This window comes from Kineosporia babensis, assembly GCF_021129305.1.
Taxonomy (GTDB): domain Bacteria; phylum Actinomycetota; class Actinomycetes; order Actinomycetales; family Kineosporiaceae; genus Kineosporia; species Kineosporia babensis.
The window spans coordinates 453,073-510,136 of record NZ_JAJOMB010000001.1 but is presented as its reverse complement, the minus strand read 5'-3'; the positions used below and the strand labels follow the sequence as shown (position 1 = coordinate 510,136).

At 69.3% G+C, this 57,064-nt stretch carries 50 protein-coding genes (1 of these 50 cut by a window edge); 33 read left to right on the top strand and 17 right to left on the bottom strand.

Annotated features, from left to right (window positions below; translation table 11 throughout):
- Positions 1 to 196 precede the first annotated feature (196 nt).
- From LR394_RS02320 to LR394_RS42650, 4 genes are read left to right on the top strand one after another with little or no spacing between them, the layout of a single operon-like run.
- Positions 197 to 718, top strand: coding sequence for a PadR family transcriptional regulator (locus LR394_RS02320; protein WP_231438635.1), 522 nt, complete (start codon positions 197 to 199; stop codon positions 716 to 718).
- Between the two features lie 18 nt (positions 719 to 736).
- Complete coding sequence (locus LR394_RS02315) at positions 737 to 1,483, top strand: ABC transporter ATP-binding protein (protein WP_231438634.1); 747 nt, start codon at positions 737 to 739, stop codon at positions 1,481 to 1,483.
- Positions 1,480 to 4,248 carry an ABC transporter permease gene (locus LR394_RS02310; RefSeq protein WP_231438633.1) on the top strand — a complete coding sequence of 923 codons (2,769 nt, stop codon included), beginning with the start codon at positions 1,480 to 1,482 and terminating at the stop codon, positions 4,246 to 4,248. The genes LR394_RS02315 and LR394_RS02310 overlap by 4 nt, the downstream gene beginning before the upstream one ends.
- Complete coding sequence (locus LR394_RS42650) at positions 4,245 to 7,040, top strand: ABC transporter permease (RefSeq protein ID WP_231438632.1); 2,796 nt, start codon at positions 4,245 to 4,247, stop codon at positions 7,038 to 7,040. The genes LR394_RS02310 and LR394_RS42650 overlap by 4 nt, the downstream gene beginning before the upstream one ends.
- A 52-nt stretch (positions 7,041 to 7,092) precedes the next feature.
- On the opposite strand, the gene LR394_RS02300 is transcribed toward LR394_RS42650, so the two are convergent.
- Positions 7,093 to 7,869, bottom strand: coding sequence for an HAD-IIA family hydrolase (locus LR394_RS02300; RefSeq protein ID WP_231438631.1), 777 nt, complete (start codon positions 7,867 to 7,869; stop codon positions 7,093 to 7,095).
- Positions 7,870 to 8,021: 152 nt separating this feature from the next.
- Between LR394_RS02300 and LR394_RS02295 the strand changes: the two genes are divergently transcribed.
- Positions 8,022 to 8,450, top strand: a complete 429-nt coding sequence (locus LR394_RS02295; RefSeq protein ID WP_231438630.1) for a hypothetical protein — start codon at positions 8,022 to 8,024, stop codon at positions 8,448 to 8,450.
- Here LR394_RS02295 and LR394_RS42645 read toward each other — a convergent pair.
- From LR394_RS42645 to LR394_RS02280, 3 genes are all read right to left on the bottom strand, one after another.
- Entirely contained in the window at positions 8,433 to 9,812 is a 1,380-nt protein-coding gene (locus LR394_RS42645; protein ID WP_231438629.1) for an SGNH/GDSL hydrolase family protein, read from the bottom strand. The genes LR394_RS02295 and LR394_RS42645 overlap by 18 nt on opposite strands.
- Positions 9,813 to 9,942: 130 nt before the next feature.
- Positions 9,943 to 10,998: an alanine racemase gene (locus LR394_RS02285; RefSeq protein WP_231438628.1), complete on the bottom strand. Its 1,056-nt coding sequence runs from the start codon at positions 10,996 to 10,998 to the stop codon at positions 9,943 to 9,945.
- Positions 10,995 to 12,179 (bottom strand): lipid II:glycine glycyltransferase FemX, encoded by a 1,185-nt coding sequence (locus LR394_RS02280; protein WP_231438627.1) that lies wholly within the window; start codon positions 12,177 to 12,179, stop codon positions 10,995 to 10,997. The genes LR394_RS02285 and LR394_RS02280 overlap by 4 nt, the downstream gene beginning before the upstream one ends.
- A gap of 153 nt (positions 12,180 to 12,332) precedes the next feature.
- Between LR394_RS02280 and LR394_RS42640 the strand changes: the two genes are divergently transcribed.
- The 6 genes from LR394_RS42640 (at position 12,333) to LR394_RS02245 (ending at position 18,884) form a co-directional block, all read left to right on the top strand.
- The gene (locus tag LR394_RS42640) at positions 12,333 to 13,682 is read left to right on the top strand and encodes a sensor histidine kinase (RefSeq protein WP_331283033.1); all 1,350 of its coding nucleotides are present in this window, start codon (positions 12,333 to 12,335) and stop codon (positions 13,680 to 13,682) included.
- A 114-nt stretch (positions 13,683 to 13,796) separates the two neighbouring features.
- Complete coding sequence (locus LR394_RS02265; protein WP_407936961.1) at positions 13,797 to 14,537, top strand: response regulator; 741 nt, start codon at positions 13,797 to 13,799, stop codon at positions 14,535 to 14,537.
- Between the two features lie 410 nt (positions 14,538 to 14,947).
- Positions 14,948 to 15,970, top strand: coding sequence for a class II fructose-bisphosphate aldolase (gene fbaA / locus LR394_RS02260; RefSeq protein ID WP_231438626.1), 1,023 nt, complete (start codon positions 14,948 to 14,950; stop codon positions 15,968 to 15,970).
- Positions 15,971 to 16,073: 103 nt separating this feature from the next.
- Complete coding sequence (locus LR394_RS02255; RefSeq protein ID WP_231438625.1) at positions 16,074 to 16,511, top strand: DUF3151 domain-containing protein; 438 nt, start codon at positions 16,074 to 16,076, stop codon at positions 16,509 to 16,511.
- Positions 16,512 to 16,516: 5 nt separating this feature from the next.
- Entirely contained in the window at positions 16,517 to 17,530 is a 1,014-nt protein-coding gene (locus tag LR394_RS02250) for an NAD(P)/FAD-dependent oxidoreductase (protein ID WP_231438624.1), read from the top strand.
- Between the two features lie 64 nt (positions 17,531 to 17,594).
- Positions 17,595 to 18,884: an adenylosuccinate synthase gene (locus tag LR394_RS02245; RefSeq protein ID WP_231438623.1), complete on the top strand. Its 1,290-nt coding sequence runs from the start codon at positions 17,595 to 17,597 to the stop codon at positions 18,882 to 18,884.
- Positions 18,885 to 18,892: 8 nt separating this feature from the next.
- Here LR394_RS02245 and LR394_RS02240 read toward each other — a convergent pair whose 3' ends face one another.
- The 6 genes from LR394_RS02240 to ku form a co-directional block, all read right to left on the bottom strand.
- Complete coding sequence (locus LR394_RS02240; protein ID WP_231438622.1) at positions 18,893 to 19,369, bottom strand: SRPBCC domain-containing protein; 477 nt, start codon at positions 19,367 to 19,369, stop codon at positions 18,893 to 18,895.
- A 9-nt stretch (positions 19,370 to 19,378) separates the two neighbouring features.
- Positions 19,379 to 20,296, bottom strand: coding sequence for a SigB/SigF/SigG family RNA polymerase sigma factor (locus LR394_RS02235; protein ID WP_231438621.1), 918 nt, complete (start codon positions 20,294 to 20,296; stop codon positions 19,379 to 19,381).
- Positions 20,293 to 20,745, bottom strand: coding sequence for an ATP-binding protein (locus LR394_RS02230; RefSeq protein ID WP_231438620.1), 453 nt, complete (start codon positions 20,743 to 20,745; stop codon positions 20,293 to 20,295). Before LR394_RS02230 ends, LR394_RS02235 begins: the two co-directional genes overlap by 4 nt.
- A gap of 442 nt (positions 20,746 to 21,187) precedes the next feature.
- Positions 21,188 to 22,423 carry an MFS transporter gene (locus tag LR394_RS02225; RefSeq protein WP_231438619.1) on the bottom strand — a complete coding sequence of 412 codons (1,236 nt, stop codon included), beginning with the start codon at positions 22,421 to 22,423 and terminating at the stop codon, positions 21,188 to 21,190.
- A gap of 200 nt (positions 22,424 to 22,623) precedes the next feature.
- Positions 22,624 to 24,672: an MFS transporter gene (locus LR394_RS02220; RefSeq protein WP_231438618.1), complete on the bottom strand. Its 2,049-nt coding sequence runs from the start codon at positions 24,670 to 24,672 to the stop codon at positions 22,624 to 22,626.
- Between the two features lie 129 nt (positions 24,673 to 24,801).
- On the bottom strand, positions 24,802 to 25,695 hold the full coding sequence (gene ku, locus LR394_RS02215; RefSeq protein ID WP_231438617.1) for a non-homologous end joining protein Ku: 894 nt from the start codon (positions 25,693 to 25,695) through the stop codon (positions 24,802 to 24,804).
- Positions 25,696 to 25,890: 195 nt separating this feature from the next.
- On the opposite strand from ku, the gene ligD (LR394_RS02210) reads away from it, so the two are divergent.
- From ligD (LR394_RS02210) to LR394_RS02195, 4 genes are all read left to right on the top strand, one after another.
- Positions 25,891 to 26,871: a non-homologous end-joining DNA ligase gene (ligD, locus tag LR394_RS02210; protein ID WP_231438616.1), complete on the top strand. Its 981-nt coding sequence runs from the start codon at positions 25,891 to 25,893 to the stop codon at positions 26,869 to 26,871.
- Positions 26,872 to 26,889: 18 nt separating this feature from the next.
- The gene (gene ligD / locus LR394_RS02205; protein WP_231438615.1) at positions 26,890 to 27,825 is read left to right on the top strand and encodes a non-homologous end-joining DNA ligase; all 936 of its coding nucleotides are present in this window, start codon (positions 26,890 to 26,892) and stop codon (positions 27,823 to 27,825) included.
- Positions 27,822 to 28,397, top strand: a complete 576-nt coding sequence (gene mobA / locus LR394_RS02200; protein WP_231438614.1) for a molybdenum cofactor guanylyltransferase — start codon at positions 27,822 to 27,824, stop codon at positions 28,395 to 28,397. The genes ligD (LR394_RS02205) and mobA overlap by 4 nt, the downstream gene beginning before the upstream one ends.
- 66 nt (positions 28,398 to 28,463) lie before the next feature.
- Positions 28,464 to 29,426: a type IV toxin-antitoxin system AbiEi family antitoxin domain-containing protein gene (locus tag LR394_RS02195; RefSeq protein WP_231438613.1), complete on the top strand. Its 963-nt coding sequence runs from the start codon at positions 28,464 to 28,466 to the stop codon at positions 29,424 to 29,426.
- Positions 29,427 to 29,559: 133 nt separating this feature from the next.
- Here LR394_RS02195 and LR394_RS02190 read toward each other — a convergent pair whose 3' ends face one another.
- Entirely contained in the window at positions 29,560 to 30,630 is a 1,071-nt protein-coding gene (locus tag LR394_RS02190; RefSeq protein WP_231438612.1) for an FUSC family protein, read from the bottom strand.
- Positions 30,631 to 30,667: 37 nt separating this feature from the next.
- On the opposite strand from LR394_RS02190, the gene LR394_RS02185 reads away from it, so the two are divergent.
- Positions 30,668 to 32,119 (top strand): aspartate aminotransferase family protein, encoded by a 1,452-nt coding sequence (locus LR394_RS02185; protein WP_231438611.1) that lies wholly within the window; start codon positions 30,668 to 30,670, stop codon positions 32,117 to 32,119.
- 68 nt (positions 32,120 to 32,187) lie between these two features.
- Here the strand turns inward: LR394_RS02185 and LR394_RS02180 are convergent, their stop codons facing one another.
- Both LR394_RS02180 and LR394_RS02175 read right to left on the bottom strand, forming a co-directional pair.
- Positions 32,188 to 32,982 (bottom strand): hypothetical protein, encoded by a 795-nt coding sequence (locus tag LR394_RS02180; protein ID WP_231438610.1) that lies wholly within the window; start codon positions 32,980 to 32,982, stop codon positions 32,188 to 32,190.
- A gap of 124 nt (positions 32,983 to 33,106) precedes the next feature.
- Entirely contained in the window at positions 33,107 to 33,811 is a 705-nt protein-coding gene (locus LR394_RS02175; RefSeq protein ID WP_231438609.1) for a hypothetical protein, read from the bottom strand.
- 95 nt (positions 33,812 to 33,906) lie between these two features.
- Here LR394_RS02175 and purD point away from each other — a divergent pair, with 95 nt between their 5' ends.
- From purD to LR394_RS02160, 3 genes are all read left to right on the top strand, one after another.
- Positions 33,907 to 35,211, top strand: coding sequence for a phosphoribosylamine--glycine ligase (gene purD, locus LR394_RS02170; protein WP_231438608.1), 1,305 nt, complete (start codon positions 33,907 to 33,909; stop codon positions 35,209 to 35,211).
- Positions 35,212 to 35,292: 81 nt separating this feature from the next.
- On the top strand, positions 35,293 to 36,528 hold the full coding sequence (locus tag LR394_RS02165) for a GNAT family N-acetyltransferase (protein ID WP_231438607.1): 1,236 nt from the start codon (positions 35,293 to 35,295) through the stop codon (positions 36,526 to 36,528).
- A 90-nt stretch (positions 36,529 to 36,618) separates the two neighbouring features.
- Positions 36,619 to 37,806, top strand: coding sequence for an SGNH/GDSL hydrolase family protein (locus LR394_RS02160; protein ID WP_231438606.1), 1,188 nt, complete (start codon positions 36,619 to 36,621; stop codon positions 37,804 to 37,806).
- Here the strand turns inward: LR394_RS02160 and LR394_RS02155 are convergent.
- On the bottom strand, positions 37,793 to 38,443 hold the full coding sequence (locus LR394_RS02155) for an MBL fold metallo-hydrolase (RefSeq protein ID WP_231438605.1): 651 nt from the start codon (positions 38,441 to 38,443) through the stop codon (positions 37,793 to 37,795). The genes LR394_RS02160 and LR394_RS02155 overlap by 14 nt on opposite strands.
- A 271-nt stretch (positions 38,444 to 38,714) precedes the next feature.
- Here LR394_RS02155 and LR394_RS02150 point away from each other — a divergent pair, with 271 nt between their 5' ends.
- The 9 genes from LR394_RS02150 (at position 38,715) to LR394_RS02110 (ending at position 49,515) form a co-directional block, all read left to right on the top strand.
- On the top strand, positions 38,715 to 39,515 hold the full coding sequence (locus tag LR394_RS02150; protein WP_231438604.1) for an FAD binding domain-containing protein: 801 nt from the start codon (positions 38,715 to 38,717) through the stop codon (positions 39,513 to 39,515).
- The gene (locus tag LR394_RS02145) at positions 39,512 to 42,265 is read left to right on the top strand and encodes a molybdopterin-dependent oxidoreductase (protein ID WP_231438603.1); all 2,754 of its coding nucleotides are present in this window, start codon (positions 39,512 to 39,514) and stop codon (positions 42,263 to 42,265) included. Before LR394_RS02150 ends, LR394_RS02145 begins: the two co-directional genes overlap by 4 nt.
- Before the next feature lie 3 nt (positions 42,266 to 42,268).
- A complete protein-coding gene (locus LR394_RS02140) occupies positions 42,269 to 42,739 on the top strand; it encodes a nucleoside deaminase (protein WP_231438602.1) in 471 nt (156 codons plus the stop codon).
- Between the two features lie 84 nt (positions 42,740 to 42,823).
- Positions 42,824 to 43,081, top strand: coding sequence for a phosphoribosylformylglycinamidine synthase subunit PurS (purS, locus tag LR394_RS02135; protein WP_231438601.1), 258 nt, complete (start codon positions 42,824 to 42,826; stop codon positions 43,079 to 43,081).
- Between the two features lie 5 nt (positions 43,082 to 43,086).
- The gene (purQ, locus tag LR394_RS02130) at positions 43,087 to 43,806 is read left to right on the top strand and encodes a phosphoribosylformylglycinamidine synthase subunit PurQ (protein WP_231438600.1); all 720 of its coding nucleotides are present in this window, start codon (positions 43,087 to 43,089) and stop codon (positions 43,804 to 43,806) included.
- A gap of 11 nt (positions 43,807 to 43,817) precedes the next feature.
- Complete coding sequence (gene purL, locus LR394_RS02125) at positions 43,818 to 46,115, top strand: phosphoribosylformylglycinamidine synthase subunit PurL (protein WP_269328584.1); 2,298 nt, start codon at positions 43,818 to 43,820, stop codon at positions 46,113 to 46,115.
- A gap of 401 nt (positions 46,116 to 46,516) precedes the next feature.
- Positions 46,517 to 47,260: an IspD/TarI family cytidylyltransferase gene (locus LR394_RS02120; protein WP_231438598.1), complete on the top strand. Its 744-nt coding sequence runs from the start codon at positions 46,517 to 46,519 to the stop codon at positions 47,258 to 47,260.
- 93 nt (positions 47,261 to 47,353) lie between these two features.
- The gene (locus LR394_RS02115; protein WP_231438597.1) at positions 47,354 to 48,214 is read left to right on the top strand and encodes a DUF1206 domain-containing protein; all 861 of its coding nucleotides are present in this window, start codon (positions 47,354 to 47,356) and stop codon (positions 48,212 to 48,214) included.
- 203 nt (positions 48,215 to 48,417) lie between these two features.
- On the top strand, positions 48,418 to 49,515 hold the full coding sequence (locus tag LR394_RS02110; RefSeq protein ID WP_231438596.1) for an ABC transporter ATP-binding protein: 1,098 nt from the start codon (positions 48,418 to 48,420) through the stop codon (positions 49,513 to 49,515).
- Between the two features lie 3 nt (positions 49,516 to 49,518).
- Here the strand turns inward: LR394_RS02110 and LR394_RS02105 are convergent, their stop codons facing one another.
- Positions 49,519 to 50,562: a LacI family DNA-binding transcriptional regulator gene (locus LR394_RS02105; RefSeq protein WP_269328475.1), complete on the bottom strand. Its 1,044-nt coding sequence runs from the start codon at positions 50,560 to 50,562 to the stop codon at positions 49,519 to 49,521.
- A gap of 292 nt (positions 50,563 to 50,854) precedes the next feature.
- Here LR394_RS02105 and LR394_RS02100 point away from each other — a divergent pair, with 292 nt between their 5' ends.
- From LR394_RS02100 to LR394_RS02090, 3 genes are read left to right on the top strand one after another with little or no spacing between them, the layout of a single operon-like run.
- Positions 50,855 to 51,892, top strand: coding sequence for a substrate-binding domain-containing protein (locus tag LR394_RS02100; RefSeq protein ID WP_231438594.1), 1,038 nt, complete (start codon positions 50,855 to 50,857; stop codon positions 51,890 to 51,892).
- Positions 51,893 to 51,896: 4 nt separating this feature from the next.
- Positions 51,897 to 52,907, top strand: coding sequence for an ABC transporter permease (locus LR394_RS02095; protein WP_231438593.1), 1,011 nt, complete (start codon positions 51,897 to 51,899; stop codon positions 52,905 to 52,907).
- Positions 52,904 to 53,725 carry an ATP-binding cassette domain-containing protein gene (locus tag LR394_RS02090; protein WP_231438592.1) on the top strand — a complete coding sequence of 274 codons (822 nt, stop codon included), beginning with the start codon at positions 52,904 to 52,906 and terminating at the stop codon, positions 53,723 to 53,725. The genes LR394_RS02095 and LR394_RS02090 overlap by 4 nt, the downstream gene beginning before the upstream one ends.
- Before the next feature lie 60 nt (positions 53,726 to 53,785).
- Here LR394_RS02090 and LR394_RS02085 read toward each other — a convergent pair whose 3' ends face one another.
- Both LR394_RS02085 and LR394_RS02080 read right to left on the bottom strand, forming a co-directional pair.
- Positions 53,786 to 54,568 (bottom strand): ABC transporter permease, encoded by a 783-nt coding sequence (locus tag LR394_RS02085; protein WP_231438591.1) that lies wholly within the window; start codon positions 54,566 to 54,568, stop codon positions 53,786 to 53,788.
- A complete protein-coding gene (locus tag LR394_RS02080) occupies positions 54,565 to 55,485 on the bottom strand; it encodes an ATP-binding cassette domain-containing protein (RefSeq protein WP_231438590.1) in 921 nt (306 codons plus the stop codon). Before LR394_RS02080 ends, LR394_RS02085 begins: the two co-directional genes overlap by 4 nt.
- Before the next feature lie 105 nt (positions 55,486 to 55,590).
- Between LR394_RS02080 and LR394_RS02075 the strand changes: the two genes are divergently transcribed.
- Both LR394_RS02075 and LR394_RS02070 read left to right on the top strand, forming a co-directional pair.
- Positions 55,591 to 56,331 (top strand): TetR/AcrR family transcriptional regulator, encoded by a 741-nt coding sequence (locus LR394_RS02075; RefSeq protein ID WP_231438589.1) that lies wholly within the window; start codon positions 55,591 to 55,593, stop codon positions 56,329 to 56,331.
- Positions 56,328 to 57,064: the 5' portion of a class I SAM-dependent methyltransferase gene (locus LR394_RS02070; protein ID WP_231438588.1), read on the top strand. It continues 43 nt past the right edge of the window; 737 of the gene's 780 nt are visible here — the first part of the coding sequence; it begins with the start codon at positions 56,328 to 56,330; the stop codon falls past the right edge of the window. The genes LR394_RS02075 and LR394_RS02070 overlap by 4 nt, the downstream gene beginning before the upstream one ends.

Below are 57,064 nucleotides of genomic sequence, written 5' to 3'. Positions count from 1 at the left end.
GTCTTCTGAGGCAGGGGATGTAGGGCCTCGGCCGGTGGTGCGCCCCTGCATCTATGAAGCCGATTCCCGAAAAGGCAAGGGAGCCGCCCGACTCGGGCGAACGTCCGTTGCTGTTTGACCCTTGCCCTCGAACGCATACTCGGTATAGCGTCCGGTCTCGCCATACCGGGTATGCAGACGGAGGGGAGTTCCGGAGATGTCGGTCCGGCAGAGCCTGCTCGCCATCCTGGCGGAGGGCGAGCAGTACGGATACCAGCTCCGGCACGAGTTCGAACTGCGCACGGGGCGGACCTGGCCGATCAACATCGGCCAGGTCTACACCACCTTGAACCGCCTGGTGCGCGACGGCCTGGTGGAGGAGGCCGGGCGCAAGGACGACGGCTCGGTGAACTACCGGCTGACCTATGCGGGCCGCGAAGAGGTCGATCAGTGGTGGCGCAGCGCGGTCGACCGGGCCACGCCGAACCGCGACGAGGTGGCGATCAAGGTCGCCCTCGCGGCGACGGCGCCCGGGGTGGACGCGATCTCGGTGGTGCAGCGGCAGAAGGCCGAAACCCTGCGGGTGCTGCAGGGCTACACCAAGGAAAAACGTGCGATGCCGCACCCGGCCCAGGGCGACGACCTGGCCCGGTTGCTGGTGCTGGACAGCCTGATCTTCTCGGCCGAGGCCGAGGCTCGCTGGCTGGATCTGGTCGAGCAGCGCCTACGGGCGCGCTGAGAAAGGGATTTGGACGAGATGAGCAGCGTTGACACGCCGGCCGGTGCGGAGCCGGATTCGGGGGCGGTACTGCTGCGCCTGCACGAGGCGGCCCGGGTGCACGGTTCGGGGACCGCGGTGCCGGTGCACGCGCTGAACGGGGTGAGCCTGGAAGTGCGGGTGGGGGAACTGGTCGCGGTGATGGGCCCCTCCGGTTCCGGCAAGTCCACCCTGCTGCACCTGGCCGGTGGGCTGGACACGCCTACCTCGGGGGACGTCGTGGTGGACGGGGTGAGCATCGCCGGGTTGTCGGTCAAGGCCCGGGCGGCTCTGCGGCGGCGCAGCGTGGGTTACGTGTTCCAGGACCTGAACCTGGTACCGGCCCTGACCGCCGTCGAAAACGTCATGCTGCCGCGCGAACTCGACGGGGTGAGTACCCGGGTGGCGCGGCAGGAGGCCCGCGCGGCGCTGACCGAGGTCGGCGTGGAGGAGCTGGCCGACCGGTTCCCGGAGGAGATGTCCGGCGGCCAGCAGCAGCGGGTGGCGATCGCCCGCGCCCTGGTCGGCCCGCGCCGGCTGGTGCTGGCCGACGAGCCCACCGGTGCGCTGGACTCGCTCACCGGTGAGGCGATCATGCGGGTGCTGCGGGCCCGGGTGGACGCGGGGGCGGCCGGCCTGTTGGTCACGCACGACTCCCAGCACGCGGCCTGGGCCGACCGGGTGGTCCTGTTGCGCGACGGAAAGATGGCGGAGGAAGCTCCCTTCACAGCCGGGTTCCCGCGATGAAGGACCGATTCGCAGCCTGGCGGGCGATCTTTCGCCTGGCCTTGCGGGAGATCCGGAACAATCGGGGCCGCAGCGCGCTGATCGCGGTCATGGTGGCGCTGCCGGTGCTGGCCATGTCGGTGGTCTCGGTGGTGTACCAGTCCCAGACCTGGGATCTCGAGGACAGTCTGCGGGCGGAGATGGGGGCGGCCCAGGCTCAGGTCAAATGGCAGGCCCTGCAGCCGATTCAGCAGTCGCCGGACGCCGGGGGGATCTCCTCGACGGTGACCGACCAGAGTGAGCTGGGCCGGCTGAACCCGGCCGAGTACGGCGAGCTGCTGGCCGGCTACCTTCCGGCCGGCTCTCGTCTGCTGCCCCAGCGCTGGACCGAGGTCGACCGGACTCAGGTGCAGTGGGAGGGCATGGGCGAATGGAAGTCCCTGCAGGTGCGGGAGTTCGACTACGCCGACCCGGGTGTGAAGGGGCTGGTCGAGCAGATCTCCGGGCGGGCCCCCGACCAGGCCGGTGAAGTGGTGATCAGCGAAACTCTGGCCAAGAAGGGTCTGCAGGCCGGCGCGAAGATCACCTACCGGCCGAGCACCGACGAGGCGACGAAGACGCTGACCGTGGTCGGGGTGGTGGGCGGATCCTGGGCCCACTACCAGGACGCGATCGTCGGCAGGCCGGGAACGCTGCTGCCCGAAGAGCTTTTCGGCCTCAGCCGGCAGGAGCGCGAGAAGCAGGACGAGATCGCGGTGGTCGAGTGGCTGGTGGTCGGTCCGGCCGAGGTGAGCTGGGCCGACGTGCAGCGGATGAACGAGATCGGCGCCGTGGTCCGCAGCCGGGCCGTGCTCAGCGATCCGCCCGCCTACGCGATGCCGGCCGCCGAGTTCGTCGATGACTACGCCGAGAGCAGGTTCCAGCAGGCGGTCATCGTCTCGGTGGTGGCCGGGCTGATCCTGCTGCAGGTGGCGCTGCTGGCCGGGCCAGCGATCGCGGTCGGGGCCCGGCGCAACCGCCGCAACCTGGCCCTGATGGCCGCGGCCGGCGCCTCGCGCTCGCACCTGCGCCGGGTGGTGCTGGCCTCGAACGGGCTGATCGGCCTGGTCAGTTCGGTGCTGGCGGCCGTGCTCGGCTCGCTGGTGGGGGTTGCGGTGATCGGCGGGCTCCTGCTCTGGGGCCACACCGACATCCCGCGGCTCGACTTCCGGATCACCGACCAGCTCGCCTTGGTCCTCGCCGGCACGCTGACCGTGCTGGTCACTGCTCTGGTCCCGGCCCAGCAGGCGGCCCGGATGAACGTGGCGGCGACGCTGACCGGCCGCCGGGCCACCGGCTCGGGCCCGGTCAAGCTGCTCCTGCCGCTGGCCGGGCTCGCCATCGCGGCGGCCGGCCTGGCGGTGGCCGTGCAGACCACCCGCGGCTTCATCGCCGACCCGGCGCAGGTCGTCGGCGGCCTGGCCGTTTTCGAGGTCGGGCTGGTGATGAGCGTCGGCCTGATCATGTCGATCGCCGCTCGCCTGGTCCGGCCCCTGCCCTTCAGCCTGCGTTTCGCCCTGCGGGACGCCTCGCGGCAGCGCTCGCGCACCGCCCCCGCGGTGGCCGCGGTGCTCGCGGCCGTGGCCGGTGGAACGGCCGGGCTGGTCTACTTCGCCTCGGCCGAGGAGCAGCAGCGCAACAGCTACAGCGCGGCGGGTGATGTGGGCCTGGTGGCGGTCTCCGGACTCGACCCGTACGTTCACGACACCAAGGTTCAGAAACTGGACCGGGCGGAGCAGGTGATGGCCGAGCGGTTCGGCGCCGACCAGGTGAGGCAGTACCAGGTGGTCGAGGCCAAGGACGGGGTCATGGTCACCCTGCGGCCGGAGCGGGCCCCCGACGACGTCTGCGCCGGTAGCAGCGGTCCTTACCCAAGCAACCCGCTCAAGACCTGTTACTGGCAGGATCGCTCCTTGCAGGGAGTCGGCGGTGACATCTTCGACGACGGTGGCACCGTGCAGATCCTCACCGGCGGTACGGCAGCTCAGGACGTTGCCGCGCTGCAGGCCGGGCGCGTAGTGGTGCCCGAACCGGCCATGCTCTGGCCGGACAACACCGTGCGGGTCGAGGTGGGCCGCTACACCGCGCAGGACCCCGACCTGCGAGACATTGAAGTCGTCACGCTGCCCGCGGTCCTCGCTACCGGCGAAAATATTCTGCCGCAACCGGTTTACCCGCTTCAGGCTGCCGAGAAACTGGGAGTGGACCTGGTTCCCGGAGGCCTGGTCACCCAGCCGACCGAACCGTTGGGGTCGGCGGAGGTTTCGGCGCTGACCGCCGCCCTGGACAACACTGGCCAGGTGTCGGACGTGAAGGTGGAAGGCGGCTATCAGGACTCCTACAGCTACACCCTGATGGCGCTGCTGGCCGCGGTCGGGGCGATCGCCCTGATCGGTACCTTCACCGCGGTCGGTCTGGCCGCCGCAGAAGCCAAGGCCGACGTCTCCACTCTGGCCGCGGTCGGGGCCGGCCCGGAGGTACGGCGTTGGCTGGCTGCTTCGCAGGGCGCCGCGATCGCCGGTCTGGGAACGCTTCTGGGTGTGGTCAGTGGGGCGGTGGCGGGCTACGTCCTGATCCGGCTGGCCCGCCCCGACGGAGTGCAGTTCAGCACGGTCGGGATCTGGGAGTTCGTGCTGCCCTGGCCGCACCTGCTCCTCATCCTGCTCGGGCTGCCCCTGGTCGCCGCGGCCATCGGCTTCTTCACCACCCGAGCGCAGTTGCCGGTGATGCGAAGGTTGGGCCTGTGAGGGAACGGTTCTATGTCTGGCGGGCCGCGCTGCGCCTGGCCCGGCGTGACGTCTGGCGCAACAAGGCCCGCAGTGCCCTGGTCGCGCTGATGATCGCCCTGCCGGTCCTGGCCCTGACCGTGCTGTCGGTGTTCTACCGAACGGTCGAGCGCGATCCGCAGGACGAGGTCCGGGTGGCGCTGGGAGTGCAGGCGCAGGCCGAGATCAGCGAGGTCAACGGGGTCCCGCTGATGCAGCTGCCGTTCAACGACGACAGTTCGGGCTTCGAGTCCACGCCGGACTTCTCGCACGAGAACCCGCCGACCGTGGAGCAGTTCGAGAAGCGGCTGGCCGCGCTCCTGCCCGCCCGCGACCAGCTGGTGGCCGACTGGTGGCTGGAATCCAGCCGAAACCTACACTGGGACGGGCGTTACCTGGCCACCACGGTACGCGAGTTCGACTACACCGCCCACGGGATCGAGGGTGTGATCGAGCAGGAGTCCGGCCGGGCCCCGCAGCAACCCGGTGAGGTGGTGGTCAGCAAGAAGATCGCTGCCCTCGGGGTGGAGGTGGGCGACGACCTGTTCTACCGGCCCTCGCCCGCCCATCCCGAGCAGCGCCTGCGGGTGGTCGGGGTGGTGAGCGGGCTGGACGTGTACAAGGAAGTGATCGGCCGGCCGGGCTCGCTCTTCCCGGACGAGGGGTTCAAAACCCTCGACGAGGGTGCGTACTACGGCGGTTCCGCGCCCCGCTACCGGTTGCTGGTGGTCGGTCCCGATCCGGTGACCTGGGACCACGTCCTCAACATCAACCAGACCGGGGCCCGGGTGCTGAGCCGGGCCGTGGTCGCCGACCCGCCCCCGGCCGACCGGGTGCCCTTCACCGACGCCGACTACGCCTTCGAGTACGACGCCGACTTGGTGGGCATCGTCGTGGTGCTGATCGGGATGGCCCTGCTGCAGGTCGCCCTGATGGCCGGGCCCGCGATCGCCGTGGGGGCGCGGCGCAATCAGCACACCCTGGCCCTGATGGCGGCCGGCGGGGCCGAGCGCCGGGACCTGCGCGTTGTCGTGCTGGCCACGAACGGCCTGATCGGGGTGCTCAGCAGCCTGGTCGCGGCCGGACTGGGCGCCGGGCTGGGGGCGCTGCTGATCCAGGTGCTGCGCTACCTCGACTACAGCATGGTCCGGATCGACATCCACCTGACGGATCTGCTGGTGCTGGTCGCCGTGGGCGGGCTGACCGCGGTCGGCGCCTCGCTGGTGCCGGCCCGCCAAGCCGCCAAGCTGGACGTGGTGGCGGCCCTGACCGGCCGACGCGGTTACCACCCACCGAAGCTGCGGGTGCCGGTGGCCGGGCTGTTCCTGGCCCTGACCGGAGCCGTTTTCGCGACTCTCGGAGCGGTCCAGCGCCTGCCTTTCCTGGCCGTGCTGGGGATCGGCGTGGTCGAGGTCGGCATGGTGATGGCCTCCGGCGCGATCGTCGCCCTGGCCGCCCGGATGGCCGTGGGCCTGCCCTTCAGCGCCCGTTTCGCGCTGCGCGACGCGGCCCGGCAGCGCAGCCGGACGGCTCCGGCGGTGGCCGCGGTGCTGGCCGCGGTCGCCGGCGGCAGCGCTGCCCTGGTCTACGTGGCGGCGCTGACCGACCACGAGGAGCGCAGCTACCGGGCGAGCGCCGGCGACAGTGTGGTGCTGCTCAACTCCTCGAGCACCGGGGACGACGGGCGAATGGTGTCCTCGATGACTCGGGCCCGGGCGATCGTCGAACAGGAACTGCAGGTCGGCGAGTTCCAGGAGTACCAGATTCCCGCGACACACGGGCCGAACGGCACAGATTTCGAGATCATGCCGTTGATGCCGCCCGGCGCCGAGTGCCCCGAATCGCAGTTCGCCGAAGCCGAGGTCACCGAGATCATCGAGGGCAGCGAGATCGCCGGGCCCGGCCCGTGCGGGCGCCGGGCCGCGGCCGAGACCATCGAGTTCAGTTCCGGGCGTCTCTTCGACGACGGAACCGCGCTGTCGGTGATCACCGCCGGTCAGGCCCCGTCCGACGCGGCTGCGCTGAAGGCCGGTAATGCCGTCACCAGCAACCCGGAGCTGCTCTGGCCGGACGGTACCGTGCGGGTGCGAGTGGAGCGGTACGACGACGCGGGCGATGTCACCGGATCGAAAGTGATACCCCTGAAGGCGGTGCTGGCCGAGCCCGGACAGCACAGTCTGTACGGTGTGGTCTATCCGCTCGGGGCCGCTGAGGAACTCGGCATCTCGCTCGAGAGTGGTGGTTTCGCCGCGATCGCCCGCGAAATTCCTTCTCAGGCCCAGGAGGACCGGGTCAACCGGCAGCTGGACGAGGAGGCCGGGGCCTATCTGAGCGTCGAGCGCGGTTACGTCGACGACTACCAGATCTATCTGCTGGTGCTGGGGGCGGTGGTCGCGGTGGTCGGTCTGGTCGGTACGTTCACCGCGGTCGGCCTGGCCGCGGCCGAGTCCCGGGCCGACGTGGCCACTTTGGCCGCGGTAGGAGCCGGGCCGGGGGTGCGGCGCCGGATGGCAGCTGCGCAGGCCGGTGTGATCTCCGGTCTGGGCGCGGTTCTCGGGGTGCTCAGCGGGGTGCTGGCCGGCTGGGTGCTGGTCCGGCTGGAGGAGGGCGACTGGGCCTACGGCTCTGCCTTCGCCGAGGCCGAGTCCTGGCGGTTCGTCCTGCCCTGGCCGCAGTTGCTCCTGATCGCCCTCGGCCTGCCGGCCCTGGCGATGACGATCGGCTTCCTGACCACCCGATCCCGGCTGCCGCTGATCCGCCGGCTGGGGCAGTAGAAGACTTCCGCGTCGCTGGGTGGAGGGCCCAGCGACGCGGAAACCCTTGTGCTCAGACCAGTTCCACCAGGCTCTCGATCGAGGGCACGATGTGGGACGGGCGGAACGGGTAACGCTGCACGTCCTCCTGGGTGGTCGAGCCGGTGAGCACCAGGAAGGTCTCCAGGCCGGCCTCCATCCCGGCGACCACGTCGGTGTCCATCCGGTCGCCGATCATCGCGGTGTACTCCGAGTGCGCGTCGATCGCGTTCAGTGCGCTGCGGAACATCATCGGGTTGGGCTTGCCGACGATGTACGGCTCGCGCCCGGTGGCCCGGGTGATCAGCGCCGCCACCGCCCCGCAGGCCGGCAGCGGGCCCTCGGCCGAGGGCCCGGTCGGGTCCGGGTTGGTGGCGATGAACCGGGCGCCGCCCTCGATCAGCCGGATCGCCTTGGTGATCGCCTCGAACGAGTACGTCCGGGTCTCGCCGAGCACGACGAAGTCCGGTGCGGTGTCGGTGAGCACGTAACCGGCCTCGTGCAGCGCGGTGGTCAGCCCGGCCTCACCGATCACGTAGGCCCGGCCGCCGGGCTCCTGGTCTGCCAGGAACTGGGCGGTGGCCAGGGCGGAGGTCCAGATCGAGGCCTCCGGCACGTCCAGGCCGGAGGCCAGCAGCCGGGCCCGCAGGTCGCGGGCGGTGTAGATGGAGTTGTTGGTCAGCACCAGGAAGGGCCGCTCGTTCTCCTGAAGCTTGCCCAGGAACTCGGCGGCCCCGGGCAGGGCCACCCCCTCATGTACGAGAACGCCGTCCATGTCCGTCAGCCAGCAGCGGATCTCCCGCGTCTTCATACGTTCTCCAGTCTCTTTGGGGCGTTCCGTCCGGTTCCGGGCCGGATTCGGCTCTACGCGGAATGCCCGTCCCGGAACGGTACTGCCGTAGACCCGCCGGTAGGTCACGGCCCACAATCGAAATGCTGATCCGTCGACCGCCAGGAGGGGACATGGCCAAGTACACGGTTGCAATGACGTTCGAGACGCCCGGTCTGCGCTCGGCCTTCGAGCGGAAACACAGCCCGGGCCGGCCGCTGGGTTCCTCGATCCGGATGATCGCCGCGGACGGCACGCTGGCCGTCACGGCCTCCGGGGTCCGGGCCGAGACGCACTCCGAGGCGGCGCTGAAGGTCAGTACCGAGATCGCCCAGAGCTGGGTCAAGGCTCACGGCCCGCTGAAGATGGCCAGCTGGCGGGCCGACCGCGAGCGGGTGCTGGTCGGGGGCCGGCGCCGAGGTGGATCGGTCTTCGGCAGCGGGCCCTGGCCGGAAGGCTTCGGTAATGACGAGGGCGGCTCGGCCGGGGTGCGCGAGCCACGCCGGCCCAAACCCGGGCCCGGCTCGATGTCGATGGAGGCCGGGCTACCCGATCCCGAGTAGCGCTGCCAGGTCGAAAGCGTCGGCCATCGCCTGCATCCCGGCATCGCTGGGATGCAGGTCGTCGCCGGAGTCGTAGGCCGCCAGCATCCGCTGCGGGTCGGCCGGATCGCGCACCGCGGCGTCGAAGTCGACCACCGCGTCGAAGATGTCGGTGCTGCGGATCCAGTCGTTCACCAGGGTGCGCTGTTGCTCCTTCTCCGGCGTCAGGCAGCCGCCGTCGCAGCTGAACGGCGTCAGCGTGGCCGCGACCACCCGCAGGCCGTGCTCCCTGGCCCGGTCGGTCAACACGGTCAGGCCGTCGATCACCGTGGTGGCCGGGGTGCCCGAGCCGATGTCGTTGATCCCCAGCGCGATCACCACCACCCGCACGTCGGTCCGGCTCAGCACGTCGTGCTCGAACCGGCGCAGGCCGGAGGCACTGGGTGAGGCGCAGCTCAGGTTCTCCGAGACCACCCGGTTGCCGCCGATGCCCTCGTTCAGCACGCCGATCGGGCCGGTGGTGGGCTCGGCCCGCAGCCGGGCCGACAGCCGGTCGGGCCAGCGCCGGTTGCCGTCGACGGTGGAGCTCATCCCCTCGGTGATCGAGTCGCCGAAGGTGCTGATCGCGCCCGCGCCGACCGGGTCGGGCACGTCGATCCCCTCCAGCCAGAACCACGAGCGCACGGTGCCGGCGAACGCCGCCCCCGAGGTCTGGCCGGCCATGTCGCCCTCGCCCAGGTACGACGTGGCGATCGACCGGCTGTGCCCGGAGCCCGCGGTGGCCGGGCCCTGCGGCACCAGGTCCACCGCCAGCGGCTGGCCGAAGCGGAAGGCCAGCTCGACCGGATCGCTGACCACCTTTCCGCCCGGCGGGATCTCGACCTCGGCCGCACCCTCGAACGTGACCCGGCGGGCGGTGCCGGAGCGCAGGTCGGGCGAGCCACTGCCGACCGCCAGGGCCGCGGTGGCCCGGGACAGCCGCAGCGGTTCGGTGCCGAAGGTGTTGGCCAGCCGGATCCGGAAACTGGTGCCCCCAGCAGTCGGCAGCACGATCTGGCGCAGGGTGCGGCCGCTGACGTCCGGGCCGTCCAGGTCCTGCATCGAGGTGCTCCAGACCCCGTTCCAGCCGGCCGGGATCAGCTTGGCCGCCGGGGTCGGAGCCGGCGTGGGTTCGAGCGAGGAGGAGACAGAAGGCGAGGGTGAAGGCGCCAGCGTCTCACTTTCACCTGGGAAGGCCGCGGTGACGCAGCGCGCGGTATCGGTCTGCGCAGAGGCCGGGATCCGGCTGTGGCTGGAGGCCAGCCAGGTCACCCCGCCGGCCACGGCCACCACGGAGAGCAGGGCCAGTGACGCTGTGAAGGCACGGCCGCGCCGACGTTCCACTGCGCCCTCCCCGAAACCGGCAAGTACCACCCTGATCGGCACGTCGTCGGGCCCGCTGGAGGGTTCAACTCGACGGTAACCCGACAAGTTCCGAAGTGGGGACGAACTGCCTCAAGGCGCCACGAAGAGCTCAGGACGCCGCGGTGAATTCAGGACGCTGGGGGTCGAGTTCGACCGCATCGAAAGTACTCACCGTCATCCGGGTGTCACAGATCAGCCGGTCGCCCACCGCCGGAGCGGCCCGGTGCTCCGGTACGGCGAGCATCGAGACCTGCATGTGGGCGACATCGGCAAAGTTCAGCCGATGGCCCTGCCAGTGGAACGGTGAAGGAGCCCAGCCTGCTCCCCGCACCGCCCCGAGCACCGCACCCTTCAGCGCATCCCGCAGCCCGGCGTGTGCCGCACTGGCATACAGCCCGACCCCGTGCGCGGTACCCCCGGAGACCACCAGCAACGTGCCCCCGGAAAACCGCCGCTGCCGATAGCCCACCGCCTGCCGAGGCGGCATCCGGCGCACGTCCAGCACCGTGCCGGTGACGGTGAAGCTCTGACGGTCGGACAGCCACAGACTCGTACCCACCCGTGGCCGCACCTCAACGCCCTGGATGGAGGCCAGTTCCGACGCGCTCAGGTGCGACACCCACAAGGTGCTCACCGTGATCCCGGCTGCCCGCAGCGCAGCCAGCGCCTGGTGCACCGAATCCAGCACTCGCCGCCGATCACCCCCGCTGGGCAGATGCATCGCCACCCCGGCCAGTCGCACCCGGCGCAGCGGCTCGGCCAGTTCAGGGAGTTCGGTCAGCGTCACGCCGTGCCGGTGCACCGGTGAGTCCAGCTCCAGAACCACCTCCGGCCCGTCGAGTTCGGCCAGCCGACGCACCACATCGGCATGCGCCACGGTCCGCAACACCCCGATCGCCGGTGTCGACGACCGCAGGTCGGCCAAGGTCAGCGGAGCCATCACCGCAATCGTGCCGTGGAAGAACCGCCGCACCGAAGCGATCTCGGACTCGGTGCCGACCGCTACCGTGTCCACCCCCAGCCGTGCCGACAGCTGCGCCAGCCGCTCGCGTCCGAAGCCGTAACCGTTGCCCTTGATCACCGGGACCAGGCCCGGCAGCTGCTGAGCCGCCCGCCGCACACCGCTCTGCCAGCGAGGTTCGTCGATGCTGAGCCGAAAAGTCATGACCGCGCCTTCTGTATCCGCTGATGCAACTGAAAAGCCCGGTGCCACAACGGAGACAGGGTGTACTCCCACTCGCCCGTGGTCTCCTGCACGGTTCCGCCCAGGCCGAGCTTGAAACGCAGCAGTCCGGAAAGCTTCTCGTTCTCGTCCAGAGTGTCGGCGATGCCCCGCAGGTCGTACATCCAGTTGCCGCGGGCCAGCGCGGCCTGCACGGCCGCCCATTGCACAGCTGTGCTGGCCTGGACCTCGCGGCGCTGAGAGGTGGAACCGCCGTACGTGTACCAGCAGGTGCGGTCGGTATCCACGGTGAGCGCAGCCGCCAGAGCCTGCCCCTCGACCTCGCCGACCCAGAGCCGCAGAACCGGACCCAACGCGTCCCACATCTGCTCGAAGTAACTCAGCGGCCGGGGCGTGAACCCGTCGCGCTCACCGGTTTCCACGTACAACCGGTGAAACACCGCCAGGTCGCCCTTCACGCCCGGCCGCACGCTGACCCCCGCCGCGATCGACCGCTTGACGTTACGCCGCCACTGCTGATTCATCCCCTTCAGCAACTGCTCCGGGGTGCGCTCGCGCAGATCCAGTCGTACCCCCAGCCGGGGCTGACCGGCCGTGAAGGCCCCGGACTCGTCCTCCAGCGAGGTCCATCCCTGCGCCGAAAGCACTTTCAGCAGCGCCACGCCGTCCCGCTCGTAACGATCCGGGGCGAGGTCCGAGAAGCGGCGCAGATCCGGTGAGGACAAGCCGCGCTTGGCCGTCGTGGTTTCCCAGCTGCGCACCGCCTGCGTGGGCCCGATCCGCACGGCGAAGGCGTGCTGGGCGCGCAGGTGCTCCAGAAACGGGTCCAGCCACAGGGCAGGATCGGTGACCACCCGCTGCCAGGGCAGCGTCGGGCCCTCGGGCACGTAGGCCAGGCTGCGATTGGTGCCCGGGACCGGCCGGTGCAGCACTAGCGCAGCGCCGACCAGTTCACCGTCCTCGATCCAGCCCAGGCTCTCGCTGCGCCAGGAGCGCTTGACCCCGGCCCAGGCCGGCGTCTGCAGGATGCTGGCGGCGTTCGACTCGGCGAACCGCTCGTGCTCGGCGGCGCTGATCGGGCGCACCGCCACGGCCGGCCGCACCCCGGGCCACAGCGTGGGCTCGGGGTGTACCAGGTGGTCGAAGAGATCGTTTCCAGCCATGGCTAGAGCGTGGCTGTGCAGGTCAGGCCGCACATCGGGCCACGGGAGGGTCCGCCTGCCGGCCCGGTCCTCCTACAGAACGAGGTTCTGGACGGCTGCCGTTCATCCTCCAGGAGGAGGAACCGGCCACTCAGCTGGTCGTATGGTCGGACGGTGACGATCCATCCAGCGCTGCGGGCCTGGCTCTTCCTGCGTGATCGGATCCTGCCTCCACCCCGGGCCGTGCTGATCGCAGCTCTGGTGGGCGCGGGCTGGTGGCTCGGGATGAACTGGCTGTCGACCTACGGGGAGTGGTATCCGCGGATCGGTCAGGGGCCGTACCAGTCCCTGGGCTGGGCAGTGGTGCTCGTTCTGCTGACCCGCGACCGCTTCCCCCGCCTCACTCTGGTCGGGGTCGCTCTGCTCTACCCCGACGCCTACGGCCAGTGGATGATGACCTACTGGCACGTCATTCCCTACGCCCTGGCCGGCTACACGGTGGCCGCTCGTGGGGCGATGCGTACCCCCTGGGTGTTGCTGATTGGTCTGGGCGGACTGCTGCGGCTGATCTTCGCCAGTGGGTTCAATCCGGCCGACTGGTGGCTGAAATACATGATCGAGTACGGCGACCTGCCGACACTGTGGGACTTCGCTCCCTCCCGCACCGGACTCTTCGCGGCCGCCTTCATCGCCACCGTTCTGCTCGGTCGCGCGTCGTACCAGCAGCGGCGGGCCAATGAGGAGCTGCGCCGGCGGCAGGAGGAGGTGGAACGGTTGCGGCAGATCGAGACCGACCAGATGGTCACCGCCGAGCGCACCCGGATCGCGCGGGAGCTGCACGACGTGGTGGCACACCACATCAGTGCGGTGGTGCTGCGGGCCCAGGCGGCGGACCGGGTCGCCGACACCCAGCCCGAGCAGCTGCGCGACGCGGTGCGCTGGATCGCCCTGGACGGGCAGCACACCCTGGCCGCGATGCGTCAGGTGGTGCGGGTGCTGCGTTCCACCGATTCCGGCGGCAGCCTCACCCCGCAGGCCACGCTGGCCGAGATCCCCCAGATCGCGGCCCGGATGGAGGCCGTCGGGATGCCGGTCGACCTGCGACTGCCCCCGATCCAGCCGATCCTGCCCGCCGCGGTCGAGCTGGCCGCGGTCCGGATCGTGCAGGAGTCGCTGACCAACGCGCTGATCCACGCCCGGGCCAGGCAGGCGCTGGTCCTGGTGCTGACTTCTGGGGGTCAGCTGCTGATCGAGGTGCACGACGATGGCGGCGCCCAGAAGACCCGCAACACCCAGCCCGCCGGGATTCCGCTGGCGGGGATCGGCGCGAGTCAGCCCATGCCGGTGCGTCGTACCCCCACCTTCGGTTCCGGGCACGGTCTGGTCGGGATGCGTGAGCGGGCGGCCTCGTGCGACGGCACCCTGGAGATCGGCCGTTCGCACCTGGGCGGCTGGCTGGTACGGGCGCGCCTGGCCATGGCGATGGAAAGCGAACCCCCGCAGGCCCTGCCCCACGCCGGCTGAAACCCTCCCACCCAGCCAAAGCACAAACGTCCTCAAACAAATGGACGCTCCCCGCGCCCAGGTGCCTTCGGGCACCAAAGGGGCGCACCGCGTCCGTAAGCAAAAACCAGGAGGATGAACCGCGTGCTGAGCGAATCGATCCGTGTCGCCGTCGTCGACGACCAAGGGGTGATCCGGGCGGGGCTGCGGATGATCATCGACCACGAGAGCGATCTGACCGTGGTCGGTGAGGCTGCCGACGGCGCCTCCGCCCTGACCATGGTGGCCGAGGTACGCCCCGACGTGGTGCTGATGGACATCCGGATGCCGGTGCTGGACGGGATCGAGGCCACCCGCCGGCTGGTCGACGCCGGCGCCGCCGGTGCGCACCTGCCCGCCGTGCTGATCCTGACCACGTTCGACGACGAGGAGTACGTCCTCGGTGCGATCCGGGTGGGGGCCAGCGGTTTCCTGCTGAAGGACGCGGGGCCCGACGTACTGGTGGCGGCCGTGCGTACCGTCCACGCGGGCAACTCCCTGGTGGATCCGGTGGTGACCAACACGCTGATCGCGCACTGTCTGGAACTGGAGCGGACCCGGCCGGCGGTGGCGCCCCCGAACATCCCCAGCAGTCACTGGGCCCAGCGTCTGGCCTCGCTCAGCGAGCGGGAGAAACAGATTCTGGGTGGGATGGCCCGCGGCCTGTCCAACACCGATCTGGCCGCCCACCTGGTGGTCAGCGAGACCACGGTGAAGACGCACGTGAGTTCGGTGCTGTCGAAACTCGGCCTGCGCAACCGGGTGCAGGCGGTGGTGGTGGCCTACGAGACCGGAGTGGTGACGCCCGGCGCGGCGGCCTGGGACACCGGACTCTGACGACGTTTGACCTAGAACACGTAGTTGCGTCGGTCACGCTGTCCGGACAGGTTCAGAACCACTGAACGCGCGCCGCACCAGAGCTGCGGACGTCGTGTCGATCACGCAGGTCACCTGGATCACAGCACTTGTCCGGACAACTTGGACACGACCGTTCGGCGATTCCTGTCCAGAGTCGTTGGACAGTGACACCGTCCTATGTAAAAGGGCACCTCTGCCTAGGAATTCGAGGCTCTTGGACGGCTTGGAGGGCGAGACCGGACGGGCGTTACGTGCAAGGATCGGCGTAGCGAGAGCGACGCAGAGCCCGCCGGAAGGGCCGTCGCCCGACCGGATGCGGTGCGGGTGCGGTTGCGGTGGGTGGCATGCACGAAGAAGACGCACGCGACGAACCGCACAGGAGCAGGCAGATGCCGATTGCAACCCCTGAGGTCTACGCGGAGATGCTCGACCGGGCCAAGGCCGGGTCGTTCGCATACCCCGCCATCAATGTCACGTCCTCCCAGACGCTGAACGCCGCGATCCGGGGTTTCGCCGAGGCGGGCAGTGACGGCATTGTGCAGATCTCCACCGGGGGCGCCGAGTACGCGTCCGGCCCGACCGTCAAGAACATGATCACCGGCGCGGTCGCCCTGGCCCAGTACGCGCACGAGGTGGCCAAGAACTACGACGTCAACATCGCCCTGCACACCGATCACTGCCCGAAGGACAAGCTCGAGGGCTACGTCCGCCCGCTGCTGGCGATCAGCGCGGAAAGGGTTGCCCGGGGCGAGAACCCGCTGTTCCAGTCGCACATGTGGGACGGCTCGGCGGTGCCGCTGGACGAGAACCTGAAGATCGCCGCGGAACTGCTGGAGCTCACCGCGGCGGCGAAGATCGTGCTCGAGGTGGAGATCGGCGTGGTCGGCGGCGAGGAGGACGGCGTCGCCAACGAGATCAACGACAAGCTGTACACCACGGTGGCCGACGCCAAGGCCACCGTCGAGGCTCTCGGTCTCGGCGAAAAGGGCCGGTACCTGACGGCTCTCACGTTCGGCAACGTGCACGGCGTGTACAAGCCGGGCAACGTCAAGCTGCGTCCCGAGATCCTCAAGCAGATCCAGGACGAGATCGGCGTCGCCTACGGCCAGGACAAGCCGTTCGACCTGGTCTTCCACGGTGGATCGGGCTCGCTGCCGGAGGAGATCTCGGCCGCGGTCGACTTCGGGGTGATCAAGATGAACGTGGACACCGACACCCAGTACGCGTTCACCCGCCCGGTGGTGGAGCACATGTTCCGCAACTACGACGGGGTGCTGAAGATCGACGGCGAGGTCGGCAACAAGAAGCAGTACGACCCGCGGGCCTGGGGCAAGCTGGCCGAGGCCGGTCTGGCCGCCCGGGTCCAGGAGGCCTGCGAGGCGCTGCGCAGCGCGGGCACGAAGATCAAGTAACAACTGGGGACGGCGTGGCCCGGGGTTTCGGGCCACGCCGGTTTCGTGCGTGGCGGGTTTTCCGGACGAGCGTCTCAGCCTCCGGCTGAGGCAGACTGAGCCCGTGACCACGCATCAGAACCTGCTCAACTCCCCGCCGCCGACCCTGCTGCCGGACGACTCCGTCTCCCGGGACGCGATCGCCGCCGGGGCCCCGCTGGAGAACGTGGCCGCCGCCAACCCGGCGCAGTGCCTGGCCTGGGCCGCACTGGCCGAGCGGGCGCTGGAGGCGGGCAACGACATCGAGGCCTACGCCTACGCCCGCACCGGTTACCACCGTGGTCTGGACGCCCTGCGCCGCAACGGCTGGAAGGGCCATGGCCCGGTGCCGTGGTCGCACCTGCCCAACCAGGGCTTCCTGCGGGCGCTGGCTGCGCTCGGCCGTTCCGCCGCCGCGATCGGCGAGGACGAGGAGCGCGAGCGGATCGCCAAGTTCGTGGCCGACTGCGACCCGGAGGCCGCCTCCGCACTCAACGTGCTGAGCTGGGCGGTCCAGCGCTGAGCCCTTTGTCCCGCACCGTCGTCGTGGTGGGCGGGGGGATCGCCGGGGTCGCCTGCGCCCGCCGCCTGCACGACGCCGGAGTACGGGTCCGGATCTACGAACGCGGCCGCCGGATCGGCGGCCGGATGGCGGTGAAGACCGAGTACGTCGGCCCGGTGTCGTCGTTGTCGGTCGGGCACGCGGTGGACATCGGGGCGCCCTACTTCACCGTGCGCGAGTCGCTGTTCGCCCACGTGGTGGCCGCCTGGCAGCACGCCGGGCTGGCCCAGCCCTGGACGGACAAGTTCTCGGTCCTGGACGAGGCGGGGCTGCGCCCTGAGAGCCACGGGATGCAGCGCTGGTCCACCGTGCCCGGGGCCGGAGGCCTGCGCGGCCTGGTCGAGAACCTGGCCCAGGGACTACGGGTGGAGACGGCGCACCTGGTCGAGTCGGTCGGGCTGGAGAACGGCCGGCCCACGGTGGACGGGGAACCGGTGGCGGCCGTGGTGCTGGCGATGCCCGATCCGCAGGCCGAGCGCCTGCTGCCGGCTTCGGTGGCGAGCGGGCTTGGGGTGAGCGGCTCCGGTCAGCACCCGGTGCTCACGCTGTGGGCGCCCTGGTCCGGTCGTTGGTGGCCGGAGTTCGACGGGGTGTTCGTGAACCACTCCGACGTGCTCACCTGGATCGCCGACAGCGGTCGCAGCCACGCCGACGGGGTGCCGCTGCTGGTGGCCCACAGCACCAGCGACTTCGCCCGGCCCCGGCTGAAGAACCCCAGCTCGGGGATCGAGCCGATGCTGGCCGAGCTGGGCCGGGTGCTCGGCGCCGAGCCCACCCCGCAGGCCGAGTGGGCCCGGATCCACCGCTGGTCGTTCGCTGCTCCGGCCCGCACCCACCTCGAGCCGTTCGGGTTGCACGGCACCGGGGACAGCAGCGGGCTGATCGGGGTCTGCGGTGACGCCTGGGGGCCGCGTTCCCGGGTGGAGCAGGCCTGGATGTCCGGCAACGGGCTGGCCGAGACCCTGCTGAAACACCTGTGAGCCCGGTCGCGGTAGCATCAACCACCGGACCCCACACCCAGGGGTGAGCTAAGGAGCCCGGTAGATGCCCGCGATCGTGCTGATCGGAGCCCAGTGGGGCGACGAGGGTAAGGGCAAGGCGACCGATGCCCTCGGCGCCGAGGCCGACTACGTGGTCAAGTTCAACGGCGGCAACAATGCCGGTCACACCGTGGTCGTCGACGGCGAGAAGTACGCCCTGCACCTGCTGCCCTCGGGCATCCTGACGCCGGGCTGCATCCCGGTGATCGGCAACGGTGTGGTCATCGACCTCTCCGTGCTGTTCCACGAGATCGACGGCCTGACCGCGCGGGGCATCGACTGCTCCAAGCTGCTGGTCTCGGCCAACGCCCACCTGATCCCGTCGTACAACCGCACCCTGGACAAGACGGTCGAGCGGTTCCTGGGCAAGCGCAAGATCGGCACCACCGGTCGCGGGATCGGCCCGACCTACGCCGACAAGATGAGCCGGGTCGGGATCCGGGTGCAGGACCTGTTCGACGAGAACATCCTGCGGCAGAAGATCGAGGGTGCCCTCGACGCCAAGAACCACCTGCTGGTCAAGGTGTTCAATCGGCGCGCGATCACCGTCGACGAGGTCTTCGACGAGCTGATCTCGTACGCCGACAAGCTGCGCCCGATGGTCGCCGACACCCCGCTCACCCTGACCAGTGCGCTGGACCGCGGCGAGGTGGTGCTGTTCGAGGGTGGCCAGGCCACGCTGCTGGACGTCGACCACGGCAACTACCCGTTCGTGACGTCCTCGAACGCCACGTCCGGCGGGGCCTGCACCGGTTCCGGTGTGCCGCCGACCCGGATCGACCGGGTGATCGGCGTGGTCAAGGCCTACGCCACCCGGGTCGGTGAGGGCCCGTTCCCGACCGAGCTGCACGACGAGTGGGGGATGCGGCTGCGCAACGTCGGCGGCGAGTTCGGCACCACCACCGGCCGCCCGCGCCGCTGCGGCTGGTACGACGCGCCGATCGCGCGCTACACCGCCCGGATCAACGGGGTCACCGACTTCGTGCTGACCAAGCTGGACGTGCTCACCGGGATCGAGCGGATCCCGGTCTGCGTGGCCTACGACGTGGACGGCGAGCGGCACGACGAAATGCCGATGACGCAGACCGGTTTCCACCACGCCCAGCCGATCTACGAATACTTCGACGGCTGGAGCGAGGACATCTCGGCCGCCCGGACGTTCGAGGACCTGCCGAAGAACGCCCAGGCCTACGTGCAGGCGCTGGAAGCCATTTCCGGCCAGCGCATCTCGGCCGTGGGCGTGGGCCCGAGCCGCGAGCAGACGGTGGTGCGGCACTCGCTGCTGCCGGCCTAGGCCTGCGCCTAAGCGTAGGCGGAAGCTCGCACCGGGTAGTACTTCTCGAAGTCGTCCGGAACCTCGTCGCCGTTCAGCACGGCGGCGAGGCGGTCGAGGTAGAACTCCCAGCCCGGGCCGATGCTGGTCACGTCCACCGGCTCGGTGAGCTCGTGGGTGAAGGTCAGGGTGCTGCTGGTGTCGTCGCCCGCGCTCAGCGCCAGCCGCAGGGGCCAGTCGCTGCCGTCGGCCGAGGTGGTCACGGCCAGCACGCTCGGCGCCTCGCAGACCCCGATCGTCACCGTGGCGGCCGGAGTGCCTTCCTCGGCCGACATCCACAGCTGCACCTCGCCACTGGCCGGATCCCCGGCCCAGCGGCCGATCCAGCGGGCCGTGAGCTCCGGATCGGTCAGCACCTGCCAGAGCCGCTCGACGGCCACCGCAAAGTCCCGGGTGAACACGAGCCGCACCCCGTCGGCGTCGCGGATGATCTGTCCGGCTTGCATCTGGGTTCCTCAGAGTTCCTGTGTGAGACCACTTCTCAGGATGTTCAGGCTCTTGGTCAGCAGCCGCGACACGTGCATCTGCGACACCCCGACCTCGGCCGCGATCTGCGACTGGGACATGCCCTTGCCGAAACGCAGCTCCAGGATGCGGCGTTCGCGCACCGGCAGGCGGGCCAGCAGCGGGCGCAACGTCTCGCGCTGCTCCACCAGCTCCAGCCCGGCGTCCTCGAAAGTCTTGCCGATCCGGTCGGACTCGTCGGACGTGGTCTGCAGCGGCACCGTGATGTACGCGCTCGCCGTCTCCAGCGCCTCCAGCACCAGATCCGCGTCCACGTCCAGGTGCTGGGCGATCTCGCGCACCGTGGGGGAGCGGTCGAGGGTGTGGGTGAGGGTTTCGCGGGCTTCGGAGACGCGGCGGCCGAGGTCCTGGATGCGGCGGGGGATGCGCATGGCCCAGCCGCGGTCGCGGAAGTGGCGGCGGATTTCGCCGACGATGGTGGGTACGGCGAAGGCGGCGAAGGCTCCGCGGTGGGGGTCGAAGCGGTCGACGGCGTGTAGGAGGCCGATGGTGCCGACTTGGACGAGGTCGTCGTAGGGTTCGCCGCGGCCTTTGAAGCGTTGGGCGAGGTGGTGGACCAGGGGGAGGTGGGCCTCGATCACCGTGCGGCGCAACTGCTGGTACTGCGGGTGGGCCGGCGACATCGAGGCCAGCCGGTGCAGATCCGGATCACTGATCGCCAGGGCGGCGTCCGGATCGTCCCGTACGTCGTCCTCGTCGTCATCCTCTTCTTCGTCGAGGTCGATGAGGTCGGGCGGGGGCGCCGGCTCCGGATGCTCGCGCGGCTCGGGTTCCACCCGGCGGACGATCTCGGGCTGGCTGCGGGGCAGAACGTGCAGACGGGCGTCAGCGTCGGGTTTGAGGCTCACCGTTCGGCCCGCCCCGGCACGCTGAGCTTGATCCAGGCGCCCGTGCTGGTGCCCCCGGTGATCACGTCACCGGCCAGGGCCCGCAGCACCGACCAGGAGAAGCTGGCCTCCCGGGGCAGGTCGGCGACCGGCCCGGAGATGGTGACGGACAGGTGCTGGCTGCCGATCAGGCCGACCTCGAAGGCCGCCTCCAGGGTGCGGCCCGGATGGGACCGGCCGCCCAGCAGCAGGGAACAGGCCTCGTCCACGGCGATCCGCAGATCCTCGATCTCGTCGAGGGTCAGGTCCAGCCGGGTGCCGAGACCGGCGGCAGCAGTACGGACCACGGCCAGATAAGCGGGGTCGGCCGGTACCCGTAGATCCACCACGTCGGGCCGGCGCCCGGGCACGTCGGCCTGCTCGTTGCGGTCGAACAGGTCGGAGCGTTGCCTGCCGCGAATCGTGCTCACATCCCCCCGTGACGAGAATTGGACCTGGCCGTTGCGGTGCGCGGATCGTTCGTCACGGAACGATACCAATGTCACCATCGGAACAGGGTAGTGCACTCAGAGTTGTAGTTGTCCAGACCTCAAGGCAGGCCCAAGCTACGCAGCTCACTCGGCCGATCACGAGTAGTGAGGCTGTTCACCCGTTCGGCCTACTAGGTAATTCTGCCCGTCCAGGGGCGCATCGTCCGCCAAAACCGGGCCCGCGAACGGGTTTCTTCGCCACATCCACGGCTTGTCGACCGGAGTGCAGCGAGCGGGCAGTGCTGCAAATGGTTCTATTGGTACGAATCGGCCGCGATGCATGAAAACTCAAGCATCGCCCCGGCGTTCGTGATCATGAACGCAAACGCGAGTGGGACGCCCCCGGTGACCAAGGACGTCCCACATTCGGTTTGAGCTTGCGTCAGCGATGCAGTGCTTCTTCCGCACTACGCCCGCCGATCGTGGTGGTGCGGACCACCCGGACGCTCGAGCCCTGGGTCTGCCCCGCGTACACCGCGATCATCACCCCGAGGAGACCGAGGCCGACAGCCACCAGGTTGGGCGAGTTGTAGCCGTAGCCCGCGGCGATGGTCAGACCGCCCAGCCAGGCGCCGAGGGAGTTGGCGATGTTGAAGGCGGCGTGCATGCTCGCGGCGGCCAGGTTGGGGGCACCGCCGGCCATGCTGATGATCCGGTTCTGCAGCGCGGGGAAGGCCATGGTGTTGCAGAACGGGAAGAGGAAGATCAGGACGGCCGAGGCGATCTTGTTGCCCGAGGCGAAGTAGAACACGCCGGCCACCACCACGTTGGCCGCCATCGCGCTGTAGATCACCGGCGTGCTGTCGTAGCGGTCCGACAGCCGGGCCCCAATCAGGTTGCCGAAGGTCATGCCCAGGCCGAACAGCACCAGCAGGGGCGTGATGCTGGACTCGGCATACCCGGCCACCTCGGTCATCATCGGGGCGATGTAGCTGAAGGTGGCGAAGGTGGCGCCGCCGCCGATGGTGGCCACCCCGAGCGAGAGCCAGATCTGCTTGTTCTTGAACGCGCTCAGTTCCTTGCGCAGATGCGGGGCGTCCGGCGACCTGGGGTCGATCCGCTCGCTGCGCGGCACCGCCGCCAGTACCCCCAGCACGCCGATCAGCTCGACCACCGCGACCAGGGCGAGCACCAGGCGCCAGGAGGTGTTCTGGCCGATGTAGGTGGTCATCGGCACGCCGACCACGTTGGCGATGGTCAGGCCGGCGAACACGATCGCCATGGCCTGGCTGCGCCGGTTCTGCGCGACCAGATTGGCGGCCTGCACCGCGGCCACCCCGAAGAACGCGCCGTGCGGCAGGCCGGACAGGAACCGCATGGCCAGCAGGCTCCAGAAGTCCGGCATGAACGCCGAGAGCAGGTTGCCCAGGGCCAGCGCCACCACCAGGCTGACCAGCAGGCCCTTGCGCGGGAAGCGGACGCTGGCGGCGGTCAGCAGCGGGGCGCCGACGACCACGCCGATGGCGTAGGCCGAGATCAGGTTGCCCGCCTGGGGAACGCTCACGTCGAGATCGGCGGCGATGTCCGGCAGCAGGCCGAGGGCGACGAACTCGCCCGTGCCCAGGCCGAAACTGCAGATCGCCAGAACCAGTAGCGCTCGCCGGACCGGAGTGAACACGGCTTTGCCGCCCCTTTCGTTGCTTGTCGGCGGCCAGGGCGCAGTAGCCCGTTACGGCTCTATGGGAGAGCGATATCGGGTGATACGGAACAATCTGCGGGGCGGCATCATTGAGCCCAACCGTCGAATCTGCCGACGATGCGGACGCCTCTGGCTGTCCATCAGAGTACAACTGGTCGCCGAGGCGGGTATTCCGGCATTCAGGGGCGACTACGTGGCCAGATCCCTGGGGGCTGGGGCTTTGTGGCCGGCTCGGTACCGCCGGGAGGCCTCGGGCCGTGCCTGGGGGAGGAGTGCTGCGGGCGGTTCGGTTTGCTCGCGCCGGCTTGGTCCCAGTTCAGGGGAGCCTCGGCGGCCCGGGGTGTTTCGGTGCTCGGCCGTAGTTCGGCGTTCTGAGGGAGTTCGGCGTCCGGTTCGTCTTCTTCGTCTTTCGGGACCTCGACGGTGACGGTTCTCGGGGCTGCGATCGGACGCCAGCGGGACGGTTTGGGGTTCGGCTCGGGGTTCGTCCGGGGCCTGTTGCTCTGACCGGGCTGGTTGCTCTGACCGGGATCGTTGTTCGGACGGATCTGGCTGTTTGCCCGGGCCTCATGGCTGTGGCTGGGCTGACGGTCCGGGTTCGGCTGACGGTCCGGGTTCGGCGCGGGGTTGGGGTTCGGCGCCGTGTGGGGGTTTGGTGCGGGGTGGGGCTGCGGGCTCACCTTGGGGCCCAAGGTCGGGACCGGCGTCGGGTCCATCGCGGAGAACTGCCCGGTGATCGGGTGCTGGTCCTCGACCCGGATCTGCCCGGTCACCGGTCCCCGGCCCCCGGCCCGGCGCGCCACCGGCAGCGGCCCGGTGCGGGCGGCCACCGGGATCGAGCCGGTACTGAACGGGACCATCGGAACCTGGCCGGTGCGCTGGGACACCTGCGGGATCTGGCCGGTGCTGAACGGCACCATCGGGATCTGGCCGGTGTTGGTGTACCAGCCGTCCAGCGGGATCGGGTTGGTGTTCATCCCGACCACCGGAATCCGCCCGGTCGGCAGCCGCATTCCGTTGTTGGCCGGCGGCACGTCGCCCAGCGTCGGTCCCACGCTGCGGACCAGCGAGTTCTGCATCCTGGCGGCATACAGCGCGATCACTGCGGCCACCACGCCCAGGCCCACCGCCACCAGGTTCGGCGAGTTGTAGCCCATGCCCGCGGCGATGGTCAGGCCACCGAGCCAGGCGCCGAGGGAGTTGGCGATGTTGAAGGCGGCGTGCATGCTCGCGGCGGCCAGGTTGGGGGCGCCGCCGGCCATGCTGATGATCCGGTTCTGCAGGGCGGGGAAGGCCATGGTGTTGCAGAACGGGAAGAGGAAGATCATCACCGCCGAGGCGATCTTGTTGCCCGCCGAGAAGTAGAAGACGCCGGCCACCACCACCTGGGCGCTCATCACGCCGTAGACCACCTTGCTGACCTCGTAGCGGTCCGACAGCCGGGCGCCGATCAGGTTGCCGAAGGTCATGCCCAGGCCGAACAACACCAGCAGGGGCGTGATGCTGGCGTGGGAGTAGCCCGCCACCTCGGTCATCATCGGGGCGATGTAGCTGAAGGTGGAGAAGATCGCGCCGCAGCCGACCATCGCGATCCCCAGCGCCAGCCAGATCTGCAGGTTCTTGAACGCCCGCAGTTCGCTGCGCAGGTCCGAGGGCCCGGCCTCCTCCCGCCGGGTGCGCGGCACCGCCGCCAGCACTCCCAGCACGCCGAGCAGCTCGACCGCCGCGACCAGCACGAAGACCACCCGCCAGGAGGTGTTCTGGCCGATGTAGGTGGTCGCCGGCACCCCGATCACGTTGGCGATGGTCAGGCCGGCGAACACGATCGCCATCGCCTGGCTGCGGTGGTGACGCGGCACCAGGTTGGCGGCCTGCACCGAGGCCAGGCCGAAGAACGCGCCGTGCGGCAGCCCGGCCAGGAACCGCATCACCAGCAGGCTCCAGAAGTCGCTCATCGCCGCGGAGAGCAGGTTGCCCACCGCCAGCGCGAGGACCAGCGAGATGATCAGGCCCTTGCGGGGGAACCGGACCGAGACCGCGGCCAGCACCGGCGCCCCGATCACCACGCCCAGCGCGTAGGCCGAGATCAGGTTGCCTACCTGGGTGGCGGTGATGTCCAGGTCGCGGGCGATGTCCGGAAGCAGGCCCAGGGCGGCGTACTCGCCGGTGCCGAGACCGAAACTGCAGATTGCCAGCACCAGCAGCGCTCGCCGCACCGGATTGAGCACACTTGCCGTCCTTCGCACCCAGCTGTCCGGTGATCGACCGACCGGGGCCGACTCTCGGTGACTGTGCCACAAGTACGACTCGCCCGCCAACTGTCGAACTGCGAACAGTCGGCTACCAATGTTGAAGCGTCACGCGGTTTTGCGGGCCGGTGTCTTCTTTGCCGTCTTCTTGGCGGGGGCCTTCTTGGCCGTCTTCTTCGCCGGGGCGGCCTTCTTGACCGGGGCCTTCTTCTCCGGCTTCTCGCCCCGTGAGGCCTTGGCCCGGTCCACGCTGGCCTGCAGGGCCGACAGCAGGTCGACCACCTCGGTGGCGGACTCCTCACCGGCCTCCACCGGGGCCGGCTCGGCTCCCTCCAGCTTGGCCTCCACCAGTTTGACCAGGGCCTGCTGGTAGTCGTCCTCGAACTCCTCGGGCTCGAAGTCCGCGGCCATCGAGTCCACCAGCGAGGCGGCCATCCGCAGCTCCTGCGGGCGCAGCTCCACGTCCTCCTCGAGGATCGGGAAGTCGGCCGCGCGGATCTCGTCCGGCCACAGCAGGGTCTGCATCATGATCACCTTGTCCAGCACCCGCAGCACGGCCAGCGACTCCCGCTGGCGCAGCGCCACCTTCACCACGGCCACCCGGTCGGTGGCGGCCAGCGCCTCGCGCAGCAGGGCGTAGGGCTTGGCCGCGCGGGCGTCCGGCTCCAGGTAGTACGACTTGCCGAACAGCATCGGGTCCACCTGCCCGGTGGGCACGAACTCGACCACGTCGATCTCCCGGCCGGTGGCCAGGGGCAACTGCTCGAAGTCCTCGTCGGTGAGCACCACCAGCCGGCCGTCCTCGGCCTCGTAGCCCTTGGCCAGCTGGTCCCAGGCCACCTCTTCGCCGCAGGCGCTGCAGACCCGCTTCATCCGGATCCGCCCGCCGTCCTCGCGGTGGACCTGGTGGAAGCGGATGTCGTGCTCCTGGGTCGCCGAGAACAGCCGGACCGGCACGTTGACGAGGCCGAACGAGACCGCGCCCTTCCAGATCGCTCGCATCGTGGAGTCTCCTCACAGTCGCCGTCGACCCTGGTCGGGCGTGTCAAGGCCGACACGCGCAGAACCTGCCCCCAATCATGCGGGACGGGGGTGCGGCGGGCCAGGTCAAGGTGCGGGTCCAGGTCTACTTCATCGGTACTGACCTGGGCGGACGGAAAAAGTCATCGGTTCGGCCGAAGGTTGGATTGAGGGTGCGTGATCTACACCTCGCTGTGCTCTGATGGCGCCATGCGCCCGATGCTGGCCACCGCCGCGGACCCCGATCGGGGGCTCCCGGCCGACGGCGAGCGCTGGGCCTACGAGGTCAAGTGGGACGGCTGGCGGGTGCTGGCCGACATCCACGACGGCGCGGTCCGGCTCTGGAGCCGGTCGGAACGGGAGATCACCGCCGCCTTCCCCGAACTGGCGGTGATCGGCCAGGCCCATTCCGACGTGCTGATCGACGGCGAGGTGGTGATCCTGGCCGACGGGGTGCCCTCCTTCACCGCCCTGGCCGATCGGATCCACGTGAGCGACCCGCGCCGGGCGTCGGCCCTGGCGGCTCGTAATCCAGCCACGCTGATCGCCTTCGACGCGCTGCGGATGTACGGCGTGGACCTGATGGCCCGGTCCTGGCAGGAGCGGCGGGCGGCGCTGGAGCGGTTGCCCGCCTCGGGCGAGCACTGGCAGCTCTCGCCGATCTACGAGGACGTGGACGTGCTGCTGGAGGCCACACTCGAGCAAGGGCTCGAGGGGGTGGTGGCCAAGCGGCGTAGCTCGGTCTACCGGCCGGGGGCGCGCAGCAGCGACTGGCGCAAGCTGGCCCACCGCCGGGTGCAGTCGGTGGTGATCGGGGGCTGGCGGCCGGAGGTGAACGACCGGAACCAGATCGGGGCGCTGCTGATCGGGGTCTGGTCGGCGCCCGGGGTACTGCGTTTCGCCGGGCGGATGGGCAGCGGGCTGACCGCGGCCGGGCCGCAGGCCTCCCTACGCCGCCTGCTGAAGCCCTTGGAGCGGGACAAACCCCCGTTCTCCGAAGAGGTGCCGCGGGCCGATGCCCGGGGTACGACCTGGGTCGAGCCCGTGGTCGTGGTGGACGCCCGGCACCTGGGCCGGACCGAGGGCGGCCGGTTGCGGCAGCCGGTCTTCCGGGGCATCCGCAGCGATCTTGAACCAGAGGACGTCCGGTACGAGTGATCTCTCGAGGAGGCCTGGGTGGCGGGCGAGGAACAACTGGTCGAGGTGGGCGGCCGTACGCTGCGACTGAGGAACCTGGACAAGGTGCTCTACCCGTCCACCGGCACCACCAAGGGCGAGTTGCTGCACTACCTGACCGGGGTGGCCGGCCTGCTGCTGCCGCACCTGCGGGATCGTCCGGCCACCCGTAAGCGCTGGCCCGACGGGGTAGAGGCGGGCCCCACCTTCTTCGAGAAGAACGTGCCGCGGGGCGCGCCCTCCTGGCTGCGCGACGTCACCCTGCCCGCCCCGGGCAGCACGAAGGACCGGGAGATGGTCACCTACCCCCTGATCGACGATCTGGCCGGGCTGATGTGGGCGGCCAACCTGGCGGCGCTGGAGTTGCACGTACCCCAGTGGCGGGTTGGCCCGCGAGGCGCCGCGAAGAACCCGGACCTGCTGGTTATCGACCTCGACCCCGGTCCGCCGGCCGGCCTGCCGCAGTGTGCCGAGGTCGCTCTGGCTGTGCGCGAGCGCCTCCAGGAGGACGGCTTGGACCCCCACCCGGTCACCTCCGGGGGTAAGGGCATGCAGCTGTACGCCGCGGTCTCCGGCAAACAGGACTCGGCCACGGTCAGCGACTACGCTCATCGCCTGGCCGAGGAACTGGAGAAGTCGTTGCCGCGTCTGGTGGTCTCCCGGATGAACAAGAACCTGCGCAAGAACCGGGTGCTGCTGGACTGGAGCCAGAACAACGGGGCCAAGACCACCATCTGCCCGTTCTCCCCGCGCGGTCGCGAGCGCCCCACCGCCGCCGCGCCGCGCTCCTGGGACGAGCTCTCCGACCCCGGTTCGCTGCTCCAGCTGGAATTCGGCGACGTGCTGGAACGAATTGAGGACGTCGGCGACCCGTTGGCCTCGTCGCTCCCCTCCGGCGGGGCAACCGGGGTCGGGCCGAAAGTGCCTACCTCATGACGCATCTGGCTGCGGTAGTGCTCGCTGGTGGTACGGGTCAGCGGCTCGGTGGCGTAGACAAGGGCGCCCTGCTGGTCGGCGGCATCCCCCTGCTGGACGGCGTTCTGGCAGCCACCTCGTCGGCCGTGCGCACAGTGGTGGTGGGCGAACCGCGCCCCACCGCGCGCGCAGTCGAATGGACGCGTGAAGACCCCCCGGGCACTGGCCCCCTGGCCGGTCTGATGGCCGGGGTCCAGCTGCTAGACCCCGAAGTCACCCCGTTCACCGGCGTTTTCGCCACCGACCTGACCCACCTGACCCCCGCCGACGTAGACCGCCTGCTCAACGTCCTGCTCGAAACCACCGACGCCGAGGCCGCCCTCTTCCGCGACGCCGAAGGCCACCGCCAGCCACTGGCTGCCATCTACCGCACCTCAGCCCTCCTTACCGCCCTGCGCGACCTGGCCCCCCTACCCGGCAAACCCATGCGCGCCCTCGTCCGCGCCCTCACCATCACCGAAGTCCCCGACCTCGGCGCCTCCACCGACTGCGACACCCCCGAGCAACTCGCCGCCCTCCGCGCCCACCCCTGACCCGCGACAAACGTGGCCTGTGGATAACTTGGCGGGCAGTCCGACGCCGTGCAGCATCGTTCTGCCATGCTCGAGAACACCGCCTTCGAGGAACTGACAGCTCTGCTCGGCCCGGTCTTCACCACCCAGGAAGCGGTTACGGCCGGACTTGCCAAGAGCGAACTGGCCCGAGCCGCGCAGCGGCAGCACCTCGTACGTCTCCGCCGCGGGGTGTACACCTCCGCAGCAGCCTGGCAGGAGCAGGCCCCTCAGGGACGTCACATCCTGCAGGTGATGGCCGACCAGCGGGTGCGACCTGAGGCCGTCGCCTGCGCGTTCTCGGCCGCCGTCCTGCTCGATCTGCCGACTCCGCTGAACCGGCCCCCGGCGCGGGTCTATTCGACCTTGCCCCGGACGACTCTGAACCGGGGTGAGACCGGCCCGGGGGAGGGCGCGCTGGTCCGCCGGGCCTGGCTGTCCAAGCAGGACGTGCTGACATTGGCCAACGGCATCAGAGTCACCAGCGCGCCGCGCACCGTCTGGGACTGCGGGCGGCACTGGCCTCGACCCTGGGCCCTGGCCATTGCCGACGCTGCGCTCGCACGGGGGCACTGCGACCTACCGGTGCTGCAGCGGCGTATCGCCGAGCAGATCGCCGCGCCTGGAGCTCAGAACGTGCGCTGGGCAGTGCGTCACGCCGATCCGAGGGCGGAGAGCCCGCTGGAGTCCCTGGCCCGCGCCAGGTTGATGATGGCAGGTCTGCCCCCGGTGCAACCGCAAGTCAGAATCAGGACGAGGCGGGGGATCTACCGGGTGGACCTGTTCGACGAGGCCAACCAGATCGTGATCGAGGCCGACGGGCGGATCAAGTACCTGGCCGGCGAAGATCTCTGGAAAGAGAAGCGCCGGGAGGACGCACTGCGCGAGGTCGGCCTGCGCGTCGTCCGCTTCACCATGCAGGACCACCACAACCCCACCCCCTTCCTGGCCACCTACCGCTCCCTCCTCCCGCTCCAGCCTCCTTCTCAACTCCAGCTTCACCAGCGTTAGTCGCGGTAGAAGCAGGTTTTTAACGCTTCCAACGCAACCAGCGCTGGCAAACGCGACCAGGGCTGGTGAATGCAACCAGCGCTGGTGAATGCGACCAGGGCTGGTGAACCTAGCGCCACCCCCAGCCGCAGCCTTAGCCCGGCAGGAGGGTGCGGGCCTGGTGTTCGTCCATGCCGGCGACGCCGAGCAGGTCCACCACCACCGAACGCAGCTGGGCCACCACAACGTTGGCGGAGAGCGAGTCGGCACCCAGTTGCCCCGGGTCCAGCCGCCCGGCCAAGGCCGCCAGCGCGGTGGTCGAGACCATGCGCTCGGGAGCCATGCCGACCTCGCCCTCCAGCATCCGCAGGATCTCGGCCAGGTGGTCGAACACGTCGGCCAGCTCGGCGGGCAGCGGGGTACCGGTGTCCAGGGCGGCGGCGATCCGGCGCACGGCGACTCGCATGTTCCGGGTCGCCCGGTCCAGCCCGACCAGGCCGCGCCGATACCGCTGCAGCTCCGGCTGATGCCGGCGGCGCAGCGGCGAGATCCGGCTGATCTCCTCGCCGCCCCGCAGCGCGTCGGTCCAGGCCTGGATGTCGTCCTGGGTGAGCCGGGCCCGTTCCAGGGCAGCGTCGGCCCGTTCGGCGTCTCCGCTGCGCAGCACCGCGGCCGACTCGGACGAGATCGAGGCCAGGACCCGGATCAGGTCCTGCGCTTCCTGGCGCACGAACCGGCCCGGATCAGCCGGCAGGAAGGCCACCACCAGCAGCGCGGTCGTACCGCCGATCAGGGCGTCTTCCCAGCGGTAGAGCCCGCCGCCGGGGGTCTGTGGCAGCGCGGCCAGGAAGATACCCTGCACCGCCGACTGGGTGGTCATCAGCGGGCCGCCCCCGAGCAGCTTCGCCACCGCCATCGAGATCAGCACCACCAACGAGATCTGCCACCAGCCGTTGCCGATCTCCTTCACCAGCAGCTCGGCGATCCCCACCCCGATGGTCACGCCCAGCGCCAGCTCGATCATCCGCCGCAGCCGCTGGGTGTCGGACAGGCCCAGGCAGACCACGGCCGCGATCGGGGCGAACACCGGCTTGGGGTGGTTCAGCACGTTCTCCGCGAAGAACCAGGCCACCGCCGCGGCGATCCCGCACTGGAAGATCGCGAACGAACTCGTCCGGACCCGCAGGACACCACTTCGCACCGCCGCACCCGAGGTTCTGATCACGGATCAATCCTGGGGGTCAAACCCTTACCCTGCCACCATGACGAGCACGCGAGGAGAGCTTCCGTCCACCGCACCCTCGGTCCCCTTCGATCCCGAACGGGCGGAAAGGGCAAAGCGGGCACTGGAACTCGATCTGGAGTACGTCTTCCACTCCTGGCTGGCCCAGGACGGCCGGCAGCCGTTCACGCCCGACGGCGCGCAGGGTTCCTGGCTCTGGGACGGCGCCGGGACGCCCTACCTGGACTTCTCCGGCCAGCTCGTCTTCACCAACATCGGCTTCTCCGAACCCCGGGTCGCCCAGGCGATCGCCGACCAGGCCGCCCGGCTGGCCACCGTGGCCCCACAGCACGCCAACGACGCGCGTTCCGAGGCTGCTCGCCTGATCGTCGAGCGGGCTCCCGGCGAGGAGTTCCGCAAGGTCTTCTTCACCAACGGCGGCGCCGACGCAATCGAGAACGCCGTGCGGATGGCCCGCGTGCACACCGGCCGCCGCAAGGTGCTCAGCCGCTACCGCAGTTACCACGGCAACACCACCACCGCGATCAACCTCACCGGCGATCCGCGGCGCTGGGCGAACGATTACGGCAGCGAAGGCATTGTTCACACGTTCGGGCCGTTCCTGTATCGCTCCGCCTTCCACGCTTCCACCGAAGAGGAGGAATGTGCAAGGGCTTTGGAGCACCTGGAGCAAGTCGTCGCGCTGGAAGGGCCGTCGACCATCGCCGCGATCGTGCTGGAGTCCATTCCCGGCACCGCGGGAATCATGGTGCCACCGGCCGGATATCTGCGCGGGGTGCGCGAGATCTGCGACAAGCACGGTATTCTCTGGATTGCCGACGAGGTGATGTCCGGTTTCGGGCGCGCGGGCAGGTGGTTCGCCTGCGAGCTGGCGAACGAGGCCCCGACCGGAGCGCCCGGCGAGTGGAAGCCCAATCTCGGCCGTCAGGTCACGCCCGACCTGATCACCTTCGCCAAGGGCGTGAACTCGGGCTACGTGCCGCTGGGCGGCGTGCTGATCAGCGAGCGGATTGCGGCGACCTTCGGGCAGCGGCCGTTCCCGGGTGGGCTGACGTACTCCGGGCATCCTCTGGCCTGTGCCGCTGCCGTTGCCAACATCGGTGTGATTGAGGACGATTCACTCATCGCGAACGCGGATCGGCTGGGTCGCGAGGTAGTCGGGCCGGAGTTGCACCGGCTCGCCGAGAGCTCGCCGATCGTGGGTGAAGTGCGCGGCCTGGGCGCCTTCTGGGCGGTGGAGCTGGTGCGCGACAAGGAAACTCGCGAGCCGCTGGTGCCGGCCGGAGCCAGCGGCGCGGCCAACGCGCCGATGGCCGCCCTGGCGAAAGCCTGCATGAGCCGTGGGCTGATCCCGTTCATCAACGGCAGTCGCACCCACGTCGTGCCCGCGCTGAACATCACCGACGAAGAGGCGCGCTACGGCCTGGGGTTGCTCACCGAGGCCCTGGCCGAAGTTTCCCAAACCCTTTAGAACCAAATGGGGGACGTTTGTGCGCGCGGCGCGTACAACGTCCCCCATTTGGTTTGAAGCAGTTTGGTTCAGGACCAGTCGTTCTCGGCAATCACCTTGGCTTCGGCGGGTTTACGGACCTTGACCTTCTGGTTCCAGCCGGTGAAGCGCAGGCTGCCGTCGGAGTCGGTGAAGGCGAGCAGTTCCCCGGAACCGTCGGCGGCCACGAAAACCGTTCCGGACTCGCCCTTCTTCTTCAGCCCGATCGCCTCGCGGCCGTCGAACTTGCTCGTCTTCTGAGCCAGGAAGAGATTCTCCGAGGCGATGTCCTCCGGGGTGAACATGCCCTGGAAGAACGCGTCGATGTCGGTCAGCTGGAACTGCTCGGACATCCCGTCGGTGTCGGTGGAGAAGGCCAGCCACTTGCCGGCCAGGAACTTCTGCACCGCCTTGTCGCCCGCGGACATGCTGTTGATCATGTCCTCGCCCGGCTGCAGCCAGCCCTGGTCACCGATCACCCGCAGGGCGAAGGCGCCCTCGCTCTCGGTCGAGACCGTGCCCTTGGCCCGGCCGGCCCGGTTCATCTGGAGGTCGAGGGTGACCCGCTCGCCGTCCATGTTGGCCTTGCCCTCGACCCGCATCGACTTGGCCTTGCCGTACGTCTCCTGCATCAGGGCCAGGATCTCGCCGGGCCGCAGGCCCGCGTAGGGTCCGTCGGAGACCTGCTGCACGGCGGACTCCACGGAGGCTTCGGCCGCGGTGGAGGGGCTGGTGGGCTCGGCGGACGGCTCGTCGCCGCCCCCACAGCCGCTCAGCAGCAGGGCGCCGCTCAGCAGGGCAGCGGACAAGGGGAACAGGCGTGACCTGGACTCGGTGGCAGACATGGCGAATCCGTTCGCTCGGCTCGTGCGGTCGTTACTCGGCCGACTCCGGTATGAGCTTAGAGTTGGCGCTGGGGCTTCTGTGGTGGTTTTACCCGATGGTGCGATCCGGCTCGTCAGCGGCCCTTCATTCACCGGGCGCGGGTGGCTCGACGACAACCGGATCGTCCCATTCCGAGAAGCTGTAAACGATCTCGTCGTCCACGTAACCGACCAGGTCACCCCGGCCGTCGGTGGATGCGTAGATGGTGAGCGGGCGGGTGCCGGCCTGGAGCCCGACACCGGAGCGGCCGTCGAAACGCCGGTTGCCGACCCGGAACATCTCGCCCACGGCCTTGGGCGCAAGCTCGGCCGGGGTGTCGATGTAGAAGCCGGTCTCGGTGTACTCCAGGTAGGAGTCCAGCCCGCCCCGCCCGGTCACCTCGGCCCACTCGCCGTTCGCCGGGGCGTCGGGCCGGTCGTGGGCGTCCAGGAAGGCGCGGTTGGCCTTGAACCAGGCCTGGTCGCCGACCCGCAGCAGCGCGATGCGCTGCCCGGGGGTGGGCGAGACCCAGCCGGTTGCGGATCCGTCGCGACTCACGCGCATATCTACGTTCAGGACTGCCCCTGCGTTCCTCGACTCCATCCGCACGTGCACCGAATCGGCCTTGCGGACCCGGGCCCGGACCTTCCGGTAGATCTGCGGCGACTCCAACTCTGCGTAAGGAACCAGCTCCGGCGTGTCGCTCAGGGCGGCGGCCGAGGTGCCGGTCGAACCCACGGCGTCCTCGGCGGCACAGCCCGCGAGCAGGGCTGCTGCCGTCACGGTGACCAGCAGGGTACGCAGAGCCATTGCGAGTCCGTTCAGGGGATTTGTAGTGCTTCAGGCTGAATCGGACCAAGCGTACGGAACGAAGCCGGGGCCGATGACGATTACCCTCGTGCACCGTGAAGGTTCTAGTCGTCGGGCCCGGAGCCCGTGAGCACGCCCTGGTCCGTTCCCTCGCCGCTGATCCGGGCGTGACGCGGCTGTACGCGGCGCCGGGCAACCCGGGTATCGCGAGCTTGATCGGCGAGGCCAGCTGCCTGCCGGTGGACACGCTCGACCCGTCGGCCGTGGCCGCCCTGGCGAGTGACCTCGCTGCCGATCTGGTCGTGGTCGGGCCGGAGGCGCCGCTGGTGGCCGGAGTGTCCGACGCCGTGCGCGCGGCCGGTATCCCCTGCTTCGGGCCTTCCGGCGCCGCCGCGCAGCTCGAGGGCAGCAAGGCCTTCGCCAAGGACGTGATGTCGGCCGCCGGGGTGCCCACCGGCGCCTCGTTCGCCTGCACCACGCTCGCCGAGGTGCAGCAGGCGCTGGCCGAGTTCGGCGCGCCCTACGTGGTCAAGGACGACGGCCTGGCCGCGGGCAAGGGCGTCGTGGTCACCGAGGACCTGGACGTGGCGCTGGCCCACGCCGCCGCCTGCCTGGACCGGGAAGACGGCCGGGTGGTGATCGAGGAGTTCCTCGACGGCCCCGAGGTGTCGCTGTTCTGCATCACCGACGGCAAGACGGTGCTCCCGCTCGCCCCGGCGCAGGACTTCAAGCGCGCTCTGGACGGCGACCTCGGCCCGAACACCGGTGGGATGGGCGCCTACTCGCCGCTGCCCTGGGCCCCGGACGACCTGGTCGAGGACGTCGTGGAGAACGTGGCCCGGCCGACCATCGCCGAGATGGCCCGGCGGGGCGCCCCGTTCGTCGGGGTGCTGTACTGCGGCCTGGCGCTGACCAGCCGCGGTGTGAAGGTGATCGAGTTCAATGCGCGCTTCGGCGACCCGGAGACCCAGGTCGTGCTGGCCCGGCTGGCCACGCCGCTGGGCATGCTGCTGCGGGCCGCCGCGGTGCAGCACCTGGAGCACGTGCCGGCCCTGGAGTGGCGCGACCAGGCCGCGGTGACGGTGGTGCTGGCCTCCGAGAACTATCCCGACACGCCGGTGAAGGGCGACGCCATCACCGGGGTGGACGACGCGAACGACTGGCCTGACGCCTGGGTGCTGCACGCCGGCACCGCGCTGGAAGAGGGCGAACTGGTGGCTGCCGGGGGCCGGGTGCTCTCGGTGGTAGCTACCGGGGCCGACCTGACCGCGGCCCGCACCACGGTGTACGCGGCGATGGAGCGGATCGGCCTGCGCGGCGGGCAGTTCCGCAAGGACATCGCCGAGACGGCGGCTGCGGCCGAGCTCACTGCGCACCTGGCTCAGCCCACCGCTCCGTGATCTGGTCCGGGCGGTGCCGGTGATCGGCACCGCCCGGAAATCCACCTGCACCCAGTGGAGCCGCGGCGTAGCTTCCGGGTTGTGACGGCTTCCGCGATCAACCTCAGCCCGGTCGGTCCTGACGAGGTGGAGCAGTGGGCCGAGGTGGCCCGCCTCGGCTTCCTCGATGCCCGCCGGGCCTCGTCCGAGCGCATCCAGGCCCTGCACTTGATGATGACCGAGCAGCGCCTCTGGACGGCCTCTCGCGACGGCGTTGCGCACGGCACCTACCGTTCGTGGGACGTGGACCTGCCGGTGCCCGGCAGGGGTACGGTGCCGGGCCTGGCCATCACTTCGGTCACGGTGCTGCCCGGTTACCGGCGGCGGGGCGTGGCCAGCGCGATCATCGGTTCGGCGTTTGCTGAGTGCCGCGAGCGTGGTCTGGCCCTCGCCTACCTGATCCCCAGCCAGGCGCCGATCTACGGACGGTTCGGGTTTGGCGCAGCGCTGGAGACCGTGGACCTCGTGGTGGACACCGCCCGGGTGCACTTCGCCCGGCCAGTGGACATCGTCTTGGAGCCCACCAACGACGCAGGTCTACGGGCGGTCGCGCCTGACCTATACGCGTCCGTTGCTGCTGGAATGCCCGGCGCCCTGCCGCGTACTGGACAGTGGTGGGACTGGATCTGCGGGCTTTACCCCGACGCGGACAAGGAGCAACTGAGGCCAGCCGTAATCGCCCGGGACTCCGCAGGCTCGGTTGTAGGTACGGCAAGCTACCGGCCCATCGGTGAATGGACGCTCGATGAGCCCGCCGGTATCTCGGTGCATGACCTCACTGCTTCTACCCCGGCTGCCTATCAGGCCCTTTGGCAATTCCTGGCTGACCTCGAGCCGGTGGACCGGGTGATAGCCGAGAACCGCCCGGTGCACGAACCCCTGACCTGGATGCTGACCGATCGCCGGGCCGTTTCCGAGTCGCACCGCACCGATTTCGACTGGGTACGGATTCTGGACGTACCTACGTGTCTGACCGCTCGCGCCGCGCAGGGGGTTGGGCGAGTGGTGCTGGAAGTGGTTGATCCGGATGGCTTTGCGGCTGGGCGGTGGCAAATGGACGCGGACGAGGACGGGCGCGTTTCGGTTGCCGCTACCGGTCGGTCGGCTGACGTGACAATGCCGGTGCAGACGCTGGGATCGATCTACCTAGGGGCAAATCCGCTGACGCGGCTGCAGAGCGCTGGGCTGGTGGATGAGCATCGTGCAGGGGCGGTGCGATTGCTGGACCGGATGCTCAGCTGGGCGCCGGAGGGGACTGTGGGGCATACCTGGTTCTGAGCCCACGACGCACTCACCCACCGTCACCCATTGCGCACGGAACGGACATGGTGCGACCCTCGGAGAGGCATATCTCCGGGGGAGGTTCGCGTGGGGCAAGGTAGTTCTGGAACCACGGCGAGGGCGCTGCGCTGGGTCGTGGCACTGGCTCTGATCAGCGCGGCTTTGCTGGCCGTACCTCAGAGCGCCACCGCGCAGCCCCAGCTGAAACCCCCGCCGGGCGATCCGGTCGTGGTCAGTCTGGGCGACAGCTACATCTCCGGAACCGCTGGGCGCTGGAGAGGCAATTCCGACCAGTTCCTGTTCGACCGTGGCGGCACCGACCGGGCCTGGTCCCGCGAGGACGGCGAGCTTCTCGGTGACTCCGACCGCAGCAAGATCTACGGCACGACTGCCAAGACCGGCTGCTACCGCTCCAACTCGGCGCCGATCATCAGCGCCACCAAGTCCGGGCTGGCGGGGCGCCCGGTGAACCTGGCCTGCTCGGGTGCTCAGGCCGCGAACGTGCTGCGGGCCAGTGAGGGCGGGGTCGGCCTGCGCGGGGAGAAGCCGCAGAACGACCAGCTCGCCGCCCTGGCCCGGACCAGCCGGGTCAACCTGATCGTGCTCTCGATCGGCGGCAACGACCTGAGCTTCCCCGAGCTGGTGTTCAGCTGCATCTCCGCCTACACGCTGCGCGACGACCCGTGCAAGGGCAAGCAGCAGCCGCATCTTGAGGTCGAGCTGCCCGCCATGCGCGCCGCCGTGGCCGCGGTGCTCGCCGACACCAAGGCCACGATGCGCGAGGCCGGCTACTCCGACAGCGATTACCGGCTGGTTCTGCAGTCCTACCCGAACCCCCTGCCCACCGCCGACGAGGACAAGTACGACGGGCACCGGCGGGTGTTCAAGTGGACCGGTGGCCGCTGCCCGTTCACCGATCCGGACATGACCTGGACCGGGAGCACTGCGATTCCGGCGATCGCGGGGGCACAGGCCAAGGCAGCTCAGAGCCAGGGCGCCACCTTCCTCGACCTGAGCAACGCCTTCGACGGCCACGAGTTGTGCGCCGACGGCACCAGTCACCCCCTGGGCAATCCGAAGGCGACCGACACCGAATGGATCCGCTTCGTCGACTACACCGGCCAGGGCGACTACGCCGAATCCCTGCACCCGAACTTCTACGGGCAGCAGGCAATCGGCATCTGCCTGGCCAAAGCCGTTCGTCTAGCGGGTGACTCGACCTGCACCGGAGTACCGGAGAAGGGCCTGAAGGCGCTGACCGTCAAATCTCGGTAGGGCCTTCGCCGGCCAGGTCGATCAGCTGAGCCCCGGCCGGCAGCAGGCCGGAGAGGTTGCGCAGGTAGACCTCCCGGCCGGTGGGCTGCAGCAACGCATCGTGAATCGGGAACAGCCGGCCCGGTGCGATCGCCCGCGCGAAATTCGCCGTCTCGCTGAACTTCGCCCAGGGCGCGTTCAGCGGCAGGGCCAGCAGATCGATGCCGGAGGGCAGCGCGCCGTACGAGTCGCCCGGGTGGAACAACGTGATGTCGCCCGGGGCACTGACCTGCAGACCCATGTTCCCGATCAGCGGAATGTCGGCGTGGATCTCCGCGTGCGCCCCACCCACCGCGGTCAGTGTGGCCTCGGCGAGCTTGACCGGTTCTTCCAGCGTCAGCGGTTTCGCCTCGATCCCGGCCCGGGCCATGATCGCCGCCGTCTCCGGCTCGGCCAGCACCACAGCCTGTGGGTTCGCGGCCAGCAGGGCCGGCAGCCGATCGGTGTCGAGGTGATCGATGTGCTGGTGCGTGACCGCGATCGCGTCCAGCCCGGTCAGTTCCTCGAACCCCTCGGAGAACGCGCCGGGGTCGGTCAGGATGCGGGCGCCGCCGGTCTCGACCAGTAGACACGAGTGCCCGATATGAGTGATCCGCACGTCGACCACCCTGGCACGAGCCGTCCGGCGATGCATCGGGACACGACGGCGGAGCCGAGGACGCACACGTTTGTCCTGGTGATCGCCGTGCATGGCGCACGGCACACTTCATCTTTGCGCGTGACACCTGGTTGCAACAGGTGGTGCGTACGCTCGACGGGGTGGTTGAGTCAGGCATGGAGCTGCGGTTGGGCATCGGGGTGGAGCAAGGACCAGAGGACGTGGTGGTCGCCAAAGGTGATTTGGTGGACTTTGCTGCCCTGGAGCCGTTGTGGACCTGAATCGCGTCTCGGCCTTCGTCTGCGATCCGGGCCTGGGGGACTGGCGGGAGGGCGATGCCTGGCTGGCCGGCGGCACCTGGCTGTTCTCCGAGCCGCAGTCCGGGACCCGGCGTCTGCTCGACCTGACCACGTTGGACTGGCCGGCGCTGGTCACCCGTGACGACGGCCTGGAAATCGCTGCCACCTGCACGATCGCCGAGCTCTACGGCTGGCGCGGACCGGCGGGCTGGACGGTGGAACCGCTGATCAGACAATGCTGCGAATCCTTCCTGGCCTCGTTCAAGATCTGGAACGAGGCCACCGTGGGCGGCAACCTCTGCAACGCGCTGCCGGCCGGCCCGATGATCTCGCTGACGGCTGCGCTGGACGGAACCTGCCTGATCCAGGGGCCTTCCGGCGAAAGGCAGGTCAAGGCAGCGGACTTCGTGGTCGGCGACAACCAGCACGTTCTCGAACCCGGCGAGTGGCTGCGCTCGATCCACCTGCCGGCTACCGCGCTGACCGGGCGCACCGCGTTCCGCAGGCAGTCGCTGAACACCTACGGCCGTTCGGCGGTGCTGCTGATCGGCAGAACGATGGACGATCGCCGGCACCTGAGCATCACGGCTGCGGTGAAGCATCCCGTCCAGATTGAGTTTTCCGGTTCGGCGAGTGCCGGCGAGGTGAGGGACGCGGTGCTGGAGGCAGTTCCGGAAAACCTGTGGCATGACGACGTGCACGGCCTCCCGGCCTGGCGAAAGCATCTCACTCTCACCTACGCCGAGGAGATCCGACAGGAGCTGGCCCAGTGAGCTATCACGTCCTGGTCAACGGAAAGTCGTTCAGCGAAGAGCCGGAACCGGGCCAGTGCTTGCGCACGTACCTGCGCGCAGCGGGCTGGACCGGGGTGAAGAAGGGCTGCGACGCGGGGGATTGCGGAGCGTGCACGGTGCACGTGGACGGAAAGCCGGTGCACTCGTGCCTGTATCCAGCGCAACGTGCGGCCGGACGTGAAGTCACCACGATCGAAGGCCTGGCCGGCTCGGACGACCTGCACCCTGTGCAACGCCAATTCGCCGAGGCGCAAGCATTTCAGTGCGGCTTCTGCACCGCCGGCATGATCATGACCGTATCCGGCCTGGACGACCAACAGACTCAAGACATCCCCCGATCTCTCAAAGGCAGCCTCTGCCGTTGCACCGGCTACCGATCCATCTGCGACGCGATAGCAGGGATACGCAACGTAGAAGACCCCAACCCTCATGCCGCCCGGCCCGCCGGCTCCAACTCCGCCATCGGCCGCAATCTGCCCGCCCCCGCCACGCACGACATCGTCACCGGACAGGCCCGTTTCACGCTGGACGCCCCCGAGGAAGCCCCACCCGGACTCCTTCACGCCGTCCTAGCCCGATCTCCCCACGCCCACGCCGAAATTCTCGCGATCGACACCACCGCTGCTCTCGCGATCCCCGGCGTCGTCACCGTTCTCACCCACGAGGACTCGCCCCCGACCCTCTTCTCCACCGGACGCCACGACAGCCTGGCCGACGACCCCTGGGACACCGTCGTCTTCGACCGCATCGTGCGCTTCAAGGGCCAGCGCGTGGCTGCTGTGATCGCCGAGACCGTGGCGGCGGCCGAGGAGGGCATTCGCAAGCTCGAGATCCATTATGCCCCAAAGAAAGCGGTCTTCGATCCAGAGCAGGCGATGCAGCCGGGGGCGCCGTTGCTTCATCCAGATCGTACGCCCGATCAGGGGGTGGCCCGGGCCGAGAACAACGTGGTGGCCGAGGTGCACGGCCGGATCGGTGATGCCGAGGCCGGGTTTGCGGCGGCCGATGTCATCTACGAGAACACCTTCCGTACACAGCGGGTGCAGCACGCGCACCTCGAGACGCATGCCTGTATCGCCTGGATCGACGAAAAGGACCGGCTGACGCTGAGAACCAGTAGTCAGACTCCTTTTCTCACCCGAACCGCGCTCGCCCACGTTTTCGGTCTTCCCGAAGAGCGGGTCCGGGTGCTCACCGGCCGGGTCGGGGGTGGTTTCGGGGGCAAGCAGGAAATGCTGATCGAGGACGTGGCGGCGCTGGCTACTTTGCGCACCGGGCGTCCGGTGCAGATCGAGTTGAGCCGACCGGAACAATTCACCGCGGCCACCACCCGGCATCCGATGCGGATCCGGGTGAAGATCGGCGCGCGGAAGGACGGCGCGCTCACGGCGATCGAACTCGATGTGGTCAGCAATACCGGCGCCTACGGAAATCATGCACCGGGAGTTCTTTTTCACGGCTGCAACGAATCCATCTCGGTGTATCGCTGCCCGGCCAAGAAGGTCGACGGGTATTCCGTCTATACCAACACCGTTCCTTCGGGAGCGTTTCGCGGGTACGGGCTGAGCCAGCTGATCTTTGCGGTCGAGTCGGCGATGGACGAGGTGGCGCGCCAGCTCGGTATGGATCCGTTCCGGCTGCGCGAGCTGAACATTGTCCGTCCCGGCGACCGGATGGTCTCGACCAGCGAGGACGACCATGATGTCGAGTACGGCAGCCATGGCGCCGATCAATGTCTGAACGCCGTTCGAAAAGCTTTGGCCGAGGACGATTCGCCTGCGCCGGAAGGGTGGCTGGTGGGATCGGGAATGGCCCTGGCGATGATCGACACCATTCCTCCACGCGGTCATCACAGCGAGGCCACCATTCGGCTTCTCGCCGACGGCAGTTACGAGCTCAATGTGGGTACCGCCGAGTTCGGCAATGGCACCAGCACGGTCCACCGCCAGATCGCCGCCGAGGTGCTGAACTGTTCGGTCGAGGCGATTCGGCTGCGTCAGTCCGATACCGACGTGGTGCGTTACGACACCGGGGCTTTCGGGTCCACGGGAATTGTCGTCGCGGGCTCGGCGACCGCGCGGGCCGCACTGGACCTCAAGCAAAAGGTGATCCGGCGAGCGGCGGGGCACCACAGCGTCTCAAATTGGGATCTGGAAGGTGACTCTGTCGTTGGTGGTGACCAGAAAGTGCGTCTGGACGCTCTTGGTCCCGATCTTTTCGGAAAGGGCGCATCGGGCGGTTCTCCTCGTTCGATCGCCTTCAATGTGCACGGGTTCCGGATCGCGGTCGATCCCCGAACCGGTGAAATTGCGTTCCTGCGGAGCATCCAGGCCGCCGATGCCGGCACGGTGCTCAATCCGATGCAGTGCCAGGGCCAGATCGAGGGCGGTACGGCCCAGGCGCTCGGCGCGGCCCTGTTCGAGCACGTGGACGTGGACGGGACGGGTGCGGTGACCACCTCCACGTTCCGGGGTTATCACCTGCCCACGGTGGCCGATGTGCCGCACACGCAGGTGGTTTTCGCTGATACTTACGACCGGCTGGGGCCGATGGGGGCCAAGTCGATGAGTGAGAGCCCGTTCAACCCGGTCGCCCCGGCGCTGGCCAACGCGCTGCGCTCGGCCACCGGCATCCGGTTCACCGACCTGCCGTTCGGCCGCGACCGGATCTGGGCCAGGCTGGACCAGGAGTCACACCGACACCGGACAGATCGAGGGAACGGGAGCTGAGGCATGGTCACCGAGACCGAGTGGCTGAACCAGGCGGTGGACCTGGCCGCCCAGAACGTGGCCGACGGCGGAGGGCCGTTCGGGGCCCTGATCGTGCGCGGTGACGAGCTCGTGGCCACCGGGACCAACCAGGTCACCCCCACGCTCGACCCGACCGCGCACGCCGAGGTGGTGGCGATCCGGGCCGCCTGCCGCACGCTCGGCACCTTCAAGCTGGACGGCTGCCTGCTGGTGACCTCCTGCGAGCCGTGCCCGATGTGCTTCTCCTCGGCGTTGTGGGCCCGGGTCGAGCGGATCGTCTTCGCCGCCGACCGGCACGACGCGGCCAAGGCCGGATTCGACGACCGCGCGTTCTACGAGGTGTTCCACACCGAGCCCGCGGCCTGGCCGCTCACCCTGGAGCAGATCGCGGTCTCCGAGCGCGAGCGGCCGTTCGGTGAGTGGGGCCGAAAGGCGGACCGAACGGACTACTGAGCAGGGACGATGCGGTCTTGTCGGTGACGTCGGGTAGCGTTCGGCGCAGCATCAGCCCACCTCTGGCAGCTAGGAGCACATGTCATGGGTCGCGTCGTGATCGACGTCATGCCGAAGCCTGAGATCCTCGATCCGCAGGGTAAGGCGGTCGTCGGGGCCCTCGCCCGGCTCGGCTTCAAGGAGTTCGCCGGCGCCCGTCAGGGCAAGCGGTTCGAGCTCGAGGTCGAGGGTGAGGTCGACCAGGCCGTTCTCGACCGCGCCCGCCAGGCCGCCGAGACTCTGCTGTCCAACCCCGTCATCGAAGACGTCGTAGCGGTCCGCGCGGCCTCCGACCAGGAGTGAGCTCGATGCGGATCGGTGTCGTCACCTTCCCGGGCAGCCTCGACGACCGGGACGCCCTGCGTGCGGTCAGGATCGCGGGCGGTACCCCGGTGTCCCTCTGGCACGGCGACGAGGACATCAAGGGCGTCGACGCCGTGGTGCTCCCCGGCGGTTTCTCCTACGGCGACTACCTGCGCTGCGGCGCGATCGCCCGGTTCGCCCCGGTGATGAGCGAGATCATCCGGCTGGCCGGACCGCCCACCCAGACCTCGCCCGGTCTGCCGGTGCTCGGGATCTGCAACGGCTTCCAGGTGCTGTGCGAGTCGCACCTGCTGCCCGGGGCGCTGATCCGCAACGAGCAGCAGCAGTTCATCTGCCGCGACCAGAAGCTGCGGATCGAGCGCACCGACACGGTCTGGACCAACCGCTACGGCAAGGACGACGAGATCGTCGTCCCGCTGAAGAACGGCGAGGGTGGCTTCGCGGCCGACCAGGCCACTCTCGACATGCTCGAGGGTGAGGGCCGGGTGGTCGCCCGCTACCTCGACGTGAACCCCAACGGCTCGTTCCGCGACATCGCCGGCATCAGCAACGCCACCGGCACCGTCGTCGGCCTGATGCCGCATCCGGAGCACGCCACCGAGGCCGGTTACGGCCCGGAGGCCCAGGCCGCCAACTCCACCGGCGACGGCACCGACGGCCTCGCCTTCTTCACCAGCGCACTGCAGGGAGTGCTCTCCGCGTGACCAGCGACAGCATGAACCTCACCCCCGAGCAGCGCGCCGCGCTCGACACCGTCGAGAAGGCCGCCACCACGCCCGACGTGGAGCAGCCGTGGGCCGCGCTCGGCATGAAGGCCGACGAGTACGAGGCCGTCCGCAAGATTCTCGAGCGCCGCCCCACCGGCTCCGAGCTGGCGATGTACTCGGTGATGTGGAGCGAGCACTGCTCGTACAAGTCCAGCAAGGTGCACCTGCGCCAGTTCGGTGAGAAGACCACCGAGGCGATGAAGGAACATCTGCTGGTCGGCATCGGCGAGAACGCCGGCGTGGTCGACATCGGCCAGGGCTGGGCGGTCACCTTCAAGGTGGAGAGCCACAACCACCCCAGCTACGTCGAGCCCTACCAGGGTGCGGCCACCGGCGTCGGCGGCATCGTCCGCGACATCATCTCGATGGGCGCCCGCCCGGTCGCGGTGATGGACCCGCTGCGCTTCGGCGCCCTCGACCACCCCGACACGCACCGGGTGCTGCCCGGGATCGTGGCCGGGGTCGGCGGCTACGGCAACTGCCTGGGCCTGCCCAACATCGGCGGCGAGGTCTCCTTCGACCCCTGCTACCAGGGCAACCCGCTGGTCAACGCGCTGGCCGTGGGCACCCTGCGGCACGAGGACATCCACCTGGCCAACGCCCGCGGCAACGGCAACCTGGTGGTCCTATTCGGCGCCCGCACCGGCGGCGACGGCATCGGCGGAGCTTCGATCCTCGCGAGCGACACCTTCACCGAGGGCGGGCCGACCAAGCGCCCGGCCGTGCAGGTCGGCGACCCGTTCGCCGAGAAGGTGCTGATCGAGTGCTGCCTGGACCTGTTCAAGGCCGACGTGGTCCAGGGCATCCAGGACCTCGGGGCGGCCGGCCTGAGCTGCGCCTTCTCCGAGCTGGCGAGCAACGGCGACGGCGGCATGCTGGTGCACCTCGACCGGGCCCCGCTGCGTGACTCCACGCTGGCACCGGAAGAGATCCTGATGAGCGAGTCGCAGGAACGCATGATGGCCGTCGTCACGCCGGAGGACCTGCCCGGCTTCCTGGAGATCACCAACCGGTGGGACGTCGAGGCCACCGTGATGGGTGAGGTCACCGACACCGGTCGCCTGGTCGTGCTCTGGCACGGCGAGACCATCGTCGACGTGCCGCCGCGCAGTGTGGCCCACGACGGCCCGGTCTACGAGCGCCCGTACTCCCGGCCCGAGTGGCTGGACGCCCGTCAGGCCGACACCCCGGACCGCCTGCCCAAGCCGCAGACCGACGACGAGCTGAAGAGCCTGGTCGTCACCATGGCCGGCACGCCGAACCTGGCCAGCCGCGCCTGGATCACCAACCAGTACGACAAGTACGTCCAGGGCAACACCGCCCAGGCGATGCCGGACGACGCGGGTGTGCTGCGGGTCGACGAGGAGAGCGGTCTGGGCGTGGCCATCGCCACCGACTGCAACCAGCGCTTCGCCGCCCTCGACCCGTACACCGGTGCGCAGCTGGCCCTGGCCGAGGCGTACCGCAACGTCGGCGTGGCCGGGGGCAAGCCGCTCGCGGTCACCGACTGCCTGAACTTCGGTTCCCCGGAGGACCCGGCCGTGATGTGGCAGTTCGCCGAGGCCGTGCGCGGTCTCGCCGACGGCTGCCAGACCCTCGGCATCCCGGTCACCGGCGGCAACGTCAGCCTGTACAACCAGACCGGCAGCACGGCCATCCACCCCACCCCGGTGGTCGGCGTGCTCGGCGTACTGGACGACGTGGCCCGCCGCACCCCCTCCGGCTGGAAGTCCGCCGGTGCCCAGCTGTTCCTGCTCGGCACCACCCGGGCCGAGTTCGCCGGGTCCGAGTGGGCCTGGTCGCAGCACGAGCACCTGGGCGGTCTGCCGCCGCAGGTCGACCTCGCCGCCGAGCAGGCCCTGGCCACGGTCATGGTCCAGGCCTCGAGCGACGAGCTGGTCGTCGCCGCGCACGACCTGTCCGACGGTGGCCTGGCCCAAGCCCTGGTCGAGTCCAGCCTGCGCCACGGCGTGGGCGCCACGGTCTCGCTGGAGGCGGCCTGCGAGCGGGACGGGGTGGACGCGTTCACCCTGCTGTTCGCCGAGTCCGCCGCCCGGGCCGTGGTCGCGGTCAAGCCGGAGGCAGCGCAGCAGTTCACCGAGGCCTGCCAGGCCCAGGGCGTGCCGGTGGTGGCACTCGGCTCGACCGGCGGGGAGACCGTCGCGGTCGAGGGCCGCTTCGAGCTCACGCTCGACGAGTTGCGGGTCGCTCACGAGCGCACGCTGCCCGAGGCATTGAACGCCTGAGCCACCCGCTCACGCAGCACGATCACAGCGGTAGAAACAACCGAACACAGCACCAACACAACGGCCCGTCTCCTGGTCACAGGGGGCGGGCCGTCGTGTGAGGCCGGCGAGCTTGGTGAAGCGGCTGGCTTTCGCGGCGCCTGATCAGCAGAGCACACCGCGTGTTGTGTACACCGGGTACATCTGGTCCCGCTTGTACTCGATGTACGCAACGCCAGCCCGCTTCTCCGAGGCCAGCTGGACGGGTTCGCTCGGGATCGGGAAGACAAAACCCCTCATAGCGTGGTTTTGTCTTCCCGATCACGGCCTTGGCCGCCAGCTCAGGGCCGACCGAGATCCCGGGAAGCGGCCACCTGTGACGCCGGTCAAGCCAGGGCAGGACGGGCGATACGGTGACGCCCATGAGCGTCTGGGGCGTTGTTCTCGCCGGCGGTGGTGGCACCCGGTTCGGTGGGCTGAAGCAGTTTGCCAAGCTGGGCGAGCAGACTCTGCTGGAACGAGTGGTCAGCATCGCGGCCGAGTGCTGCGACGGCGTGGTGGTCGTGCTTCCGGCCGGCCACGATTGGAAGTTCGCGGGCAACACCAGGAACGCTACCGGGGGCGCCACACGGGCTGAGTCGGTGCGCTCGGGGCTCAGGGCGTTGCCGGAGGACGCTGAGGTCGTCTGCATCACCGACGCGGCGCACCCGCTCGCTACCCCGGAGCTCTACGAACGCGTTATTGCGGCGGTGCGCGCCGGAGCCGATGCCGCGCTTCCGGGGCTACCGCTCACCGACGCAGTAAAGAAGCTTGAGGACGATGGCCTCGCCGCCGGCGCGACCGTCACCGCCCGCGCACCGCAGGTAAACAGCGAAACGCAGGCCGAGAGCGTGAGGTCGGGCGACACGTCCTCAAGCCCTCGGATCCTTGGTCTGGCGGGCGCCACAACTGCGGCCGGGGGCAGCGTGTCGGCCCAGATGCCGATGGCGTTCGACCTGGCCGTACTGCGCCGGGCCCACGAGCAGATCGAGGACGCGGTGGAGGACTCGGCGATGGTCGGCGCGGCCGGTGGGCGCGTGGTCGTGGTCGCCGGGGAGCCCACCAACGTGCACGTGACCACGCCGGACGAGCTGCGGGTGGCGCAGGCGCTGCTACCCCTGGTCTGACTCCCGCGTCAAGCCCTCTCGATATGCGGGGTTGATCCGATCGTGCGACTTTGGTCCGGCGATCAACCACGTAGGAAAGTGAGAGGTCGAACCATGGCCAGTACGACGCCGACACGCAATGGCGGATCAGAGGGCAACGGATCGGGCGCCAAGAAGGCCCAGAACACCGCCAAAGGTCTTGCTCATCAGGCAAATTCGCCGTGGCTGAAGAAGCTCGGCCAGGTCGGCGTCGCCGCCATCGGGGTGGTCTACCTGTTGCTGGCCTGGATCGCCCTGCAGGTGGCCTGGGGCGGCTCGGAAGAGAGCGCCGACAACACCGGAGCCCTGCAGGAAGTGGCCGAGAAGCCCTTCGGCCAGGTGCTTCTCGTGGTGATGGGGCTCGGCCTGATCGGCTTCGCGGTCTGGCAGTTCCTGCTCAGCATCATCGGCCCGCCGAGCGACGACAGCGCCTTCAAGCGGGTAAGTGCAGCCGGTAAAGGCATTTTCGGCGCCGCGCTGGCCGTGCAGTCGCTGAAGATCGGCCTGGGCGGTGGCAGCAGCCAGAGTTCCAGCGAGAAGACGTCCGACTGGACGGCCACGCTGATGGAGGCGCCGGCCGGTCGCGTGCTGGTGGTCATCCTGGGTCTGGGCGTGCTCGCCTACGCCGGGTATATGGCCTACAAGGGCGTGAAGAAGAAGTTCCTGGAGAAGCTGGAAGGCCACCCGGGCCGGGGCATCACCCGTCTCGGTCAGGCCGGCTGGATCTCCCGCGGCGTCGCGTTCGGCGTGCTGGGCATCCTGTTCGTCGTGGCCGGGATCCAGGCCGACCCGGAAGAGGCCAGCGGCCTGGACGCCGCGCTGAAGACCCTGGCCGGACAGCCCTTCGGCCAGTGGATCCTCACCCTGGTCGCCCTGGGCCTGGCCTGCTACGCGGTGTTCCAGCTGGTGACGGCGCGCCAGCACAAGGAAGGGTAAGCGCAGCACCGGTAGTCACGCGGAACTCCTCCGTGATCGCACCTTCTCCCGACCGGGGAGAAAGTGCATGATCGCGGGGGAGTTTCTGCGTGTCTGGGGTAAAGCTGCAGGTGAGACGGGTCCGGTGATCCACTGGCGGCCTAGAATGGTGCCCGCCGCTGGTGGGGGCGGCACGACCGGACCGATCTGAGGGTGGGAAACACGTGGCTGCTTCACACCTGTCGCACCAGCCCTATCAATCGCACTATCAGCACCAGTCCTATCTGCAGGACCTCGATCTGCCGACGCCATGGCTGACGATCACCGGTCTGCGCAAAGCATCAGGCTCGCGTTCGCACCAGATCACCGTGCTGGACGGGGTGGATCTGGCGGTGTACGAGCACGAGGTACTCACGCTGCTCGGCCCGGCCGGTGCCGGAAAGTCGGCTCTGCTGGAGGTTCTGGCCGGTGGTGACAAGCCCGACGGCGGTCACATCCACCTGGCCGGCCAGGAAGTACCCAAAGGCAGCCGAGCCATCGGCCTCGCCGGCACCGGATTCGCACCCCGCCAGAGCGTCCGCGATGTGCTGGCCGCAGCAGCCAGAATCCGAGGAGCGGGCCGACGTGAAATTGAGGACGAGGTTGGTTCCGTTCTCAAAGGCATCGGCCACCGGGGCGATCCACAGGCCAGAGCCGCCGAGATTCCCGCCGAGCAACAGCTTTTCGTAGCGATAGGGCGCGAGCTACTGGCCGGAGCGCAGGTGATCCTGCTCGACGACCCGCTTGCGGGGATCGACCACGCTCGGCGGGACCACGTGCAGGACGAGATCCGCGCGATCCGGCAGGAGTTCGCCCTGAGCCTGGTGGTCGCCACCCGGAACGCCCAGCAGGCCCTGAGCCTCAGTGACCGGATCGCGGTGCTGCTGAACGGGAAGATCGCCCAGACCGGAACGCCGCTGGAGATCTACGAGCGCCCGGCCAGCGCTCAGGTGGCGGCGACGATCGGCACGGTGAATCTGCTCGAGCCGGCGGTCTCGGTGCAGTTGCTCAACCAGACGGCAACTTTCAGCGTGCGGCCGGAGAAGATCCGCGTGGTCGGCGACGACTACCCGGCCGAGGCCGACGAGGTACTGGCCACCGGCACGGTGCTGCGCGTGGTCTATCTGGGCGCGACCTCACGGATCACGGTGAGGCTGGACGCCGAGGGCGCGCAGATCCAGGTGCTGCGACTGAACAGCGCTGCTCCGGAGGATCTTCCGGTGGGCGCGGGCCAGCGGGTGACGGTGGTCTGGCCGCGCCGTCACGCCATGCGTTTCGAATAGGCCTCAGGGCCGGATCTCGCCCGAGCCCCGGGCGATCAGCCGGGTCGGAACCACGTGCGTGGCCGGTGGGGCATCGTTGCCCCCGATCCGGTCGAAGAGCACCGTGGCCGCCAGCCGCCCGATCGCGATCGGATCCTGCGCCACCACCGTGACTCCCGGATCGAGCAGGTCGGCCAGCGGGAAGTCGTCGAAACCGACCAGCGCCACCGAGCGCTCCTGCTTCAGCTGCCGCAACGCCCGGGCCACGCCGATGGTGACCAGGTTCTGCGCCGCGAACACAGCGGTGGGCGGATCGGCCCGGCCCAGCAGTTCCGCCGCCGCGGCCTGGGCGAGTGCCTGGCTGGTCAGATCGCTCAGCACGATGCTGGTGTCCACCGCGATACCGGCCTGGTTCAGCGCCGCCAGGTAGCCCTCGTAGCGCTGCTGGGCGGTGGTGATGTCGGCCCGGTCGCCCAGGAAGGCGATCCGCCGGTGACCGTGCTCGAGGAGATGCTGCACCCCGGCGGTGGCCCCCGCCACGTTGGTGGTGAGCACCGAGTCCACCTCCAGGCGCCGGGCCGCGCGGTCGATGCAGACGATCGCGGTGCCGGCCCGGACCTCGCTCTCCAGGTACGACTGGTCGGTACTGGCCGGGGCGATGATCAGACCGTCGGCCCGGCGGGCGCTGAAGGCGCGGGTGAGCTCGCGCTCGCGCTGCGGGTCTTCGTCCAGACTGGCCGTGAACACCATGACCCCGCGCGGGATCGCCACGTCCTCGACCGCCCGCTGGAGGGCCGAGGAGAACGGGTTCGACACGTCCTCAAGCAGTAATCCGACAGTTGCGGTCCGGCCCCCCGCGCGCCGCAGGCTGCGGGCCCCGATGTTCGGCCGGAAGTCGAGCTCGTCGATGGCGTCGCGCACCCGGCGGCCGAGGGTGCTGGAGACCCCCGGTTCCCCGTTCACCACCCTCGAAACCGTTTTCAAGCTGACGCCCGCGACCGCGGCGACGTCCCGCATGGTCGGGCGACGTCCGAGCGGTTGTCCCCGTCGTGCGGTTTCCTCGTGCATTCCTGCAGTCTCCGGCAGCTGGCTTTCCATGCCTGCCGCTCCCCTCGGGCCCGAGATCGACATCCCCCTGGCGTCGAACCTACCGCGCGGTTGTGGCCTGCGGAGCAGGTTCGACGAAGCTGCGCCGAGCGGATTCCGCAGTAATCACCCGGTTACCGAATCATCCGATCTGGCGTAACTTGTTAGAAGTTGTGCAGCAGCCGACAAGGATGTCGGGAGCCTGCCCGGGTGCGCCTGTATGCGGCCGAAACTGCCCGGGTGAGCGGCTCGACGCGAAACAGGGAGCCGCTTCGTGCCGCGTTCAGGTGCCCACCGGGTGGCCGCTCTCGTCCTGGCCGGATCCGCGATCGCCTTGGCCGCGTGTTCCGGCGGCAGCGACGGCCGGCCGATCATCGGGCTGATCACCAAGACCGACACCAACCCGTTCTTCGTCACGATGAAGAAGGGCGCGCAGGCCCAGGCCGAGCAGGACGGCATCGACCTGCGCACGTTCGCCGGAAAGGTGGACGGCGACAACGAGTCGCAGGTCACCGCGATCGAGAACCTGATGGCCCTGGGCGCCGAGGGCTTCATGATCGCCCCGAACGACTCGCGCGCCATCGTGCCGGCGATCGAGCGGGCCAAGGAGGCCGGCCTGGCGGTGGTCGCGCTGGACAGTCAGCTCGACCCGCCCGACGCCGCCGACTCCACCTTCGCCACCGACAACTTCCAGGCCGGAAAACTGGTGGGGGAGTGGGCGAAGGCCAAGCTGGGCGCCGAGGCCGAGAACGCCCGGATCGCCTTCCTGGACCTGAACTCCGACCAGGTCTCGGTTGATGTCCAGCGCGACCAGGGCTTCATGGAGGGCTTCGGGATCGACCCGGGCGACCCGAACCGGATCGGCGACGAGAACGACCCACGCATCTCCGGGCACGACGTCACCGACGGCGCGGCCGAGGGCGGGCGCACCGCGATGGAGAACCTGCTGCAGCGTGATCCGGAGATCAACCTGGTCTACGCCATCAACGAGCCCGCCGCGGCCGGTGGCTACGAGGCACTGAAGGCGGCGGGCAAGGCCGAGGACGTGATCGTGGTGGCGATCGACGGCGGCTGCCCGGGCGTGCAGAGCGTGAAAGACGGCCAGCTGGGCGCCACCTCGCAGCAGTACCCGCTGAAGATGGCGGCCGAGGGAGTGGCGGCGATCTCCGAGTTCGAGCGCACCGGCCAGACCCCGGGCAACCCGCCGGGCCAGGACTTCACCGATACCGGAGTCACTCTGATCACCGACGATCCGCAGACCGGCGTGGATTCGGAAGACTCCACGTTCGGCACCGAGAACTGCTGGGGGTAAAGGGATGACCACCGATACGGGCTTCGAGGAGAGCCGGCGCGAGTCGGTGCCGGACCGGCTGCAGCACCTGCTGCACGCCCAGCCCACCCTCGGGCCGCTGGCCGTGCTGCTGCTGGCGGTGATCGTGTTCTCGATCATCAACACCCGGTTCCTCAACCCGGAGAACCTCAGCCTGGTGCTGCAGCAGGTCACCGTGATCGCCCTGCTGGCCCTGGGCCAGACCCTGATCATCCTGACCGCCGGGATCGACCTGTCGGCCGGGGCGATCGCGGTGTTCTCCTCGATCCTGATGGCGAACCTGGCCTTCGAAGCAGGCTTTCCGGGAGTGGTCGCATTGCTGGCCGGCCTGCTCTTCGGTACCGCGATGGGCGCGTTCAACGGCGTCCTGGTGACCTGGATCAAGCTGCCGCCGTTCATCGTCACCCTGGGCACCCTGTCCATCTTCTTCGCACTGAACTCGGTGGTCTCCGGCAGCGAGACGGTCCGCGGCAGCGATCTGCCGGCGATCATGACCTGGACCGGCGACACCATCCCGATCGGCAGCTTCCGGCTGACCTACGGCTCGATCATCATGTTGCTGCTGTTCGGGTTCTTCTTCTACCTGCTGGCCCACACCGCATGGGGCAAACACGTCCGCGCGACCGGTGACGACGCCGAGGCCGCCCGGCTGGCCGGGATTCGGACGAGCAGGGTGCTGCTGTCGGTCTACACCGTGGCCGGGGCGATCTACGCGGTCGCCGCCTGGGTCCTGATCGGCCGACTGGCCAGCGCCGACCCGAACGTGGGCACGGAGTACAACCTCGACTCGATCACCGCGGTGGTGCTCGGCGGCACCAGCCTTTTCGGCGGCCGGGGCGGAGTGGTCGGCACCCTGGTCGGCGCGCTGATCGTCGGAGTTTTCCGTAACGGACTGGTGCTGGCCGGGGTTCAGGTGGTCTGGCAGGGCTTCGCGATCGGCCTGCTGGTCCTGCTCGCGGTCACCATCGATCAATGGATCCGGAAGGTGAGGGCATGAGCACGCAACCACCCACCGAGAGGCTGCACGAGGTGGACCTGGTCGAGAAGGTCCCGGTGATGCGGGCCCGGGGCCTGGTGAAGCGTTACGGCCGGGTCACCGCGCTGAGCGGATCGGACCTGGAGCTGTACCCCGGCGAGATCCTCGCGGTGATCGGCGACAACGGGGCGGGCAAGTCCAGTCTGATCAAGGCGCTTTCGGGAGCCCTGGTGCCGGATGACGGCGAGATCTGGCTGGACGGTGAGCAGGTGAACTTCCGCAGCCCGATGGACGCCCGGCAGGCCGGGATCGAGACGGTGTACCAGACCCTGGCGGTCGCGCCGGGCCTGGATATTGCCGACAATCTGTTCCTGGGCCGGGAGATTCGCAAGGCCGGTCCGCTGGGATCGGTGCTGCGGATGCTCGACCGTAAGCAGATGCGGATCGAGGCGCAGCGGCACATGAGCGAGCTCGGGATCGCCACGCTGCAGAACATTGGCCAGGCGGTGGAAAGCCTTTCCGGAGGCCAGCGGCAGGGAGTGGCGGTAGCCCGTTCGGCGGCGTTCGGCAGCAAGGTGGTGATCCTCGACGAGCCCACCGCGGCGCTGGGGGTGAAGGAGGGCAACCGGGTGCTGCAACTGATCCGCGACGTGCGCGACCGCGGCCTGCCGGTCATCCTGATCAGCCACAACATGCCGCACGTGTTCGAGGTGGCCGACCGCATCCACATCCAGCGTCTGGGGCGGCGGGTCGCCGTGGTCACCCCGGCCTCGCACTCGATGTCCGAAACGGTAGCCATCATGACCGGCGCTGCGCCTGCTCCGAATACTCCTTCCTAGAAACCAAACTAAAGGACATCGTGGTCACCAAGGCGACCACGGCGTCCTTTAGTTTGGGGGTTACCTACCGGCCCGCGCATACCGCAGGGTGCACAGCGGAACGAAAACTGCCAAGAGCCCAAGAGTCCAGATCAGGGACGCGGTGACCGGGTTCTCGAGCGGCCAGGCACCACCGGTGGGGGCACTGGGGTTTCCGAACAACTCGCGCAGCGCGGCGGCCACCGAACTCAGCGGATTCCAGGCGGCGATCGTGCCGAGCCAGGCCGGCATGCTCTCGGTCGGCACGAAGACGTTGGAGACCATGCCCGGCGGAATCGCCAGAATCGCGGCCTGTCCTGCGGTTTCCTCGTCGTCGAACAAATAGCCCAGATACATCCCGATCCAGCTGGCCGAGAACTGGAACAGCAGGAGAATGAGCATCGCGAGCAGGGTGTCGGCCAGGCTGCCGCGGATCCGCCAGCCCACCACCAGCCCGCAGATCATCATGATGCTGAAACTGATCACCCCGTAAACCAGGGTGGCCAATGCGCTTCCGGCCGGAACGGCGGCCCGGCTGATCGGCAGCGAGCGAAATCGGTCGGTCAGGCCGGAGTGATTCTCCTTGGCCGCGCTGACCATCGAGGGCACGATGTTGGAGGCGGTCATCACCAGCAGCCCAGGCAGCAGGAACTCCCGATAGGTCTGCCCTCCGGAGCTCTCGCCGGGCAGCGCGATCGCCCCGCCGAAGATGAACCCGAAGATCAGCACCAGCACGATCGGCGCGGTGACCAGGACCAGGATGAACGCCGGGTTGCGGATCACCGAGGTCAGCAGGCGCTCGGCGGCGGGCAGGGCATCTCTCATCGGGTGCTCCTGGTCAGGTTGAGAAAGACTTCGTCCAGGGTGGGGCGGCGAATCCCGGTGTCCTGCAGGGTGATCCCCAGCTCGTCCAGGTGGCGGACCAGCTCCGGCAGGGTGAGTGATCCGGCCTTCACGGTGGCCGAGACCCGGTGTTCCTGCACCGCCACGTCGTCGCCACCCAGTGCGGTCAGGGCCTGCTCGGCCTGCGAAATCTGTTCGTCCGAGGGCAGAACCACCTCCACCCGGGCGCCGATCAGGTCCTTGAGCTCCTCCGGCGTTCCCTGGGCGATCTCGCGGCCGGAGTCGATCACCATCAGGTTGTCGGCCAGCCGGTCGGCCTCTTCCAGGTACTGCGTGGTGAGCAGCACGGTGGTGCCGGACCGGGTGAGTTCGGCCACGGCGGAGTGGATCTCGTCGCGGCTGTGCGGATCCAGGCCGGTGGTGGGCTCGTCCAGGAACAGTACCGGCGGCTCGGCGATCAAGCTGGCGATCAGGTCCAGTCGCCTGCGCATCCCACCGGACCAGCCCTTGACCGGCCGGTCCGCCGCCGCTTCCAGATCGAAGCGCTGCAGCAGTTCTGCTGCCCGGGCCCGGGCCGCCCGACGGCCCAGGTGATGCATCAGGCCCAGGATGAACAGGTTGTCCCGTCCGGTCAGGGCCTCGTCCACGGCCGCGTGCTGCCCGGCCAGCCCGATCCGGCGCCGTACCTGAGCGCCCTGCGTGGCCACGTCGTACCCGCAGATCCGGGCCGTGCCGGTGTCCGGGGCCAGCAGGGTGGCCAGAATCCGGATCGCCGTGGTCTTGCCCGCGCCGTTCGGCCCGAGCAGCGCGCAGACCGTCCCCTCCGGCACCGACAGATCCAGCGACTCCAGAGCCTGCACCTCGCCATACCCCCGGCCGAGTCCCTCTGCCTCGATCACGCCGCCTCCCTCAACTGCGATCAGTGTTCGCAGTTTCCAGTGAAGCATACTGCGATCGGCGTTCGCAGTATCTTGTGCGGAACTGGCATGCGAGAAGATGGGCCGGTGCCCGACTCCGACCTGCCGATCTGGAAGCGCTCTGAGCGGGGCACCCGCGGGCCGGCCCCGGAGTACAGCCGGGCCTCGATCGCGGCCACCGCGGTGGAACTGGCCGATGCGGAAGGGCTGAAGGCGGTCTCGATCCGCAAGGTCGCCGCGGCCGTGGGCCTGGCGCCGGCCTCCCTCTACCGGTACGTGGCCAGCCGCGACGAGCTGCTCGCCCTGATGTCCGACGCCTGCATCGGCAGCCTCGAGCTACCGGCCACCCCCACCGGCCGGGGCTGGCGGGCCGACCTGCTCGACATCGGCCGGGCCCTGCGTAGCTGCTACCACCAGCACTCCTGGCTGCTCGAGTTCGTGATGTCCGGCCAGGCCCGGGCCTCGCTGCTCGGCCCGGCGATGATCGACTACACCGAGCGCGTGGTGGCCGCCCTGGCCGAGGTCCCGGCCCCGGCCACGACCAAGATGGAGGCCTCGGCGATCTTCAACGGTCTGGTCGGCCTGTTCGCCGTCGACGAGCAGGCCGAGCACGGCAACACCCGGCCGGAGGCTCAGCTGGCCAACGCCGCGTACCTGGCCGAGCAGGTGGCCGACGGCCGCCACCCCTACCTGGCCGAGCTGGTCAGCTCGGCACCTCCGCCCGACGCCCTGGCCCGCAAGAACGCCGACGACCTGTTCGGCCGGGTCCTGATCAACACGATGAGCGGGCTGCTGGGTGTGGCCCCCGACGAAAGGCCTTCGGCATGAGCTGGGAAGAGCAGCGGGTCTCGTTCGGCGCCAACGCCACCACCTACGACAGCATCCGTCCCGACTGGCCCGCCACCACCGTCCATTGGCTGACCGCAACCACCGACCAACGGCTCGACGTGATCGATCTGGGCGCCGGCACCGGCAAGCTCACCCGCACCCTGGTCGACCTCGGGCACCGGGTCACCGCGGTCGAGCCGAGCCCGGGCATGTACGACGTCCTGGTCAGTGCCGTGCCGCAGGCCACTGCTGTGCAGGCCCCGGCGGAGAGCATCCCGCTGCCCGACCACAGTGCCGACGTGGTGACGGTGGCCCAGGCCTGGCACTGGTTCGCCCAGCCCGAGGCCGCACTGGAAGTGGCCCGGGTGCTGCGGCCGGGCGGGCTGCTGGCGATCGCCTGGCACGAGCGGGACCAGGACGTGCCGTGGGTGCAGGAGCTGAACGAGCTGGCCAAGCTGCCGCAGTGGCAGGCCGAGGAACGCCGCGAGGCCGGTGCCAAGGGCCGGGTGCACGCCGGTGACACCCAGGTCGTGCTGCCCGAGCCGTTCGAGCCGGTGGAGCGCACCGAGTTCGAGTACTCGCTCACTCTCTCGCCCGCCCAGCTGGCCGAACTGGCCTCGAGCTGGTCCTACGTGGACACCCATCCGCAGCGGGAGCAGATCCTGGGCCGGATCCGGGAGCTCGGCGAACGAGTGGCCACCGAACAGGGCACCCCGCAACAGCTGCGACTGCC

Excerpts from the sequence above, each read along its gene's own strand:
- LR394_RS02320 (WP_231438635.1), top strand. The coding sequence starts at position 197 with ATGTCGGTCCGGCAGAGCCTGCTCGCCATCCTGGCGGAGGGCGAGCAG.
- LR394_RS02315 (WP_231438634.1), top strand. The coding sequence starts at position 737 with ATGAGCAGCGTTGACACGCCGGCCGGTGCGGAGCCGGATTCGGGGGCG.
- LR394_RS02310 (WP_231438633.1), top strand. The coding sequence starts at position 1,480 with ATGAAGGACCGATTCGCAGCCTGGCGGGCGATCTTTCGCCTGGCCTTG.
- LR394_RS02300 (WP_231438631.1), bottom strand. The coding sequence starts at position 7,869 with ATGAAGACGCGGGAGATCCGCTGCTGGCTGACGGACATGGACGGCGTT.
- LR394_RS02295 (WP_231438630.1), top strand. The coding sequence starts at position 8,022 with ATGGCCAAGTACACGGTTGCAATGACGTTCGAGACGCCCGGTCTGCGC.
- LR394_RS02285 (WP_231438628.1), bottom strand. The coding sequence starts at position 10,998 with ATGACTTTTCGGCTCAGCATCGACGAACCTCGCTGGCAGAGCGGTGTG.
- LR394_RS02280 (WP_231438627.1), bottom strand. The coding sequence starts at position 12,179 with ATGGCTGGAAACGATCTCTTCGACCACCTGGTACACCCCGAGCCCACG.
- LR394_RS02265 (WP_407936961.1), top strand. The coding sequence starts at position 13,797 with ATGAACCGCGTGCTGAGCGAATCGATCCGTGTCGCCGTCGTCGACGAC.
- fbaA (WP_231438626.1), top strand. The coding sequence starts at position 14,948 with ATGCCGATTGCAACCCCTGAGGTCTACGCGGAGATGCTCGACCGGGCC.
- LR394_RS02245 (WP_231438623.1), top strand. The coding sequence starts at position 17,595 with ATGCCCGCGATCGTGCTGATCGGAGCCCAGTGGGGCGACGAGGGTAAG.
- LR394_RS02240 (WP_231438622.1), bottom strand. The coding sequence starts at position 19,369 with ATGCAAGCCGGACAGATCATCCGCGACGCCGACGGGGTGCGGCTCGTG.
- ku (WP_231438617.1), bottom strand. The coding sequence starts at position 25,695 with ATGCGAGCGATCTGGAAGGGCGCGGTCTCGTTCGGCCTCGTCAACGTG.
- mobA (WP_231438614.1), top strand. The coding sequence starts at position 27,822 with ATGACGCATCTGGCTGCGGTAGTGCTCGCTGGTGGTACGGGTCAGCGG.
- LR394_RS02195 (WP_231438613.1), top strand. The coding sequence starts at position 28,464 with ATGCTCGAGAACACCGCCTTCGAGGAACTGACAGCTCTGCTCGGCCCG.
- LR394_RS02185 (WP_231438611.1), top strand. The coding sequence starts at position 30,668 with ATGACGAGCACGCGAGGAGAGCTTCCGTCCACCGCACCCTCGGTCCCC.
- LR394_RS02180 (WP_231438610.1), bottom strand. The coding sequence starts at position 32,982 with ATGTCTGCCACCGAGTCCAGGTCACGCCTGTTCCCCTTGTCCGCTGCC.
- LR394_RS02175 (WP_231438609.1), bottom strand. The coding sequence starts at position 33,811 with ATGGCTCTGCGTACCCTGCTGGTCACCGTGACGGCAGCAGCCCTGCTC.
- LR394_RS02140 (WP_231438602.1), top strand. The coding sequence starts at position 42,269 with ATGGTCACCGAGACCGAGTGGCTGAACCAGGCGGTGGACCTGGCCGCC.
- purS (WP_231438601.1), top strand. The coding sequence starts at position 42,824 with ATGGGTCGCGTCGTGATCGACGTCATGCCGAAGCCTGAGATCCTCGAT.
- purQ (WP_231438600.1), top strand. The coding sequence starts at position 43,087 with ATGCGGATCGGTGTCGTCACCTTCCCGGGCAGCCTCGACGACCGGGAC.
- purL (WP_269328584.1), top strand. The coding sequence starts at position 43,818 with ATGAACCTCACCCCCGAGCAGCGCGCCGCGCTCGACACCGTCGAGAAG.
- LR394_RS02120 (WP_231438598.1), top strand. The coding sequence starts at position 46,517 with ATGAGCGTCTGGGGCGTTGTTCTCGCCGGCGGTGGTGGCACCCGGTTC.
- LR394_RS02115 (WP_231438597.1), top strand. The coding sequence starts at position 47,354 with ATGGCCAGTACGACGCCGACACGCAATGGCGGATCAGAGGGCAACGGA.
- LR394_RS02105 (WP_269328475.1), bottom strand. The coding sequence starts at position 50,562 with ATGCACGAGGAAACCGCACGACGGGGACAACCGCTCGGACGTCGCCCG.
- LR394_RS02095 (WP_231438593.1), top strand. The coding sequence starts at position 51,897 with ATGACCACCGATACGGGCTTCGAGGAGAGCCGGCGCGAGTCGGTGCCG.
- LR394_RS02090 (WP_231438592.1), top strand. The coding sequence starts at position 52,904 with ATGAGCACGCAACCACCCACCGAGAGGCTGCACGAGGTGGACCTGGTC.
- LR394_RS02085 (WP_231438591.1), bottom strand. The coding sequence starts at position 54,568 with ATGAGAGATGCCCTGCCCGCCGCCGAGCGCCTGCTGACCTCGGTGATC.